Origin of the sequence: Streptomyces sp. NPDC096310 (assembly GCF_044763125.1) — a bacterium.
Taxonomy (GTDB): Bacteria; Actinomycetota; Actinomycetes; order Streptomycetales; family Streptomycetaceae; genus Streptomyces.
This window is the reverse complement of the sequence record NZ_JBIWFO010000031.1, coordinates 1-57671: the sequence shown is the minus strand read 5'-3', so window position 1 is coordinate 57671 and position 57671 is coordinate 1. Positions and strand designations below refer to the sequence as shown.

44 protein-coding genes are annotated in these 57671 nt (G+C 70.1%); 24 read left to right on the top strand and 20 right to left on the bottom strand.

Going from position 1 to position 57671, the window contains the following annotated elements:
• Positions 1 to 22: 22 nt before the first annotated feature.
• From ACIQ7D_RS34115 to narI, 12 genes are all read left to right on the top strand, one after another.
• Positions 23 to 1270, top strand: coding sequence for a CynX/NimT family MFS transporter (locus tag ACIQ7D_RS34115; protein ID WP_403944506.1), 1248 nt, complete (start codon positions 23 to 25; stop codon positions 1268 to 1270).
• Positions 1271 to 1634: 364 nt separating this feature from the next.
• Positions 1635 to 5768 carry an amino acid adenylation domain-containing protein gene (locus tag ACIQ7D_RS34110; protein WP_403944504.1) on the top strand — a complete coding sequence of 1378 codons (4134 nt, stop codon included), beginning with the start codon at positions 1635 to 1637 and terminating at the stop codon, positions 5766 to 5768.
• Positions 5769 to 5802: 34 nt separating this feature from the next.
• Complete coding sequence (locus ACIQ7D_RS34105) at positions 5803 to 6759, top strand: pseudouridine-5'-phosphate glycosidase (protein WP_403944502.1); 957 nt, start codon at positions 5803 to 5805, stop codon at positions 6757 to 6759.
• Positions 6756 to 8687 (top strand): HAD-IA family hydrolase, encoded by a 1932-nt coding sequence (locus ACIQ7D_RS34100; protein ID WP_403944500.1) that lies wholly within the window; start codon positions 6756 to 6758, stop codon positions 8685 to 8687. Before ACIQ7D_RS34105 ends, ACIQ7D_RS34100 begins: the two co-directional genes overlap by 4 nt.
• Positions 8688 to 8731: 44 nt before the next feature.
• On the top strand, positions 8732 to 9448 hold the full coding sequence (upp, locus tag ACIQ7D_RS34095) for a uracil phosphoribosyltransferase (RefSeq protein WP_403944498.1): 717 nt from the start codon (positions 8732 to 8734) through the stop codon (positions 9446 to 9448).
• Positions 9449 to 9685: 237 nt separating this feature from the next.
• Complete coding sequence (locus tag ACIQ7D_RS34090) at positions 9686 to 10645, top strand: glycoside hydrolase family 43 protein (RefSeq protein ID WP_403944529.1); 960 nt, start codon at positions 9686 to 9688, stop codon at positions 10643 to 10645.
• Positions 10642 to 10851 (top strand): twin-arginine translocation signal domain-containing protein, encoded by a 210-nt coding sequence (locus ACIQ7D_RS34085; protein WP_403944496.1) that lies wholly within the window; start codon positions 10642 to 10644, stop codon positions 10849 to 10851. The genes ACIQ7D_RS34090 and ACIQ7D_RS34085 overlap by 4 nt, the downstream gene beginning before the upstream one ends.
• A 503-nt stretch (positions 10852 to 11354) precedes the next feature.
• Entirely contained in the window at positions 11355 to 12407 is a 1053-nt protein-coding gene (locus ACIQ7D_RS34080) for a tellurite resistance/C4-dicarboxylate transporter family protein (protein ID WP_403944494.1), read from the top strand.
• A gap of 360 nt (positions 12408 to 12767) precedes the next feature.
• Positions 12768 to 16553: a nitrate reductase subunit alpha gene (locus ACIQ7D_RS34075; RefSeq protein ID WP_403944526.1), complete on the top strand. Its 3786-nt coding sequence runs from the start codon at positions 12768 to 12770 to the stop codon at positions 16551 to 16553.
• Position 16554: 1 nt separating this feature from the next.
• Positions 16555 to 18243: a nitrate reductase subunit beta gene (narH, locus tag ACIQ7D_RS34070; RefSeq protein ID WP_403944492.1), complete on the top strand. Its 1689-nt coding sequence runs from the start codon at positions 16555 to 16557 to the stop codon at positions 18241 to 18243.
• Entirely contained in the window at positions 18240 to 18890 is a 651-nt protein-coding gene (gene narJ / locus ACIQ7D_RS34065; RefSeq protein ID WP_403944489.1) for a nitrate reductase molybdenum cofactor assembly chaperone, read from the top strand. Before narH ends, narJ begins: the two co-directional genes overlap by 4 nt.
• Entirely contained in the window at positions 18887 to 19645 is a 759-nt protein-coding gene (gene narI, locus ACIQ7D_RS34060; protein ID WP_403944486.1) for a respiratory nitrate reductase subunit gamma, read from the top strand. The genes narJ and narI overlap by 4 nt, the downstream gene beginning before the upstream one ends.
• Before the next feature lie 196 nt (positions 19646 to 19841).
• Here narI and ACIQ7D_RS34055 read toward each other — a convergent pair whose 3' ends face one another.
• Positions 19842 to 21065 carry a right-handed parallel beta-helix repeat-containing protein gene (locus ACIQ7D_RS34055; protein ID WP_403944523.1) on the bottom strand — a complete coding sequence of 408 codons (1224 nt, stop codon included), beginning with the start codon at positions 21063 to 21065 and terminating at the stop codon, positions 19842 to 19844.
• Between the two features lie 536 nt (positions 21066 to 21601).
• Between ACIQ7D_RS34055 and ACIQ7D_RS34050 the strand changes: the two genes are divergently transcribed.
• Both ACIQ7D_RS34050 and ACIQ7D_RS34045 read left to right on the top strand, forming a co-directional pair.
• Positions 21602 to 22270, top strand: a complete 669-nt coding sequence (locus ACIQ7D_RS34050) for an RNA polymerase sigma factor (RefSeq protein WP_403944483.1) — start codon at positions 21602 to 21604, stop codon at positions 22268 to 22270.
• Positions 22267 to 23358 carry a CU044_5270 family protein gene (locus tag ACIQ7D_RS34045; RefSeq protein ID WP_403944481.1) on the top strand — a complete coding sequence of 364 codons (1092 nt, stop codon included), beginning with the start codon at positions 22267 to 22269 and terminating at the stop codon, positions 23356 to 23358. The genes ACIQ7D_RS34050 and ACIQ7D_RS34045 overlap by 4 nt, the downstream gene beginning before the upstream one ends.
• A 126-nt stretch (positions 23359 to 23484) precedes the next feature.
• Here ACIQ7D_RS34045 and ACIQ7D_RS34040 read toward each other — a convergent pair whose 3' ends face one another.
• On the bottom strand, positions 23485 to 24060 hold the full coding sequence (locus tag ACIQ7D_RS34040) for a CGNR zinc finger domain-containing protein (protein WP_403944478.1): 576 nt from the start codon (positions 24058 to 24060) through the stop codon (positions 23485 to 23487).
• A 109-nt stretch (positions 24061 to 24169) separates the two neighbouring features.
• Between ACIQ7D_RS34040 and ACIQ7D_RS34035 the strand changes: the two genes are divergently transcribed.
• Positions 24170 to 25342 (top strand): epoxide hydrolase family protein, encoded by a 1173-nt coding sequence (locus tag ACIQ7D_RS34035; protein WP_403944477.1) that lies wholly within the window; start codon positions 24170 to 24172, stop codon positions 25340 to 25342.
• A gap of 167 nt (positions 25343 to 25509) precedes the next feature.
• On the opposite strand, the gene ACIQ7D_RS34030 is transcribed toward ACIQ7D_RS34035, so the two are convergent.
• The 11 genes from ACIQ7D_RS34030 to ACIQ7D_RS33980 form a co-directional block, all read right to left on the bottom strand.
• Complete coding sequence (locus tag ACIQ7D_RS34030; protein ID WP_403944475.1) at positions 25510 to 26568, bottom strand: VWA domain-containing protein; 1059 nt, start codon at positions 26566 to 26568, stop codon at positions 25510 to 25512.
• A gap of 339 nt (positions 26569 to 26907) precedes the next feature.
• A complete protein-coding gene (locus ACIQ7D_RS34025; RefSeq protein WP_403944472.1) occupies positions 26908 to 28113 on the bottom strand; it encodes a 3-hydroxybenzoate 6-monooxygenase in 1206 nt (401 codons plus the stop codon).
• Between the two features lie 223 nt (positions 28114 to 28336).
• A complete protein-coding gene (locus ACIQ7D_RS34020) occupies positions 28337 to 28669 on the bottom strand; it encodes a hypothetical protein (protein WP_403944471.1) in 333 nt (110 codons plus the stop codon).
• On the bottom strand, positions 28657 to 30582 hold the full coding sequence (locus ACIQ7D_RS34015; RefSeq protein WP_403944469.1) for an anthranilate synthase family protein: 1926 nt from the start codon (positions 30580 to 30582) through the stop codon (positions 28657 to 28659). Before ACIQ7D_RS34015 ends, ACIQ7D_RS34020 begins: the two co-directional genes overlap by 13 nt.
• A complete protein-coding gene (locus ACIQ7D_RS34010) occupies positions 30579 to 31193 on the bottom strand; it encodes an isochorismatase family protein (protein WP_403944521.1) in 615 nt (204 codons plus the stop codon). Before ACIQ7D_RS34010 ends, ACIQ7D_RS34015 begins: the two co-directional genes overlap by 4 nt.
• Before the next feature lie 55 nt (positions 31194 to 31248).
• Positions 31249 to 32022: a 2,3-dihydro-2,3-dihydroxybenzoate dehydrogenase gene (locus tag ACIQ7D_RS34005; RefSeq protein WP_403944467.1), complete on the bottom strand. Its 774-nt coding sequence runs from the start codon at positions 32020 to 32022 to the stop codon at positions 31249 to 31251.
• Between the two features lie 61 nt (positions 32023 to 32083).
• Positions 32084 to 33244 carry a 3-deoxy-7-phosphoheptulonate synthase gene (locus ACIQ7D_RS34000; RefSeq protein ID WP_403944465.1) on the bottom strand — a complete coding sequence of 387 codons (1161 nt, stop codon included), beginning with the start codon at positions 33242 to 33244 and terminating at the stop codon, positions 32084 to 32086.
• 243 nt (positions 33245 to 33487) lie between these two features.
• Complete coding sequence (asnB, locus tag ACIQ7D_RS33995) at positions 33488 to 35338, bottom strand: asparagine synthase (glutamine-hydrolyzing) (protein WP_403944463.1); 1851 nt, start codon at positions 35336 to 35338, stop codon at positions 33488 to 33490.
• A gap of 34 nt (positions 35339 to 35372) precedes the next feature.
• A complete protein-coding gene (locus ACIQ7D_RS33990) occupies positions 35373 to 35627 on the bottom strand; it encodes a response regulator transcription factor (protein ID WP_403944461.1) in 255 nt (84 codons plus the stop codon).
• A gap of 420 nt (positions 35628 to 36047) precedes the next feature.
• A complete protein-coding gene (locus tag ACIQ7D_RS33985; RefSeq protein ID WP_403944459.1) occupies positions 36048 to 36809 on the bottom strand; it encodes an SDR family NAD(P)-dependent oxidoreductase in 762 nt (253 codons plus the stop codon).
• Between the two features lie 68 nt (positions 36810 to 36877).
• Complete coding sequence (locus ACIQ7D_RS33980) at positions 36878 to 38335, bottom strand: MFS transporter (RefSeq protein WP_403944457.1); 1458 nt, start codon at positions 38333 to 38335, stop codon at positions 36878 to 36880.
• Between the two features lie 325 nt (positions 38336 to 38660).
• Here ACIQ7D_RS33980 and ACIQ7D_RS33975 point away from each other — a divergent pair, with 325 nt between their 5' ends.
• The 4 genes from ACIQ7D_RS33975 (at position 38661) to ACIQ7D_RS33960 (ending at position 43360) form a co-directional block, all read left to right on the top strand.
• A complete protein-coding gene (locus tag ACIQ7D_RS33975) occupies positions 38661 to 39119 on the top strand; it encodes an AtaL-like protein (protein WP_403944455.1) in 459 nt (152 codons plus the stop codon).
• Positions 39120 to 39253: 134 nt separating this feature from the next.
• A complete protein-coding gene (locus ACIQ7D_RS33970) occupies positions 39254 to 40897 on the top strand; it encodes an FAD-binding oxidoreductase (protein ID WP_403944453.1) in 1644 nt (547 codons plus the stop codon).
• A 77-nt stretch (positions 40898 to 40974) separates the two neighbouring features.
• Positions 40975 to 42672, top strand: coding sequence for an FAD-binding oxidoreductase (locus ACIQ7D_RS33965; RefSeq protein WP_403944519.1), 1698 nt, complete (start codon positions 40975 to 40977; stop codon positions 42670 to 42672).
• A 106-nt stretch (positions 42673 to 42778) separates the two neighbouring features.
• A complete protein-coding gene (locus ACIQ7D_RS33960) occupies positions 42779 to 43360 on the top strand; it encodes a TetR/AcrR family transcriptional regulator (protein ID WP_403944452.1) in 582 nt (193 codons plus the stop codon).
• A gap of 77 nt (positions 43361 to 43437) precedes the next feature.
• Here the strand turns inward: ACIQ7D_RS33960 and ACIQ7D_RS33955 are convergent, their stop codons facing one another.
• Positions 43438 to 45030 (bottom strand): FAD-dependent monooxygenase, encoded by a 1593-nt coding sequence (locus tag ACIQ7D_RS33955; protein WP_403944449.1) that lies wholly within the window; start codon positions 45028 to 45030, stop codon positions 43438 to 43440.
• Positions 45031 to 45066: 36 nt separating this feature from the next.
• A complete protein-coding gene (locus ACIQ7D_RS33950; RefSeq protein WP_403944447.1) occupies positions 45067 to 46176 on the bottom strand; it encodes an IS701 family transposase in 1110 nt (369 codons plus the stop codon).
• 687 nt (positions 46177 to 46863) lie between these two features.
• Here ACIQ7D_RS33950 and ACIQ7D_RS33945 point away from each other — a divergent pair.
• The gene (locus ACIQ7D_RS33945; RefSeq protein WP_403944445.1) at positions 46864 to 47523 is read left to right on the top strand and encodes a hypothetical protein; all 660 of its coding nucleotides are present in this window, start codon (positions 46864 to 46866) and stop codon (positions 47521 to 47523) included.
• A gap of 40 nt (positions 47524 to 47563) precedes the next feature.
• Here ACIQ7D_RS33945 and ACIQ7D_RS33940 read toward each other — a convergent pair whose 3' ends face one another.
• On the bottom strand, positions 47564 to 48892 hold the full coding sequence (locus tag ACIQ7D_RS33940) for a class I SAM-dependent RNA methyltransferase (RefSeq protein WP_403944443.1): 1329 nt from the start codon (positions 48890 to 48892) through the stop codon (positions 47564 to 47566).
• Between the two features lie 106 nt (positions 48893 to 48998).
• Complete coding sequence (locus ACIQ7D_RS33935) at positions 48999 to 51047, bottom strand: APC family permease (protein WP_403944441.1); 2049 nt, start codon at positions 51045 to 51047, stop codon at positions 48999 to 49001.
• A gap of 395 nt (positions 51048 to 51442) precedes the next feature.
• Here ACIQ7D_RS33935 and ACIQ7D_RS33930 point away from each other — a divergent pair, with 395 nt between their 5' ends.
• The 3 genes from ACIQ7D_RS33930 (at position 51443) to ACIQ7D_RS33920 (ending at position 55991) form a co-directional block, all read left to right on the top strand.
• Positions 51443 to 52111, top strand: a complete 669-nt coding sequence (locus ACIQ7D_RS33930) for a potassium channel family protein (protein WP_403944438.1) — start codon at positions 51443 to 51445, stop codon at positions 52109 to 52111.
• Positions 52111 to 52788 carry a potassium channel family protein gene (locus tag ACIQ7D_RS33925; protein WP_384916897.1) on the top strand — a complete coding sequence of 226 codons (678 nt, stop codon included), beginning with the start codon at positions 52111 to 52113 and terminating at the stop codon, positions 52786 to 52788. The genes ACIQ7D_RS33930 and ACIQ7D_RS33925 overlap by 1 nt, the downstream gene beginning before the upstream one ends.
• Before the next feature lie 161 nt (positions 52789 to 52949).
• A complete protein-coding gene (locus tag ACIQ7D_RS33920) occupies positions 52950 to 55991 on the top strand; it encodes a Tn3 family transposase (protein ID WP_403944436.1) in 3042 nt (1013 codons plus the stop codon).
• 42 nt (positions 55992 to 56033) lie between these two features.
• On the opposite strand, the gene ACIQ7D_RS33915 is transcribed toward ACIQ7D_RS33920, so the two are convergent.
• The 3 genes from ACIQ7D_RS33915 to ACIQ7D_RS33905 are packed head-to-tail and all read right to left on the bottom strand — an operon-like array spanning position 56034 to position 57041.
• A complete protein-coding gene (locus tag ACIQ7D_RS33915; protein ID WP_403944435.1) occupies positions 56034 to 56360 on the bottom strand; it encodes a DUF1048 domain-containing protein in 327 nt (108 codons plus the stop codon).
• Position 56361: 1 nt separating this feature from the next.
• Positions 56362 to 56718, bottom strand: a complete 357-nt coding sequence (locus ACIQ7D_RS33910) for a DUF1048 domain-containing protein (protein WP_403944432.1) — start codon at positions 56716 to 56718, stop codon at positions 56362 to 56364.
• Positions 56715 to 57041: a PadR family transcriptional regulator gene (locus ACIQ7D_RS33905; protein WP_403944430.1), complete on the bottom strand. Its 327-nt coding sequence runs from the start codon at positions 57039 to 57041 to the stop codon at positions 56715 to 56717. The genes ACIQ7D_RS33910 and ACIQ7D_RS33905 overlap by 4 nt, the downstream gene beginning before the upstream one ends.
• A gap of 387 nt (positions 57042 to 57428) precedes the next feature.
• On the opposite strand from ACIQ7D_RS33905, the gene ACIQ7D_RS33900 reads away from it, so the two are divergent.
• The gene (locus ACIQ7D_RS33900) at positions 57429 to 57611 is read left to right on the top strand and encodes a hypothetical protein (protein WP_403944427.1); all 183 of its coding nucleotides are present in this window, start codon (positions 57429 to 57431) and stop codon (positions 57609 to 57611) included.
• Positions 57612 to 57671: the final 60 nt, after the last annotated feature.

The window sequence follows — 57671 nt, the reverse complement described above, 5'->3', positions numbered from 1 at the left end:
GGATGACTCTATGATGGGGTCTATGACAACGGATGAGGTCAACGAGAGCACCCCTCGTTCCACCACGGCCCCGCCCCGCGGCACGCCGCGCGGCGTGCGCCGTCTGGCCGTGGTGGCGCTGGTCCTGGCCGCCCTCAATCTGCGCCCCGGCGTCACCAGCCTCGGCCCCGTCCTGGAGGAGGTAAGGGACAGCCTCGACATGAGCGGGTCGGTGACCGGGCTCGTGACCTCCATCCCCGCGGTGTGTTTCGCGGTGGTCGGCTCGACGGCCCCGCTGCTGGCCCGGCGCTTCGGGGCGAGCGGCGTCATCGCGGTCGCGGGCGCGGTGCTCGCCGCGGGACTGGCGCTGCGTTCGTTCGCCTTCGACCCGGTGCTGTTCGTCGTCCTGACGGCACTGTCGCTGGCCGGGATCGCCGTGGCCAACGTGCTGTTGCCGATGGTCGTCAAACAGCGCTTCCCCGACCGGGTGGGCGCGATGACCGGCCTGTACTCCATGGCGCTGAACGCCGGCGCCTCGTCCGCGGCGGCGCTGACGGTGCCCCTGACGCAGGCGTTCGGCGGCGACTGGCGGTACGGTCTCGCGGCCTGGTCGGTGCTGGCCGCGCTGGCCGTACCCCCCTGGCTGGCCCTGGCGCGCCGCCGGACGAAGCAGCCCGCGGGCCACCTCGGCGGCGCGGTCGGACCGCCGCCCGCCGCGGAGAGCCGGCTCACCCGCGACCCCACGGCCTGGGCGCTCACCGCGTACTTCGGACTCCAGGCGAGTTCCGCCTACATCATCATCGGCTGGCTGCCCCAGATCTACCGGGACGCGGGCCTGTCCGCCGGAACCGCGGGGCTGCTGTTCTCCGTGTCCTCGCTGCTGGGGGTGCCCTTGTCCCTCGCACTGTCGGCGGTGGCCGGCCGGCTGCGCCACCAGAGCGGGATCGCCGCGGCGATCGGCGCGTGCGGCTTCGCCGGGTATGCCGGGCTGTGGTTCGACCCCGCCGTCGCACCCTGGCTCTGGGCGGTCCTGCTGGGCGTCGCCAACTGCTCCTTCCCGCTGGCCCTGACGATGATCGGCATGCGGGGCCGCGACGGCACCACCGTCGCCCGGCTCTCCGGCTTCGTGCAGAGTTTCGGCTACGCCCTGTCCATTCCCGGCCCCCTCGTCGTGGGTGTCCTCTACGACCACGCCGGCGGCTGGCGGCTTCCCCTCGCCTTCGTCCTGGTGCTGACACTGGTCCAGATCGCGGCCGCCGTGCCCGCGGGCCGCGACCGTCAGATCGGCTAGAACGGACCGGCTCGGCAGAAAAACGCTCCACAGAAACGAACCATCTCCCGCATTTCACCTTTCATTTCCCGTGATATCCGTAGGGAAATGACTCGGGGAGATAGCATGCGGTAACGCACGGATCTGGCGCGCATCGGTTCTTCGTGGTATTTTTTGATGAACTGCGCGACGCCCGTTCAGAACTCCCCGGGAATTCCGGTTCGATCCGCAGACGTTCCGCTCGCATTCCGCACAGGTCGCCACCGCACTGGCCGACGAGCAATTCTGAGTACCGCCCCAGGAAAAGAACACAGAGTTCCACACGGCGCCCCGTCCTCACCGTGGACGCCACCCTCCCGAGACGCGGAAAAAGGAAGACTCCCCCATGAGCGTAGAGACCGTCCCCTGCTCTCGTCGTGCCACCCTCGGCCTGCCCGGCCTGTTGCGCGAACAAGCACAGGCCACTCCCGACCGGATCGCCGCCGTCCACGAGCGCCAGAGCCTGACCTTCGCCCAGTTGACGGAGTGCAGCTCCCGTGTGGGGAAGCTGCTTAGACGGGCCGGAGTGGGCCGGGACAGCCGGGTCGGCGTGTTCATGGAGCCGTCGCTCGACCTGCTGAAGGGCGTCTGGGGAATCCTGTGGGCCGGCGGGTGCTACGTACCGCTGTCGCCGGAATACCCGGAGGAGCGGATCGCGTACATGCTGCTCGACGCCGGCGTCGACATCGTCCTCACCCAGGAATTCCTCTCGCCGGCTCTTCGGGAACTGGCTCCGGCCGGAGTCACCGTGCTCACCCTCGACGACATACTGGAATCGTCGGAGAAACACAGCCGCGCGGCCGGCCTGCCGGAGCCGGAGATAAGGCCCGACGATCTCGCCTATGTTATTTACACCTCCGGCAGCACCGGTAAGCCCAAGGGTGTGATGGTCGAGCACCGGAGTATCGTGAGCCAAATGCGATGGCTGCACGACGAGTGCGGTCTCGACGAAAACGAAACGGTGCTGCAGAAAACCCCCATGAGTTTCGATGCCGCGCAGTGGGAATTACTCGCCCTCGCCTGCGGCAGCACCGTGGTGATGGGATCCCCCGGTATCTACCGCGACCCCGAGGCCATCATCGCCACGGTCCAGCGGCACGGCGTGACCATCCTCCAGTGCGTACCCACCCTGCTCCAGGCGCTCCTGGACACCGAGAAGTTCCCCGCCTGCCGGTCCCTGCGCCAGATCTTCAGCGGGGGCGAGGCGCTCTCCCGCAGCCTCGCCGCACAGTGCCTGGACACCATGCCGGACGCCCGTCTGGTCAACCTCTACGGCCCCACCGAGTGCACCATCAACGCCTCGTCCTTCGTGGTGGACCGCGCGGCGCTGGAGGACGGCCCGCTCGTCATGCCGATCGGCACCCCCGTACGCGGCACCTCCCTGCACGTCCTGAAACCGGACGGCGCACCGGTCTCCGCCGGGGAGATCGGCGAACTGTACATCGGCGGGGCGCAGGTGGCCCGCGGCTACCTCGGCCGCCCCGACCTGACCGGCGACCGGTTCCTGGCCGACCCCTTCTCCGACGCGCCCGGCTCCCGCCTCTACCGGACCGGCGACCTCGCCCACGTCAACGCCGACGGCACGGTGCAGTTCGTCGGACGCGCCGACAACCAGGTCAAGCTGCGCGGCTACCGGGTCGAACTGGACGAGATACGCCAGACCGTCGAGACACACGACTGGGTACGCGCCGCCGCCGTCCTGCTCCGCGACGACGCCGCCACGGGCTTCCAGAACCTCGTCGCCTTCGTCGAACTCAACCCCAAGGAAGCCGCCCTGATGGACCAGGGCAACCACGGCTCCCACCACCAGTCCAAGCACAGCCGGCTCCAGGTCAGGGCCCAGCTCGCGCACCCCGGCTGCCGCACCGACGCCGACCTGGCCGGCCGGGCGGCCGTGGACCTGCCCGGCGCCGAGGCCACCCCCGCGCAGCGGGCCCTCGCCTTCTCCCGCAAGACGTACCGCTTCTACGAGGGCGGCGAGGTGACCCGGGACGACCTGCTGCGTCTGCTCGCCCCCCGGACCCGGCCGCGGCCGCCCGCCCGGCGCTCCGAGACCGTGGGCCTCGACGAACTCGGCACGATCCTGCGGAACTTCGGCCGCCACCTCAGCGACCAGCGGCTGCTGCCCAAGTACGCCTACGCCTCCCCCGGCTCCCTGTACGCCACCCAGCTCCACGTCGAGATCGGCGAGGGGCACGACCTCCCCGCGGGCGTGTACTACTACCACCCGCTCCACCACCGGCTGGTGCTCGTCGGCCCCGCCGCCGAGACCGCGACCACCGGAGTACGGGTCCACTTCCTCGGCAAGCACGGCGCCATCGAGCCGGTCTACCGCAACAACGTCCGCGAGGTCCTGGAGATCGAGGCGGGCCACATGGCCGGCCTCTTCGACGAGGTGCTGCCGGCCCACGGTCTGCGGATCGCCGCGGCCGCGTACACCCCCGCCGTCCGGCACCGTCTCGACTGCGCGCCGGACGACCACTACCTGGGCAGCTTCGACCTCCTGCCGCTGGAGCGGGGCGCGTCCGAGGACACCGGCCCCCTCGACCTCTACGTCCAGGCCCACTCCTCCCGGATCGAGGGCCTGGCGCCGGGCCAGTACCGGTACACCGGCACCGGGCTCGTCCGCGTCGGCGACGACGTGATCCTCAAGAAGCACGTCATCGCGATCAACCAGCGGGTCTACGAGCGTTCCGACTTCGGTATCAGCATCGTCGCCACCGGCTCCGCCCCCTGGCGGCACTACCTCGACCTGGGCCGCGGACTCCAGCGCCTCCAGATGAACGACCTGCGCCTGGGCCTCATGTCCTCGGGCTACAGCTCGAAGTCCGGCAACGACCTGCCGTCGGCCAAGCGGCTGGACCGGATCCTCGCCGACGGCGGGCTGCCCGCCGGACCCTCGTACTTCTGCGTCGGCGGGCGGGTCAGCGAGGCGCAGTGGCACGGCGAGGACATGAAGGAGGACGTGGTCCACATGCAGGGGCCCGCCGAGCTGATCAAGGAGGATCTGGCCGCGCTGCTGCCCCGCTACATGCTGCCCAACCGGATCGTCGTCCTGGACCGGCTGCCCCAGACCGCCAACGGCAAGATCGACCTGAAGGCCCTCCAGACCGCCCAGGAGACCGAACTGACCGTCGGCGACCGCGCTTTCGTCGCCCCCCGCACCCCGCTGGAACGGCGGATCCGCGATGTCTGGCAGGCGGTCCTCAAGCGCGACCAGGTCTCCGTCACCGACGACTTCTTCGAGCTGGGCGGCAACTCCCTGCTCGCCGTGGCCCTGGTCAGCCGGCTGAACGCGGACTTCGGCGGCGCGATCCCGCTCCAGATCCTCTTCGAGGCTCCCACCGTGGAACGGCTCGCCATCGCCCTGGAGGCCGCCTCGCCCCGGCCCGCCTCCCGGCTGGTGCCGCTCCAGCCCGAGGGCAGGGGCACCCCGCTGTACTGCTGGCCCGGCCTCGGCGGCTACCCGATGAATCTGCGCCCGCTGGCCGCGGCCCTCGGCACCGAGCGGCCCGTCCACGGGGTCCAGGCCCACGGCATCAACCCCGGCGAGCGCCCGTACGACGATGTCCGCGCCATGGCGTCCGCCGATGTCGCGGCGATCCGGGAGATCCAGCCGAACGGCCCCTATCTGCTGTGCGGTTACTCCTTCGGCGCCCGGGTCGCCTTCGAGGCGGCGCGCCAACTGGAACAGGCGGGCGAGCGGGTGGAGCAGCTGTTCCTCGTGGCTCCCGGCCAGCCGCGGCTGCGCCCCGAGGACGCCGTCGGCGCCACCGGCCGGGCCGACTTCGGGGACCGCGCCTTCCTCGCCCTGCTCTTCTCCGTCTTCGCCGGCACACTCGGCGGCCCGCGGCTGGACGAGTGCCTGCGCACCGTCACCGACGAGGACGGCTTCGTCGCGTTCGTCACCGCGTCCTTCCCCGGCCTCGGCGAGGAGCTGGTACGGGCGGTCACCGGGATCGTACGGCGTACGTACTCCCTCACCTACGACTTCCACGAGCTACGCGGACGCCGTCTCGACGCCCCGGTGACCCTGGTGCGGGCCGACGACGACAACTACTCCTTCATCGAGAACGAGGGCGGGTACTCCGCCCGGCCGCCCGCCGTCCACCAGATGCGGGCAGGCCACTACGAACTGCTGCGCGAGCCGCATGTCGCCCGGCTCGCCGCCGTCCTGAACGACCGGCTGCCCGCCGGTCCCCGCACGTCCCCCCGTCACAGCCAGCCGGCGCAAGCCACGGTCCAGGAGGTCGGAGTGCCCCACATCAACATCAAGCACTTCCCGGTGCCCATCACCGAGGAGAAGGAGCTGGAGCTGGTCGCCGCGGTCACCACGGCCGTGCGCAACGCCTTCGGCTGCACCGAGGAGGTCGTCTCCATCGCCCTGGAGCCCGTCGCCCAGGACGTGTGGAACGAGCGGGTCTACATACCCGAGATCGTCGCCCGGCAGGAGTTGCTGCGCAAGACGCCCAACTACTGACCGCCGCCCGCAGCCGACGACAAGGACCCCTCCCATGACGATCTCCGCCCCCCGGCGCCACCGTCCGGTGCCCCTGGTGTTCACCGACGAGGTGGCCACCGCCCTCGCCGACGGCGACCCCGTGGTCGCCCTCGAATCCAATGTCATCACCCACGGACTCCCCTACCCCGACAACGCCGCCACCGCCCGCAAGGTGGAGGACGCGGTACGGGCCGGCGGCGCGGTGCCCGCCACCATCGGCATCGACGACGGCCGCGTCATGATCGGGATGACCGACGGCGACATCGAGCGCTTCGCCGCCACCCCGGGCATTCCCAAGGTCAGCAGCAGGGACCTGGCGGCCGTCCTCGCCTCGGGCGGCACCGGCGCCACCACGGTCGCCTCGTCGCTGGTCGCCGCCGAACTGGTCGGCATCCCGTTCTTCTCCTCCGCCGGCATCGGCGGTGTCCACCGGGGCGCCGAGACCACCATGGACATCTCCTCCGATCTGATCCAGTTCACCCGCTCCAAGGTGGCGGTGGTCTGCGCCGGCGCGAAGAAGATCCTGGACCTCGGTCTGACGCTGGAGTTCCTGGAGACCCACGGCGTGCCCGTCATCGCCCACGGCTCCGACGACTTCCCCGCCTTCTACTGCCGCTCCAGCGGGCTGCGCGCCCCGCAGCGGCTGGACGACGCGTCCCTGATCGCCCGCGCCGTCGAGACCCACTGGGCGCTGGGCAACCCCGGCGGCGTCCTCGTCACCAGCCCGACCCGGCCGGAGGACGCCATCGACGAACAGGACGTCGAGGCGGCCATCACCGACGCCCTGCGCGGCGCGGCGGCGGACGGGGTCCGGGGCGGCGCCGTCACCAAGTACGTCATGCGCGCGGTGGACCGCGCCACCGAGGGACGCTCCGCTCGGGCCAACACCGCCGTACTCATCCACACCGCGCGGATCGGCGGCCGGCTCGCGGCGGCCCACGCCCTGCTCCGACGAGAGGAAGACCAGTGACCACGACCACGTCCCAGAGCGCCCCGGCCCCCGCGGACACGGCTTGGACGGTCCCGGCCGGTACGGAGACGACCGGGCCGGCCCGTGTCGCGATGTTCGACCTGGACGGAACGCTCGTCGACTCACCGCGGGCGATCGTGGAGGCGTTCGCCGCCGCCTTCGAGGCGATGGGCCTCGCGCCCCGGGACCCGGCGGACGTCCGGGCCACCATCGGCCTGCCCCTGGAGCAGGCGTTCGGGAAACTGCTGGGGGTGCCGCAGGACGATCCCTCGGTCGCCGACGGTGTGGCGCGCTACCAGGAGGCGTTCCGTACCGTCATCCTGCCGCGCGCCCGCTCGCTGGTCTTCCCCGGCGTCCACGAGGGGCTGGCCGAACTGCGCCGGCGGGGGATCGTGGTGACGGTGGCCACCAGCAAGTTCCATGCCAGCGCCGACGCCCTGCTCACCGCGGCGGGCCTGCGCGACCACGTCACCACACTGGTCGGTGCCGACGACGTCACCCACCCGAAACCGCACCCCGAGCCGGGGCTGCTGATCCTCGGACGGCTCGGCGCCCGGCCCGAGCACGCCGTGATGGTGGGCGACACCACACACGACCTGAAGATGGCCGCGGCGGCCGGTCTGGCGTCGGTGGCGGTCACCTACGGGGTGCACGAGCGGGCGGAGCTGGAGGCCGTCTCACCGACTCATGTCGCCGACACGTTCGCCCAGGCCGTGGAGCAGATCCTCACCGTCCTGCCGGCCGAGGGCGACACCCGCACCGTCGAGAGCCTTCTGGACGACAGCACCTACCACATCGAGTTCAACGGCCACCTCACCAACCACATCAAGCACGCCGTCGTCGCCCTCTCCGGACTCGGTGTCGATCCCGGCCGGATCAGGGCCTACCACGACAACTACATCGCCCTCACACCGTACGGCTGCCGCGTGGAGCCCGCCCGGTCCCCCCAGCGGCTGATCGACGACAGCAACTGGCTCGAACTCCTCGGCCGACGCGAGGACTTCGCCGCCTACTGCGCGTTCTTCGACCGGCGCGAACGCGAACTGGGCATGACGGGCCTGCTGCGGAGTTACGTACCGCGGCTGCTCGCGGGCTGGGCCGGCGCGCTCCAGCACGCGACGATCCATCTGGGCTGGGCCCTGGACGCCGGCAACCGCCGGATGGCCATCGAGGGCCTCGCCTACCTGGCCTTCGCGTATGTCGACTGCCACCCCGAGCGCGCCCGGCCCTCCGCCGCGCCCGGCCCCGGCGGGCCCCGGGACTCACTGCTGGGCATCGCCCGCCACTGGGAGGAGAACCGCCCACGGCTCGGTGCGTGGGTCGAGGACCTGGTCGGCGGTACGAGCGACGGCATCCACCCCGAACTGCTGCGGTCCGGGCTCCAGTACCGGATCGCCCGGATGCTCGGTGAGGGCCACCCGCAGATGTACGAGACCCCCTCCTGGATCGACGCGCAGGACCCCGACGCCAGTTGGGACCAGCTCGCCCATCTCGTCACCGTGCTGTACCTGACCGAACCGGGCGACTTCCTCCTGCTGCACCTGGTCACCGCGCTCCACGCGATGCGGCAGATCGCGGACGTCCTGCCCGCCGAGCAGCAGCGCCGCGCGGTCGCCTGCTACTGGACCGGCATCCTGGGAGTGCTCTTCTCCCGGGGCCACTTCGTCGCCCCGTCGAAGCTGACGGCGATCGACGGCCTCTTCGACATGGCCATGGACGACCCGGACGACCCGCGCTGGGCCCGGGAGTGGGACTGGCACATCGCACGGGCCGTCGAGGAGGAAGAGGAGCACAACGCCAAACTCGTCTACGTGATGCGCGAGTTGTGGCGCCGCTCGGGCGGCCGGTCCGTGTACCGCGTCGCCGCCGGACAGTTCACCACCACCCCGGAACTCCCCCACACCTTCGAGCAGCCCCCGGTCGACTGACCGCCTCCTCCCTCCCTCCCTTCTTCCCTCTTTGAGGAGCCCCGATGACCACCGTCACGCAGCCGGCGACCGTCACACAGCCGACCACCGCCACGACCACGTCGTACCACCACCTCCTCGGCACCAGCGTTCATCTGCTGCCGCAGACCGACCAGTTGCGCGCCCTGCACACCGTCATCCGTGACCGCGACGCCCGCCGCGAGGACTTCGTCTTCTACGCCGGCCGGATCATCCGCCTGCTCACCGAGGCGGCCCTGAACCTTCTGCCCTTCGAGCCCCGCGACGTCACGACCCCCGTCGGCCGGACCTACCGTGGACTGCGCTTCGCGGAGAACCTGGTGGGGGTGCCGATCGTACGCGCCGGGGAGAGCATGGAGGCCGAGCTGCGCGCCGTCGTCCCCGGCATCGGAATCGGCAAGATCCTCATCCAGCGCGACCGGACGACCAAGCAGCCGCGCCTGTACTACACGGCGTTCCCCCAGGACATCGCCACCCGCCAGGTCCTCCTTCTCGACCCGATGCTGGCCACCGGCGGCACCGCCCTCGCGGCCATCGAGGTCCTGCGCGACCTCGGCGTCCCGGAGGAGCACATCGTCTTCGTCAACTTCATCACCTGCCCCGAGGGCATCGCCGCGGTCTGCGACCGCTACCCCGGGGTGCGGATCGTGACCTCCGCCATCGAGGAGGGACTCAACGAGAACGCCTACATGATGCCGGGCATAGGCGACTTCGGAGACCGCTACTTCGGAACGGAGCGCTGACCTCACGCCCGACCTCTTGACGGCCGCTCGTCTCAGGGTGTTGAGATGAAAGCACCACCATCTGTCGTGGACATGATCGAGGGGAACCTGATGCGCCCCACCCGTTGGTTCGCCGGCCTCGTTCCCCTCGGACTCGTCGCCACACTCGTCCTCGGGCACGCCGCGACCACCGCCGAACCCGCCGAGGCCGTCGTCAGGGGGACGGCTGATCAGCCGTCCACGCTCGGCCGCCCCCTCGTGGGCGGCGCCGACCCGAGCGTCATCAAGGTCGGCGACCTCTATGTCTCCGCCAAGTCCGTGGACGGCGGCATCGCGGTGCGGTCGGCGTCCACCCTGGAGGGCGTCGCCACCGCCCCCAAGCACCAGGTGTGGCGGGACACCGGCGACCTCGGCGAGGTCTGGGCCCCGGAGATCGTGCATCACGACGGCCGCTACCGCATCTACTTCGGCGCCGGCAGGGGTGCGGCGCACCGGATGTACCACATCAGCTCGGCCGACCCGGACACCGGTTACTCCGCCGCGGCCAAGGTCGCCCTGCCCGCCGACAAGTGGGCCATCGACGGGGTGCCCCTCACCTTCGGCGGCCGGCGCTGGTTCGTGTGGTCCGGCTGGTCCGGTGACACCAACGTCGAGCAGAACCTGTACATCGCCCGGATGAGCGGCCCCACCACGACCACGGGCGGCCGTTACGTCATATCGCAGCCGCGCGAGCCATGGGAACGGGTCGTGGGCGACCCGTACATCAACGAGGCACCCCAGCCGATCGTCGACCCCAACGGGCAGTTGCACATCACGTACTCCGCGAACGGCAGTTGGAGCAGCCAGTACTGCATCGCCGACCTGCGGCTGCGGGCCGGCGGCGATCCGACGTACGTCTGGGACTGGTACAAGAGCAACGGCTGCCTGTTCGGCTCGCACGCCCCGACCATGATGCCGGGCTGGGACCCCACACTGAACGTCGACGGCCCCGGCCACCACACCTTCGTCCTGCCCCGCGGCGACGCCGCCGCCGGGCCGCCGTCCGGCAACCGGTTCCCGACGATGTTCCACGCGGTCGCCAAGGGCACACCGTATTCGTGGTCCAACCGCTACTGGTACACCGGCACGGCCGTCTGGTGGAGCAACACCACCTATCGCCGGGCCAACGTCCCCGGTGCCCCCACCGACACCGGGTACAGCCTCAAGTTCTTCGAATGAGAAGCGTCAGAAGGCCTTCCATGTTCGACCCGCCGGCACTCTCCCGGCGTCACTTCCTCGGAGCGGCCGGCGCGATCGGACTCACCGGTGTGTTCGGGGCGGGACGACGGGCACCGCCCTGGCGGCGGACGGCGACAGCGTCGTCCCGGTCAACTGGCCGAAGCTGGGCTCCTACTCAGGGGCGGACGCCGCCGGAACCCGGGTGAGCGCCATCCTCGCCGGGAGCGCCCGTTATCTGATCGGCCCCTGGTACGCCGCCACCTACCACCTACTACGGGCGGGAGCACCGCATCGGCGCCATGGCGGGGCAGACGTATCTCACGCTGTTCCTGGCCCGCAATTCAACGGGCAACCGGCTGCGCTGGACGTGACACCGAGCGGGCGCGCCGCCGCCGAAAGGCGCGGACCGCCCCAGGCCTGAGCGAGGGAGGATACGGCCCCCGCCGCCGACCGGACACACCGCGGGGCCGCTTCCCGGCCCCACGGTGTGGCGAGATTTCGCTTCCTCGTCCACGCTCTCCTGTTCGAGTCGCACCGGCAGGTATGCCGCCGCCCCGCCTTGCCCCAAAGAAGCGCCAAGGAGATCCAAGAAAGCGTCAAGCGGTCGACCGTCCCCGACCAGGCGGTGGTGGCCGAAACACCGCTGCCGCCGGCGCCTCAGCGGTACCGGCAGATGGCTTTCGGCTGGGGGCGGGGACACCCTGCTGCGGTGACATGGTCAGCGATAGTGCGTGAAGCCCTGGCGCGGGCGGGGCGGAGAGCGGATCAGGCGGCCCAGGGGCTGCTGCCCGCGAGCTTCGCCCCCGTGATGGCCGGTGGAATCGTCTCGCGGGCCGCCGCGTCCCTGGAACTGCGGCGGCTGTCGGACGCGTTGCTCGGGATGGCGGTGGTGGCGTACGCCGTGCTGGTGGTGGCATCGGTGTGGCGGCTGAGCCGCCACCGCCACCGCGTCGTACGGGACGCGGCCGATCCGGCGAAGGTGTTCGGGTTCTTCACCTTCGTCGCGGCCTCGGGCGTCCTCGCCACACGGCTGGCGGGCGGCCGGTGGGCGGCGGTGTCGGTGCTGCTGCTGGCATCGGCCGTACCGGTGTGGCTGCTGCTGACCCGCCGGGCGGCGCTCACACTGCGCCGGGTGGGAGCGGCCGGCACGGTACGCGCGGCGGAGGGGAGCTGGTTTCTGTGCGTGGTGGGACTGCAGTCACTGGTACTGGCGGCGTCGGCGCAGAATGACCAAGGCGCCTGGCGGGCCGCCGAGTTGGCCGGTTGGTCGACGGGCGTGCTGTTGTACGGGGTGACCACAGGGGTGGTGGCCGCGCGGCTGTTGCGCTTCGGGATCAGCCCGCGCGAGCTGTCGCCGCCCTACTGGGTGGCGATGGGCGCCGGAGCCATCTCCGTACTCGCCGGGGCGCGATTCATCTCGTACGAGCCGGGTGCCGCCGCCGGGTGGCCGACGGCGGCCGGTGCGGTGGCGGGGGTGGTGACGGTGGTGTGGACCTGGGCCGTGGGGCTGGTGCCGGTGCTGGTGGCGGCCGGGGTCTGGCGGCACGGCGTGCGTCATGTGCCGCTCGTGTCCGAACCCGCCTGGTGGACCATCGTCTTCCCGCTGGGAATGTTCGCGGTGGCGACGGAGACGTTCGGGACGGCGGAGCGGGCGGACGGACTCGTGGCTGTGGGACGGGCGCTGGCCTGGGTCGCCCTGGCCGCCTGGACGCTGGTGGGCGCCGCCGCCCTCGTACGGAGGTCGGGGCGTGTGCGGCGGTGACGGCGGGCCATGCCCCACGTGCCCGTTCAGGCGACCGGTGATCCGGCCATACCTACGGGTCAAGGGAGGAGAAAGTCAACTCCGAACCGGCCCCGCACTCCATATTCGCCCCTTTTGTACGCATGCATCACGGCTGATTCCACTGCCATCCGGCGCCACTGGAACACACATCCGAGAAGGGGTACATGCGTACTGCATATATCGCAAAGCGCAAAGAAAATTGGTGCCAGGAGATACCAAACGACTGAATTTCACCGTGCGAGGGGCTGCTGATTCCCGTGATGCTGAGGCTTCTTGAGCGAAAGTCGGCCATGCCCCGCTGACCACGGGCGCGGCCTCACCGGGAGGAGCCCGACCGTGATGCGTCGTCAGGCGAAAAAGGAGGCGGAACGCGCCGCGGCAGCGGTGACCGAACGCCTGTTACGTGCGGGGGCATCACTGCGGCGGACCGCGACGACCCCGGATCTGCGAGCCGTCTTCGAAATCGACAAGCCCGTCAAGGACGCGCCGTACCGGGAGCGCTGGGCGCACGACAAGGTGGTGCGCTCGACCCACGGCGTCAACTGCACCGGCTCCTGCTCCTGGAAGGTCTATGTCAAGGACGGTCTGATCACCTGGGAGACACAGGAGACCGACTATCCCTCGGTCGGTCCCGACCGGCCCGAGTACGAGCCGCGCGGCTGCCCGCGCGGCGCCTCCTTCTCCTGGTACACGTACTCGCCCACCCGGGTGCGCTACCCGCACGCCCGCGGAGTGCTGGTGGAGCTGTACCGCGAGGCGAGGCAGCGGCTCGGGGACCCGGTCGCGGCCTGGGCGGAGCTGACCGGCGATCCGGAGAAGCGGCGGCGCTACCAGGCGGCCCGGGGCAAGGGCGGCCTGGTGCGGATCGGCTGGGAGGAGGCCCTGGAGATCGCGGCCGCCGCCCATGTGCACACACTGCGCACACACGGCCCCGACCGGATCGCGGGGTTCTCGCCGATCCCCGCGATGTCCATGGCCTCGCATGCGGCCGGCGCGCGCTTCATGGCTCTGATCGGCGCGCCGATGCTGTCGTTCTACGACTGGTACGCGGATCTGCCGATCGCCTCACCGCAGGTGTTCGGCGACCAGACCGACGTGCCCGAGTCGGGCGACTGGTGGGACGCCGCCTATCTGATGCTGTGGGGCTCGAACGTACCGGTGACCCGGACCCCCGACGCGCACTGGATGGCGGAGGCCCGTTACCGGGGCCAGAAGGTCGTCGTGGTCTCGCCCGACTACTCCGACGCGACGAAGTTCGCCGACGAGTGGCTGCATCCGCACCCGGGCACCGACGGGGCCGTGGCCATGGCAATGGGGCATGTGATCCTCAAGGAGTTCTTCGCCGAACGGCAGGTGCCGTACTTCACCGACTACGTGAAGCGGTTCACCGACCTGCCCTTCCTGATCGAGGTGCGCGAGCGGGAGGCGGCGGGGCGGTGTGTGCCGGGGAAGTTCCTCACCGCCGCCGATCTGAGCCCGGCCCATGACCTGGGCGCGCACGTGGACGAGGAGTCGCGGCGCTGGATGCCCGTGCTGATCGACGCGGCGACCGGCGAGCCGGTGGTGCCGAACGGCACCCTGGGGGACCGCTGGAGCAAGGGTGGTGAGGGCCGCTGGAACCTGGACCTCGCCGGTATCGACCCGCTGCTCACTCTGTACTCCCCGGACACACCGCACACCACGGACACCCGGCAGGCTCCGGAGCGCAGGACCGTCGAGGTCGAACTGCCCCGCTTCGAGGAGCCGGGCGCCACCGTACGGCGCGAGGTGCCCGTACGGCAGATCGGCGGCCGGCTGGTCACCACGGTCTTCGACCTGATGATGGCCCAGTACGGAGTGGGCCGGGACGGACTGGGCGGCCAGTGGCCGAAGGGGTACGACGACGCCTCCTCACCCGGCACGCCCGCCTGGCAGGAGGCGATCACCTCGGTGCCCGCCGGGGCCGTGGTGCGTGCGGCACGGGAGTTCGGGGGTACGGCGGAGAAGACCCGGGGCCGCTGCATGATCGTGATGGGGGCGGGCACCAACCACTGGTTCCACTCCGACACCATCTACCGGTCGTTCCTCTCGTTGCTGCTGCTCACCGGCTGTCAGGGCGTCAACGGCGGCGGCTGGGCACACTACGTCGGACAGGAGAAGGTCCGGCCGTACGCCGGCTGGCAGCAGCTGGCCACGGCCGCCGACTGGGCACGCCCGTCACGGCAGATGGCCGGCACACCGTACTGGTATCTGCACACCGACCAGTGGCGGTACGAGAGTTACGGTGCCGAGGAGCTGGCCTCCCCGACCGGCCAGGGCCTCTTCGCGGGCCGCCACACCGCCGACCTGGTGACCCAGTCGATGCGGCTGGGCTGGATGCCGTCCTCCCCCACCTTCCGCGCCAACCCCCTCGACCTGGGGCAGCGGGTACGCGAGAGCGGACAGGACCCCGGGGAGTGGGTGGTGGACCAACTCAACTCCACCGAGCTGGAGTTCGCCTGCGAGGATCCCGACGCGCCGGAGAACTGGCCCCGGGTGCTCACCGTGTGGCGGGCCAATCTGATCGGCTCCTCCGCCAAGGGCAACGAGTACTTCCTGCGCCATCTGCTCGGCGCACGCGACAACGCCACCGCGGAGGAAGCGCCCGAGGACAGCAGGCCCGCCGATGTGACCTGGCGGGACGAGGCGCCGCGCGGGAAGCTCGACCTGCTGATGGCTCTGGACTTCCGGATGACATCCACCACGCTCTTCGCCGATCTCGTGCTGCCCGCCGCCACCTGGTACGAGAAGCACGACCTGTCCAGCACCGACATGCATCCCTACGTACACGCCTTCACTCCGGCGATCAACCCGCCCTGGCAGGCCCGGACCGACTTCGACATCTTCCAGGGGCTCGCCAGGAAACTGAGCGAACTCGCCGAGGGCCGCCTCGATGTACGGCACGATCTGGTGGCCGCCCCTCTCCAGCACGACACCCCGGGTGAGACCGCCCAGCCCGGCGGGGTCGTACCGGACTGGCGCGACAGCACGACATCCGCCGTACCGGGCCGCAATCTCCCGCGCTTCACCGTGGTCGAACGGGACTACACCGCCGTCGCCGACCGGCTCGCCACCCTGGGGCCCCTCGCGGAGCAGGACGGTATGCAGGTCAAGGGCGTACAGGTGAACCCGGCGCCGGAGTCGGCCTGGCTGGCCGCTCGCTGCGGTGTGGCCCAGGAAGGAGCGGCGAAGGGCCGGCCACTGCTGGACACCGACGTGAAGTTCTGCGAGGCGGTCCTCGCCCTGTCGGGCACGACCAACGGGCGTATCGCGGCCGAGGGCTTCGACCGGCTCGCGGAACGGGTCGGCGCCGCCTCCGGACTCACCGAACTGGGCGCCTCGGTGAAGGAACGGCGCGTGGTGTTCACCGACACCCAGGCCCGGCCGGTGCAGGTCGGTGCCAGCTTCGAGTGGTCGGGCAAGGAGGCCCCCGACCGGCGGTACGCGCCCTTCACCATCAACACCGAGCACCGCAAGCCCTGGCACACCCTCACCGGCCGTCAGCACTTCTATCTGGACCATGACTGGATGGCGGAACTGGGTGAACAACTCCCCGTCTACCGGCCGCCGTTGGACATGGCGGTGCTGGGTGAGGCCGCGTCGGCCCCAGCTGGCACGCCGGCTGCTCCGGCCGGCTCGGGGGAGAACCGTACCGTCACCGTCCGCTACCTCACTCCGCACTCCAAGTGGTCCATCCACTCGGAGTACCAGGAGAACCTGATCATGCAGACCCTGGCCCGGGGCGGCCCGGTGATCTGGCTGAGCGTGCCGGACGCCGAGTCCATCGGCGTCGCGGACAACGACTGGATCGAGGCGGTCAACGCCAACGGTGTCGTCGTCGCCAGGGCCGTGGTCTCGCACCGCATGCCGACCGGCACGGTGTTCATGTACCACGTGCAGGAGCGACTGGTGAACGTACCCAAGTCCGAGGCCACCGGTGGCCGCGGCGGGGTGCACAACGCCCTGACCAAGCTCCTCATCAAGCCCACCCACCTCATCGGCGGCTACGCCCAACTGTCCTTCGCCCCCAACTACTTCGGTCCCACCGGCAACCAGCGTGACTCGGTCACCGTCATCCGCCGCCGCTCCCAGAATGTGGAGTACTGACATGTCCCCTCTCTTCGGCAGGACCCGTAGCGAGACCGCCGGCCGGGGCCGCCGGGTGATGGCACAGGTCGCCATGGTCATGAATCTCGACAAGTGCATCGGATGCCATACCTGTTCGGTCACCTGCAAACAGACCTGGACCAACCGGCAGGGCACCGAGTACGTGTGGTTCAACAACGTCGAGACCAGGCCCGGCCAGGGCTACCCCCGGGGCTACGAGGACCAGGACAAGTGGCAGGGCGGCTGGGAGCTCAAGCACGGCAAGCTCACTCCGCGCACCGGCGGCCGGGCCCGCCGGCTCGCCCGCCTCTTCGCCAACCCCGAACTCCCCACGCTCGACGACTACTACCAGCCCTGGACGTACGACTACGAGAACCTCACCAGCGCGCCGCTCGGCGACGATGTGCCCACCGCCGAGCCGCTGTCCCTCATCGACGGCCGGCCGACCGCGGTGACCTGGGGCCCCAACTGGGACGACGACCTGGGCGGCGGCCCGGAACAGCTCGCGGCCGACCCGATCCTGCGGAAGATGACCGAGAAGGTCCGCCTGGAGTACGAGCAGGCGTTCATGTTCTACCTCCCGCGTATCTGCGAGCACTGCCTCAACCCCTCCTGTGTCGCCGTCTGTCCGTCCGGCGCCATGTACAAGCGGGTCGAGGACGGCATCGTGCTCGTCGACCAGGACCGCTGCCGCGGCTGGCGGATGTGCGTCAGCGGATGCCCGTACAAGAAGGTCTACTTCAACCACCGCAGCGGCAAGGCCGAGAAGTGCACCTTCTGTTACCCGCGCATCGAGGCCGGCGAGCCCACCGTCTGCTCCGAGACCTGCGTGGGACGGCTGCGCTACCTCGGAGTGATGCTCTACGACCCGGACAAGGTCGGCGAGGCCGCGTCCGTCACCGAGGACAAGGACCTGTACGACGCGCAGCTCGGCTGCTTCCTCGACCCGAACGATCCGGAAGTCGCCCGCGACGCCGCCGAGTCCGGCATTCCGCACGACTGGCTGGAGGCCGCCCGCCGCTCCCCCGTCCACGCGCTGATCACGAAGTACAAGGTCGCGCTGCCGCTGCATCCCGAGTACCGCACCATGCCGATGGTCTGGTACATCCCGCCGCTCTCCCCGGTGGTGGACGCGCTCACCGCCACCGGGCACGACGGCGAGGACCCCGTCAACCTCTTCGGCGCGATCGACTCGCTGCGCATCCCGGTGTCGTACCTCGCCGAGCTGTTCACCGCGGGCGACCCGGACCCGGTCGAGGCCGCGCTGTGCCGGCTGGCCGCCATGCGCAGCCATATGCGGCGGGTCAACCTCGGCGAGGAGCAGGACGACGGGATCGCCCGCGCCGTGGGTATGGACCGGGTATCCATCGAGGCCATGTACCGGCTCCTGGCGCTGGCCAAGTACGACGAGCGCTATGTCATCCCCACCAGCTACACCACCCGGCCCGGCGACACCGGATCGATGGACGGGTGCAGCCTGGAGGGGGACGACCTGCCCGGCATGATGCCGGAGTCCTTCCCCTCGGGCGCGGACGCCTTTCACGCGTCTCCCGTGCCCGAACCCGCGGGGGCCGCATCGGCCCTGGCAGGCCGCGTCAATCTGCTGAACTGGAACGGCCGGGGGCGCCCCGACGGCCTCTTCCCCCGGTCGGACGATGCCGCCCCGCGGCAGGGAGAGGACCCGCGGTGACCCTCCCCGCCGTACATCAGTCGGCCGGTCTGCTGCTCGGCTACCCCGACGCCGAGTGGCCCGCGCGCCTCGCCCTCGTCAGTGACTGCCTCGCCCAGTTCTCCGGACCGGGCACCCGGCCGCTGCTGCGCTTCTGCGCGGCGGTGCGGGACACCTCCGTACTCGAACTGGCCGAGCGGTACGTCCTCACCTTCGACCGCAGCCGCCGGCGCACCCTGCATCTGACCTACTACACCGACGGCGACACCCGGCGCCGCGGCGCCTCGCTGGCTGACTGGAAGGCCGGGTACCGCGCGCGCGGCTGGGAACCGCCCGAGGACGAGCTGCCGGACTACCTGCCGCTGGCGCTGGAGTTCGCCGCCCGCTGTCCCGAACCCGGAACCGGACTGCTCCAGGAACACCGCGCGGGGCTCGAACTGCTCCGTATGGCGCTGGCCGACTTCGGCAGCCCGTACGCCGACGTACTGCTCGCGGTCTGCGAGACGCTGCCGGGCCCCTCGCCCGCCGACCGCGCCGCCGCGCTGAGGCTCGCCCGCAGCGGGCCGCCCGTCGAACTGGTCGGTCTGGCTCCCTTCTCCCTGTCGTCCTCCGCACTTCCGGCCACCTCCGCGCCGGGCGATCAACAGCCGGGAGGATTCGGCCGATGAACCATCTCCACACCGCGCTGTGGGGTGTCCTGCCCTATCTCAGCGTCATGCTCCTCGTCACGGGTACCGCCTGGCGCTACCGCTACGACCGCTTCGGCTTCACCACACGGTCCAGCCAGCTCCACGAGAACCGCCTGCTGCGCGTCGGCGGCCCGCTCTTCCACTACGGGCTCTTCTTCGTCATCGCCGGACATGTCGTGGGTCTGGTCATCCCCGAATCCCTGACCGAACGGCTGCACATCACCGAAACCCTCTACCACGCCAACGCCCTGCTGGTCGGCGGCGCGGCGGGCATCGCCACCGTGGCCGGACTGGGGATCCTGCTGTACCGGCGGATGCGGGTCCCGGCCGTACGCGCGGCGACCAGCCGCAGCGACCGGGCCGTCTACCCACTGCTCGCGCTCACCCTGCTCGCGGGGCTCACAGCGACAGCCTCGGGGGTGCGCCCGGGCGGATACAACTACCGCGAAGGGGTCTCCCTCTGGTTCCGCAGTCTGTTCACGCTCGACCCCGATGTGAACGCGATGGCCCACGCGCCGATCCTCTACCAGTCGCACGCCCTGCTGGCCATGGCCCTCTTCGCGCTCTGGCCCTTCAGCCGGCTGGTGCACGCCTTCACCGCACCCGTGATGTACCTGGCCAGGCCCTATGTCGTGTACCGGTCCCGGACACCTGCCACTGCGTACCGTCACCCGGCCGCTGTTCCGACACCTCCCCCCACCCCGAAGGCGGCCCGGCCACGGCCACGGCGCTGATCGCCCCATGACGACGGTGTGCTCACCCGGCGAGCGCCGGATGAGCACACCGGGCGGTGACGACCGAGAAGAGCGGGCCCGTCCCGGTCATCGCGAGCGCCCGTGGTCGTGCCGTACGTCCTTCGGTGCCCACGCCCGAGGTGCCCAGGGAGCGGCCCACCGCCGGAGCGGCGGGATCCGCCCTGCGGAGGACCGGTTACGGCGTGACCCGGTTTCCGCCGAAGGTCACCACGAGACGGCCATCCGTGGCGAAGGACCAGTCCAGGGCGCCGGCGTACGCGGAACACCGCGATCCGTTCGAGCCGGTCCAGAACTGGTTCGATCCGTCGGCGTCACCCACGGTCTTGTCGTTGGACCCGTCGTCGCTGCGGCACGAGACGTTGCCGCGGAACACCGATGTACCGGCGTCGAACGAGAAGTTGCGCTCGGCGTTGCCGATGCTGACGTTGTCCGAGACCGTCATCCTGCCCGGGTTCCGGTTGTAGGTGAACCCGTGCTTGCCGTTGCCGTAGGCGATGCTGCGGCGAACGACGTGGTCGACCTTGATGTCCTCGCCGCCGAGTTTGTAGCCGTTGCGGTCTCCGCTGGAGTTCTGGGTGCCGTCGGAGAGGGTGCCGTTCTCGTAGGCGAGGGAGTCCTCGATGGTCACCGCGCCGGTCGCGCCCGTCTCCGACTTGGTGTAGAGGTCCCAGCCGTCGTCGATGTTGTTGTGGGACACGGCATAACGGAAGACGTTGCCGGGGCCGGAGGTGAGCTTGGCGGCGAAGCCGTCGGCGTCCTCACCGTCGGAGTCGGCGTTGTCGTGTGACTCCGCGCCCAGGATGAGGTTGTTGGACGGCCACTGGTCGCGGGGGGTGTCGGAGGCCATCCGCGACAGCTGCAGCCCGGTGTCGCGGTTGAAGCGCGTCACCGTGCGCTCGAACACGTTGTCGCTGCCGCCGACGAAGATCCCGTTGTCCCCGGCGTGCTCGACGACGATTCCCCTGACGTGCCAGTACGACCCGTTGACCGCGAGCCCGCGGTTCGACGAACTTTCCGACTGGGCCGAGAAGTTCAGCACCGGTGTCTCGCCCGGATAGGCGGTCAGTTCGGTGCGGTCGCCCGAGGTGCCGTCGGCACCCTGCGGGATGGTGACCGTCTGCGAGTAGCGGTACGTGCCGCCCCGCAGGTAGATCGTCCCGCCGGGAGCGATCCGGTCGATCGCCGAGGTGAGGGTCGTCGGGTCGGACTCGGTGCCGGACGCGCCGTCACCGCCGCTCGGCGACACGTACAGCGCGGCGACGGACGGCGCGTCGTGACGTACGGACGTGGCCTGAGCCGAGGTGCCGGAGAAAGTGAAGAGCGCGCCGGCCAGCAGGCCGGCGCACGCGATGTGGGGTTTCACTTGCATCGTGTCTCCCAGTGGGGTGGGTCCGGTCAGGACGTGCTGAGACGTACGGGAGAAAGCGCTTGCGCGAAGAAACGTTAAGGACCCGCCGCGGACACGTCAATGACCCCGTATCTGATCCTTGTTCATCAACATGAACAGCCCCAGGGGCTTGCCCGCTTGAGCCCCCGGCGCCCTTTGAAGCGGTGCATGCTGCCGATACGCACGGCGTCCAGGTCCGCGCGGACTCCCCCACGGCCCAGCTGGACCACCGGGATCCCGAACGGCTCCCAGGCCGGCACCGGTGTGCCGGTCGGGGGCACGCAAGAACTGCGGGGCGGGTGTGCCACAGGTTCATGGCAGACCCGAGCGGGAGTGGCCCGGCGAAAGCTGGTCGACCAGGTGACGCACCCGATGGAGGGACCTCGATCGCGCCCGACACCTGGTGGATCTCGACGGCGAGCCGGGCGAGTTCGGCATCGGCGCAGGGGCCGGTTGGCCCCGCCTTGTGGCGCGGGTCACGGGAACTCCTCGGCCCGCCCGGAGAGGTAGGTGGTGTGAGATGTGATGAACAGGGAGATCGGGAGCGCATGCGCGCACGGATCAGGGCGGGCGACCACGAGGCGTTCGCGGCGCTCTACGAGGAGTACGCGCGGGAGGTCTACAACCACGCCTACCGGCTGTCGGGTGACTGGTCGACGGCCGAGGAGGTGTTGTCCGAGACCTTCCTGGCGGCCTGGCGTACCCGTCACGCCGTCGAGCCGGAGGGCGACTCGCTGCGGCCGTGGCTGCTCGGGATCGCCACCAACAAGGCACGCAACGCCAATCGCGGTATCGGGCGGCGCCTGGCCTTTCTGGCCCGCCGCCCCGCCCCGGAACCGGTGGCGGACATCGCGGATGCCACGGCCGGACGCGTCGACGACACACGGCGGCTCGCCGCGGTCCGGCAGGCGCTGGGCGGACTCCGCCGCCAGGAACGCGAGGTGCTGGCCCTCTGCGTCTGGTCCGGGCTGGACTACGCCGAGGCCGCCGAGGCCCTGGGCATCCCGGTGGGCACCGTACGGTCGCGGCTGTCCCGTGCCCGTAACCGGCTGCGCCGGCTCACCGACGTGGAACTCGGCCGGACGCCGGACGGGCCCGCGCGGGAAGCACGCACCCGAAAAGTGGTCCGGCCCGGAAGGGAACCCCGACCCGGCCGCGGAGAGGTAGAGAGCGGGGCCGCGTTCGTGGCCCTGCCCATCCAGGAGGAAGCCCGATGAACGACCGTACCTCCGGCCCCGAGCGGGCCGAACGCGAGGAACTGGCCCGGCTGCTGCCGGCCCCGGCCGAACGGGATCTGCCCCCTGGCCGTCATCTCCACCACAAGGACACCCTGATGCGTCTGATCGACCAGGACGGCGACCGCGCCACCGCACGCCCCCGCCCCCGCCTTCTGCGCCCCGCCGTTCTGCTGCCCGCCGCCGGACTGGCTTTGGGCGCGGTGCTGCTGACCACGCTCGCCGCCACCGGCCAGGACAGCGCTCCGGCACCGTCCGTCGCGGGCCAGGACTCCCGGTCCACGGCCCCGCGTCGCGCGGCCGTGCTGCTCGACCGGATCGCCTCCGCGGCCGCGAAGAAGGGCGAAGAGAAGGTCGCCGACGACCAGTTCGTGTACGTCAAGACACTGCAAACCGGGAATGAGGGCGAGTTCGGCGGCCCGGTGAAAATGACCGCGGCCCGCGAGCGTGAGGTCTGGATGTCACAGAAGACGGGGCCGGTGATCGATATGGGCCTGATCCACCAGGACGGTTCGTACTACCCGATCGAGGTCGGCGTCCCGGACGGCGAGCCCGCCGTGGGCTACCCGGCAGGCCTCAACCGACCGACGTACCAGTGGCTGGCCTCGCTGCCCACCGACCCCGACGCCCTGCTCCGGCGGCTCACCACCGAGATCACCCGGGACCAGGACGCGCGCGACACCCCGGCCGAGGACCGGGACCGGGCCCAGGACACTTTCGACGCCATCGGTGGACTGCTGGGGGAAACAGTGATGCCGCCGAGGACCGCGGCCGCCCTCTACAAGGCCGCGGCGAAGATCCCCGGCGTGACGGTGGACTCCGACGCGGTGGACGCGGCCGGCCGGCACGGGATCGGCGTGGCCCGCGACGACACCCGGGACGGTGACCGCACCACCTGGATCTTCAACTCGACCACCCTGCAGTACCTGGGCGAACGGACCTACCTCATCAGGGACACCTCCCTGGGCAAGAAGGGAACCCAGCTCAGCAAGTCGGCGGTCCTGGAGCGCGCGATCGTCAACGCCCTCCGCGAGAAGCCGTCGACCGAGAAGCCGTCGACGACGACCTGATCCCGACAGGGAGCTGCCGGGGCGTGACTGCGCGCCCCGGCACCGGTCCCTCTCTCCCCCGCCCGGAACCCCGGGCCGCCGCCACGTCCCAGCCGGCCGATGGGCCACCTTGGCCAGCCGCCGCGTTCACTCCGCCGATCTGGGGTTTTTGCGCTGGTTGGCATGGAAGCGCGCCTTCTTCTGACGATTCCCGCACGTGTTCATGTCACACCATTTGCGGGTGCGGCTTTGGCTGGTGTCGAAGAAGGCGGCCTGGCAGGTCGGTGATGCGCACAAGGCCAGTTTTCCGTCTCGTTCGCCCGCGATGACGCTGACCGCGTCGGCGGCGATCACGCTGAGGGCATCTTCCACGCAGGAAGCCGAGCCGAGCCGCCATCGCCGCTCCCCCTCGGGCGTCAGGACAGCCGCGGCCCGACCTTGAACGCTGCGGTCATTGATGACGTGGACAGCGGATGCGGGGAGAGCGTCCTGGATCGCGGCCGCTGTCGCGGCGGCGTGAATCGACTCCCTCAGTTCCCGAGCGAGATCGAGCTGGGCAGTGGTGCAGGAGTCCACGGCGAGGCCGCTCACCGCCAGCCAGTCGACAAGCCGACGCGGCGTGGGAATGCGCTCCACGGAGTCGCCACGACGCTCCGTCAGTGTCGCCGTGAAGCTGGTCGCCAGCACCTTACCGAGGCGAAAGTCAGGGAACACGGCAGGCATGGAACCACCTTAGCAGGTTGCGCTCAGGCGCAGGGGGCTGCTAGAACCGTCTAAGCCGGTTCGCGACAGATTTAGCCGGTTCCCCCGCGATCAGGAGGTGCAAAATCTCATGCCCCGCCCAACCAGCGACGTACGAGCATGTGAAGCCCACGCAACTGACGCCGACCTCGAAGATCTGCGCGCACGACTGGCCGCGGCGCGACTACCGGAGACCGAGACGGTCTATCGCGCCGCGCCCGATCCTCGCCGATGGGAACAGGGCGTTCCTCTCGCCGACCTCGTCGATGTCGTGAACTACTGGCGCACCGGGTACAACTGGCGATCGTTCGAAGAGCGCCTTGACCGTATCGGCCAGTTCCGCACGACCATTGACGATCTGGGAATCCACTTCCTGCACCGCCGATCCGCGAGCGCGGACGCCACCCCTCTGATCTTGACGCACGGTTGGCCAGGCAGCATTGCCGAGTTCATCGATGTAGTGGACGAACTGGCAGATCCGAAAAATCCAGACGCGCCGGCGTTCCACGTAGTGGTCCCCTCGCTGCCAGGCTTTGGTTACAGCGACAAGCCGACCACCACCGGGTGGGGAACCGAAAAGATCGCGGCCGCATGGGTGGAACTGATGGGAAGGCTCGGCTACAGCAAGTTCGCAGCCCACGGCGGCGACTGGGGAGGCAATATCACCACGGTTCTCGGCGGCAGGTTCCCGGCACACGTCCTCGGCATCCACACCACGTTCGCGGAGGGACCGCCCGGGCTGCCAACGGACGGGCTGACGGCGGCCGAGCTCAAATGGACCGAGGAAACCCGCGATTTCTGGCACCACCGCGCGGCGTACGCGAAGCAGCAGGCGACCCGACCACAGACCATCGGCTACTCGCTCGTCGACTCCCCGGTCGGGCTTCTCGCCTGGATCCTCGACAAGTTCGCCGAGTGGTCGGACACCGAAGACAGCCCGTTCGAGACGATTTCCAGGGACCGCGTTCTTGACGACGTCACCCTGTACTGGCTGACGCGGACCGGCGCATCGTCGGCCCGCATCTACTACGAAAGCCACAACTCGCTCGATCCCGAACTCCGGGTCGACGTCCCGTCAGCAATCACCATGTACCCCCGCGACGTCGAGAAGTGCCCTCGCACCTGGGCACAGGAGCGGTACCGGCAGATCGTCCGATGGAGGTCGCCCGAAACCGGGGGACATTTCCCGTCGCTGGAGGTCCCCGAGTATTTCGTCAAAGACCTGCAAGAAGGCCTCGCGGCAGTGCTGGCCGCCCATCGGTGAAAGCGGCTGGGTGCCGGCACTCGATCACCGCCTGATAGCGTCCGTAACGCCCACCCCCACGCCCTCCGGGGGTATTCGCCCCGGCCGGCCTCTGCTCCCGAGCCACCGGGGCGGCCCGGTCAGCAAGTCGTCGCAGGAGTGCCCGCTCCTCACTCTTTTCTTGGATTTCAGAGCATGATGAGCAGACGCGTCTTCGGCTTGAGCTTCCTGTTCACCGAACGACTCTGCACGTACACCTCCAACTCGGGATTGTTCCCCGCCTTCACGGAGACGGTCCCTTGGATTCCCGTACCGAACAGGAGACTGCGTGCCGCGTCACCCGTGTAGGCGCGATCGGTGTCTTTCTCGACCACGATGACTTCCTTGTTGGGCTGAACCTGAGCCCGGGTTCCCAGCTGGTAGTAGCACGAACCGCGTTCGTACGTCACGCCCGGATGCGAATCGACGAAGGGGCGAATCTCGATCTCCTTGTCGACCTTCAGCAGCCGATACTTGTCGGCCGGAATCGGTTCGAGATTCGCCCGCACCTCGTCGACCGATATGTCCTGGCCGACGGCGAACAGGTTCTTCGTGCCGCGCACGCCCTGCTCGCGGCCCCGGAGGAAGCTGGTGGCAGCAGCACGCACGGTGCCGATCGCCTCTTCGACACCCTCCTGGGAATCCGCATCCCAGATGGCGATGTTTCCGGCCGGGAAACCGTAATTCTGGGCGGTGCGCTTCGCCAGGGAGTTCGGGACGAGGATCGCGGACGTCCAGTGGACCGGAAGTCCACCCATCTTCGCCGCGATCCTGTCGAGCCAGGGGCCGAGAACGGCCATGTCGCCGTCGTGCCGCCTGTCGCCACCGGAGGCGTTCTCCTCGCCGTCCGTCACCACGATCTGGAGAAAGCTGTGCTCGCCGTATTCCTCCCAGATGTGCCCCAGGTCGTCCAGGGACTTCAGAGAAGCCTCGATAAGGGCCGTAGCGCCATTGTTGACCTTGTACAGCCCCCGCATGGACGGCAGATGCTTCACGTCCATGTCCCAGACCAGGTTCTCCACCCTGTGGTCGAAGGAGTAGAGGCTGATCCGGGTCTCATGGCCGAGGCTGTCCGACTCGGCCTTCAGGCCCGCGACGAACTCGTCCACGACGCGGATGAGCTGACTCTGGTGCGGGCGCATGGAACCCGAACAGTCCACTACCAGCGCGACGTGATTCACCTTGTGCTGGATCTTGTTTGCGGACATGTTTCTGCTCCTTCTCCGAGGCTCCCCGAGCAATGCTTGAACTCTACGGACAGGCACTGACAACGGCGTTCGACGCCCGATCACCTCCCCGTGCCCGGGGACGTGTTCGGCATCCGGGAGGCGCCTGTCGGGGGGACCAGGTTGGAGCGGCCCGTAGACACCTACGGCCCGAGGCGGAGCGTGGCAGCACAAGCGGGTGCCGCAGGGGTCGAGGGCACCGCCTGGGTCCGTCTCATCCGCGTCCGGACAGCGCACCGGATTCGCGTCCCGGCTCTCCACATCCGCGGGGGTCGGGGGAACACGCCGTGGGACTCCCCCGCGATCAGCCGGCGCACCCGCTCAACGGACCGCTCCGCCGGTGAAGCCGCCCGAAGGCGAGAAACCGTGCAGCCACTCGACCTTGTCATGCAGGTCTGTCTCGGAGAAGGCGGACAGCATGGCGTTGCGCGCTGTCGCCTCGTCATCGGCGGGATGGTAGAGCTGGGTGCCCATCTCGCGGGCGACAAGCTGCGCCTTGGCCGTGCGGTCGTGGCGCTCGGCGGCGTACTTCTCCAGTCGTGGGACGAGGGCGTCGAGGCCGGCGTCGCGGTCGAGGAGTTCTCCGAGGACGACGGCGTCCTCAAGGGCCATACAGGCGCCCTGGGCAGCGTACTGGAGCATGGGATGGGCGGCATCTCCGAGGAGCGCCACCCGGCCGTCGGTCCAGTCGTCGACGGCGTCGCGGTCGCACAGGACCCACGTCCTCCAGTCCTCGCCGAGTTCCAGCAGGCGGCGGGTGGTGTCGCCCAGGCCGGGGAACTCCGTCAGCACGTGGGCCCGTTCGACAGGCTCCCCCGCGACGGCGACGGTCGCTCCGTCGTCGCGGGTGGCGGCGAGGTTCAGGTACTTGCCGCCGCCGATGGGGTAGTGGACGAAGTGCCATGCGGGTCCGGCCCACAGGGTGACGGCGTTCCAGCGCAGGTCCTCGGGGACCTTCTCCATCGGGATCACGGAACGGTAGATGGTGTGGCCGGAGACCCGCGGTTCGCCGTCGCCGACGAGTTGGGCACGGACCACCGAGCGGATGCCGTCCGCGCCGATCAGCGCGTCACCGGTGACCGAGGTGCCGTCCGCCAGAGCGGCCGTGACCCCGGCGGCGTCCTGCGCGTAGCCGGTCACCGAGGCGCCCGCGACCAGTTCGACGCGGGAGGCGGCGCGGCAGGCCCGCAGGAGCGGTTCGTACAGGTCGCCGCGGTGCACGACGGCGTACGGGTTGCGGAACCGCGCGCGGTAGTGCTCGGTGAGCGGCATGCGGGCCACACACCCGCCCGACGTGCCGTCCATGAAGCGCAGTTCGTCGATGAAGACGGCGTTGTCGCGGACGTCCGCGCCCACGCCGAGGCGGTCCAGGGCCCAGAAGGCGTTGGGGCCGAGCTGGATGCCGGCGCCGAGCTCCTCGAAGGCCCGCCGGCGTTCCAGCACGACGACGTCGTGTCCCTGCCGTTCGATGCTCAGCGCGGCGGCCAGTCCGCCGATGCCGCCTCCGGCGACAATGATCCTCGCCATGATGGGTCAGCAGTCCCTTCCATGTCGTACGGACGGATGACGGCCCCGCTCGGTGCGGACGCGTCCCCCCGGGGTAGTTGTCACGCGCCGGGGCGCCCGTAGTCCGCTGGTGCCATCGGTGCGTGCGGCCGGCAGCGGTGCCCGGTCGATGATGCTCTTGGAGCCCGGGAGGTGCGCGGTCAGGGCCTTCGCGCGGGAGGTGGTGCGGGCGGTCATCGTCGCTTCACCCTTCCAGCGCGAGTCCGTGGCCGCCGAGGGCCGCCGTGGTGAACAGTCCCTCGACGGTGGCCTCGACGTCGAAGGCGGACACGGACGTCGGGGGGTACCCGATGAGTTCAGCGGCCCGCGGGGCCGGCGGCACCGCGGCGGCCTCGGCGGACTCCCACAGGAGCACCGCCCCCCAGCGCTGCCGCGCCGCGTCCGAGATCCAGAACTTCAGCCGCAGGCCGGGCACCTGAGCGAAGCGGTCCACGGCCTCGTCCCGCAGGAACGAGCGCAGCGACCGTACCGTCTGCGCCGAGTCGGCCAGGTCCCACCACACGATCACCGCGTGCACGAGCGCAGCACCTCCGTCATCAGGGACGCGGTGATGGCCACGCCGTGCTGGGAGAGCACCGACTCGGCGTGGAACTGTACGGAGGCGAACCCGTTGCCGCGCATCACGTGGACCTCGCCGTTCTCGGGGTCGCGGCAGATCTCCACGACGCCGCGGACGGGGTGCTCGGTCTTGTCGGAGTCGGAGCGCGCGGCGAAGGTGTTGTAGAAGCCGACGCGCTCCCGCTGCCCGAAGAGGTCGATCTCGCGCTGCACGCCCTGGTTGGGCACGTCCCGCCGGACCAGCGGCAGGCCGAGGAGCGTGGCGAGCACCTGGTGGCTCAGGCAGACCGCCATGAACGGCCGCCGGCTTTCCAGCAGCCGGCTGATGGTGGCGCGCAGATGCGCGGTCTTCGGGTCGTCCGTGACGCGGGGGTCCCCCGGGCCGGGTCCCATCACGACCATGTCGTAGGCGTCGGTGTCGTACGGCTCGTCGAACCGCCGCACCGTCACCGTGAGGCCGAGCGAGGTGAGCTGGTGCCCGATCATGGAGGTGAAGGTGTCCTCCGCGTCCACCACCAGCACGCTGCGGCCGGCCAGTTCGGCGGCGCCCGGGGCGGCGTCCTCGGCCGTCCCGGTCAGCCAGAAGTCCGCGATGGTCTCGTTGCGCCGGGCCAGCGCGCTGAGGACCTGCGGCTCGGTGGCGAGGCGGGTGGAGCCGGCCCCGTCCAGCGCCGCGAGCAGCCCGGCCGCCTTCACCCGGGTCTCGGCGACCTCGGACGCCGGGTCGGAGTGGCGCACGAGCGTCGCTCCGACACCGATCCGAAGCCGGCCGGCGCGGTCGATGTCGGCGGTGCGGATGAGGATGGCGGAGTCCATGACGGGCGTGCCGGAGGCGTCCCGGCCGATGAGAGCGGCGACGCCGCTGTAGTAGCCGCGGCCGGCGGGCTCGTATGTGCTGATGACCTTGGCGGCACTTTCCAGCGGGGAGCCGGTGACGGTCGGGGCGAAGAGTGTCTCGCGCAGGACGTCGCGCACGTCGCGGGTGGTGCGGCCCTCGATGAAGTACTCGGTGTGCGCCAGCCGCGTCATCTCCTTGAGATGGGGGCCGGTCACCCGGCCGCCGGTCTCGCAGATCCGGGCCATCATCTTCAGTTCCTCGTCGACGACCATGTACAGCTCGTCGGTCTCCTTGGGGTCGCCGAGGAAGTCGAGTACCCCGCTGAGAGCGGGGCCGCCGACCGGGTAGCGGTAGGTGCCGCTGATGGGGTTCATCACGGCGGTGCCGTCGCGCAGGCTGATGTGCCGCTCGGGTGTCGCGCCGACGAACGTGCGCTCGCCGCTGTGGATCAGGAACGTCCAGTAGGTGCCGGTCTCGCGCTCCAGCAAGCGCCGGAAGAACGACAGGGCGGCCGCCGGGGTGTATCCGGTGATGTCCGCGGTGAACGAGCGCTTGATGACGAAGTTGGCGCCCTCGCCGGTGCCGATCTCGTCGGCGATCACCTGGCGCACCACCGAGGCGTAGGTGGCGTCGTCCGTGTCGAAGCGGCCGTCCGTCAGCTCCACCGGCAGGTCGGGCAGTCGGCGCAGGGTCTCACCGAGCGGTAGCGCGACCTGCTCGTCCACCTTCAGGACGAGCAGGGGTTCGCCGTCGTCCACTGCGGCGAACCCGCGTTCGGCGAGCTGCCGGTAGGGCACCAGGACAAGCACCTCGTGCCCGTCGTCCGTGCCGCCGGCTCTGTCCCCGGCCGGACTGTCCGCCAGTGGTACGTCCGCCAGCGAGGCGCACTCGGTGATGTCGCCGAGCACGAGATCGACGACGCCGGGGCCGGTGGTGTGCGGCCGGTGCAGGAGGGCGAAGGCGGGCGGGTGGTCATCGAGGATCCGCCCCAGCGGGTCGGCGTGGTGGGGGGCGGCGTGGTGTGAGCCGGTCACCGGGCGTCCTCCAACTCGGTCAGCAGTTGCTCGGTGGTGGCCACGCGGGCGCAGCGCTCCGCCGCGTACGTCAGGGCCAGCCGGTGGTAGGCGGCGGAGAAGTCGGCCACCGCGTCCGCGGCCAGGAACGGCTGGATGTCGTGGGTGAAGGCGTCCACCGCGCTCATCAGCACACCGACATGGGCGTAGACGCCGCAGGTGATGAGCTGGTCGCGGCCCGCGGCACGCATCCGCTCCAGCAGGTCGGTGCGCACGAAGGCGCTGTAGCGCCATTTGGTGAGCAGCCAGTTCTCATGTGTGGGGGCCAGCTCGTCGATCACCTGGCGGTCCTCGGGGGACGTGCGCATGCCCGGCCCCCAGAAGTCACGCAGCAGACCGCGCTGTTCGGCGCTCATGTCGCCGGGCTGCGCGGTGTACGCCACCGGGATGCCGGCGGCGGCGCACCACTCGCGCAGCAGGGCCGCGTTGTGCACCAGCGGGCCGCCGGGGGTGTCGCCGCCCGCGAACGGCCGCAGGAAGTAGCGCTGCATGTCGTGAACCAGCAGGACGGCCCGGCGCGGATCGGGGGCCCAGGAGACCGTGCCGGGCGGCAGGTCGCTCCCGGTGGGCATCGGGTAGGACTCGATGGGGGGAATGCCCGAGGTGGGCGTGGTCACCGTACTCTCCTCACTGGACACCGAGAGTCGCCCCGCCGTCCACGGTCAGGCTGTGCAGAGTGATGTGGCCGGCGTCGTCCGACAGCAGGAAGGCGACCGCTTCGGCGACGTCCTCGGGCCGGGCGACCTTGCCGAGGGGGATGCCGGCCTTGAAGGCCGAAGGTGTTCCGGTCACCGAGGAGCGGACGGCGGTGTCACCCTCGTGCATGCCCCGCAGCATCGGCGTGTCCGTGGAGCCGGGGGCCACCACGTTGCACCGGATGCCGTACGAGGCCACCTCCAGCCCCAGGCACTTGGTGAACGCGATCGCCGCGGCCTTGGAGGCGGCGTACGCCGCCATCTCGGTTCGGGCTGTGCCGGCCGCGTTGGAGGCGATCGTGACGACGGCGCCGCCGCTGCGGGCCACCATGCGGTCCACCACCGCGCGGGAGACGTGGAAGACGCCGGTGGCATTGACGGCGAAGGTCTCGGCCCAGTCCCGGTCGGTGAACTTGCGGGCCTCGCCCAGCCGCAGCACGCCGGCCGCGTTGACCAGGTAGTCCACCGGCCCCACGGTGTCCTCGACGGCGCCGACGGCCCGGTCGACGTCCGTGCTCGACGTGACGTCGGCGGGGACAGCGGTGACCCGCAGCCCCCGGGCGGTCAGCCGGTCCACGGACTCCGCCAGCCGGGAGGGGTCCCGGTCCACGGCTGCGACCCGGGCGCCGCGCTCCGCGAGGGTACGCGCGACGGCTGCGCCGATACCCCCGGCCGCCCCGGTGACCAGGGCGATCCTGTCTTCCATGCTTTCCTCCGTATGGTGCGCGTGGCGGCCCTTCCGGTACCGGCAGGGACGTTGGTCCTGGTCAGCCGCGCCAGGCCGAGACCACCTCGACGGCCTGTGCGGGGCTGAGCCTGGGATCGCAGAAGCTCAGGTACTTCTCGCCGACGTGGTCGAGGTACGAGGCGTTGCGCACGCACTCGGTGACCGTCTCCGGCGTCGTCTCCAGGTGGAGGCCGCCGGCCGTGCCACCGTTCTCGCGTACCGCCTGTTGGAAGTTGTCGATCTCCCGCACGATGGTTTCCAGGAACCGGGTCTTCAGCCCGTTCGGGCCGCTGACCGTGTTGCCGTGCATGGGGTCGCTGAGCCAGATGACGGGGTGCCCCGCCGAGGCGACGGCCATGACCAGTTCAGGCAGCCGCTCCGGCGCGGCCGCCGCGCCCATCCGGGCGATCAGTGTGAGCCGGCCGGGACGCCGCTCGGGGTCCAGCTTCCCGCACAGGGCGAGCAGTTCGTCCACCGAGATACCGGGGCCGACCTTGCAGGCGACCGGGTTGCTGACGGCGGCGAGCAGCGCGACATGGGCGCCGTCGATCTGCCGGGTACGCTCGCCGACCCACGGCCAGTGCGTGGAGGCCAGCAGCAGGGAACCGTCCGGCTCGCGGCGCAGCAGGGGAAGCTCGTAGTCCAGCAGCAGTGCCTCATGGCTGGTCCACACGGGCAGTTCGAGGCGGTGGCGCCGGGGCGTGCGCCAGCCGAGGTGGTGCATCGCGTCGCCGGCGGCTCGGTAACCGGACAGCAGGTGCTCGGGGTTGGGGCGGCGGCCCTCCGGGTCCGGCTCGGGGCGGTTGACCATGTGGCCCCGGTAGACGGGCAGTTCCATGTCGCCGGCGGTCTCGGTGGGCCGGGAGCGCGGCTTGCCGAACTGGCCGGCCAGACGGCCCACCCGTAGCACCGGCTTCAGCGATGCCAGCTTCATGGTGCCACCCAGCACGTCCAGCAGCGCGGCCTTGCGGGCGATGTCGGACGGGTTGCACTCGGCCGGATCCTCGGCGCAGTCGCCCGCCTGCACGATCTGGATGTGCCCGGCGGCCGCCTCCATCAGGAGTTCGCTCAGCCGGTGGACCGCCTCGGCGTCGACCAACGGCGGCATGTGCGCCAGCTCGTCACGGACCTGGGCCACACGTCGTTCGTCTGCCCAGTCGGGCTGTTGGAGGGCGGGCACGGTACGCAGATGCGATGTCATGTCGGTCACGGGAACCCCACGGGTGGTAGGCCGGTACACCGGCACGGGACGGCATCAGGGAAGCGGGTGCGAGCACGGCGCCGGCCGCTGGCAGGCGGGCGGCCGGCCCCGGTGGCGGCGCCGCCCCGGCGCGGGCGCCGTGCGGGTTCGGGTGCGGGCGCCGCCCCGGCGCGGTTGCGGGCGCCGTGCGGGTTCGGGCGCGGGCGCCGCGCGGGTTCGGGTGCGGGCGCGGTGCCGGCGCGGTCAGACCTCGACGCGGACGTCGTACTCGGAAACCCAGGTGTTGAACTCGACCAGGCGCTCAAGGACGGCTCGGGCGCTCCAGGGGCCGCCGACTCCGAAGGAGCCCATGGGCCGGTCGAGCAGTCGGCGCACGTCCTCCTCGGAGACGATGCGCAGTACCGGAGCGCCGTCGGTGAGGATCTCCTCGACCTTCCGCCGCAGGGCGAGTTCATACCTGGCGTCCTGGGTGGACGGGTACGGGTTCTTCTTCCGGTCCAGGACCGAGTCGGGGAGTACGCCACGCATCGCCGCGCGCAGCAGACTCTTCTCCCGGCCGTCGAAGTTCTTCATCGCCCAGGGGGTGTTGTAGACGTACTCGACCAGCCGGTGGTCGGTGAACGGCACCCGGACCTCCAGACTGACCGCCATGCTGACGCGGTCCTTGCGGTCCAGCAGGAAGTTCTCCCACCGGGTGATGTTGAGGTAGGTCAGCTCGCGCATCCGGGCCTCATGGCCGCTCTCGCCGGGCAGACGCGGAACCTCCTCCAGTGCCTCCGAGTAGCGCTGCTTGACGTAGTTGGTGAGGTCCAGGCGGTCCCACAACCCGATCTCGCGCAGCGCGCCGATGCCGCCGGCCTTCTCGAAGGGGTGGTGCCAGGGGAAGCTGTCGAGCGCTACGGCCTCCTTGTCGTGGAACCAGGTGTAGCCGCCGAACAGTTCGTCGGCCGCCTCGCCGGAAAGCGCCACCGTCATGCGCTCCTTGAGCGCCCGGCACAGCAGGAACAGGGAGTACTCCATGTCACCGGTGGACACCGGCAGGTCCTGTGCCCGCAGGACCGCGCCGCGGACCTCGGGATCGAGGATGTCGTCGTTGTCCAACTCGACGATGATGTGCTCGGCGCCGACCAGCTCGGCCACCTCCACGGCGAACGGGGTGTCCGGGTCCTCCCACTGAACGTTGGACTCAAAGCGCTGCTCGTGTCCCACGAAGTCCACGGAGAAGGCGCGGATCGGCTCGGTGATGCCGCGCCGGGCGCGGGCGGCCGCGGCGAGCGCGGTGACGGCGCTGGAGTCCAGTCCGCCGGAGAGCAGGGTGCCGACGGTGACGTCCGCGACGAGCTGCCGGTCGACGATGTCCTCCAGCAGGGACCGCACACGGGTCACCGTGGTCTCCAGGTCGTCGGTGTGCTCGCGGGCTTCCAGCTTCCAGTACGTGAGGGTGTCGGCGCCGCTGCGCGAGAACCGTGCAACGGTGGCCGGAAGCACCTCGCGCAAGCCCTTGAACACCGCGTGGCCCGGCGTCTTGACGATGCTGAAGATCTCCCGCAGGCCCTCCGCGTCGACGACCGCCTCGACCTCGTCGTGGGCGAGGATGGCCTTGGGCTCGGAACCGAAGATCACGCCGTCCTCGGTCGTGCGGTAGTAGAGGGGTTTGACGCCCATCCGGTCACGGACGAGGAGAAGTTCCTCGGTGCGCGGGTCCCAGATGGCGAATGCGTAGATGCCATTGAGGTGCTCGGCGAACGAGGCTCCCCACTCCAGGTAGGCCCGCAGCACCACCTCGGTGTCGCTGGACGTGCGGAACTCGTGTCCCAGCGCGGCCAGTTCGTCGCGCAGCTCCCGGAAGTTGTACACCTCTCCCGTGTACGTGATGACGGGGAGGCTGCCGTCGTCCGCGGCGGCCATCGGCTGCCGGCCGCCCTCCAGGTCGATGACCGCGAGCCGACGGTGGCCGAGGATCGCGTGCTTCGACGTCCACAGACCGCCCGCGTCGGGACCCCGGCAGACCATGGTCTCGGTCATCGCCGAGGCGACCTCGACCGCCCCGCTCAGATCACGTCCGTAGCTCACCCATCCGGCCAGTCCGCACATGAGAATTCAGGTCCTTTCGTTGAACATGGGGCGGTCAGAAAGCTTCTGCCTCGTGAAGCAGAACGTGCCGCGTCAACTGGACCCGACTGGATACATCGAGTTTCAGGAACGCGTTTCTCACATGCGTATTGACCGTATGGGGAGACACCACCAGTTCCTCAGCCACGGCACGGTTGCTCAGCCCTTTCGCCACCAGGCGAGCCACCTGCAATTCGGTCGGTGTCAGCGAATTCCAGCCCGCCCGGGATCTGCTCGGACGTGCCCTCCTCGTCGTCTTGAGCGTCTGCATCGACTCGCTTTCCGTGCCACTGCGTTACCAAGTCGGCGTAATTCAACACGCCCTGCGGGCACTTAAGTCCTCGCGTTTTCCTGGCGGTTACAGGAACAACAATGCCCTGCCCTCCGACCCGACGGCAAAGCGGAATGCACGACATCATCAGACGCGTCGGAGAATGTCAGGCACCGGGCACATGGTCAGGTGCGGGGAATTTCGTCACCGCCGGAGAATTCCATCAGCTCCGCCGCACAGCGTCAGGTCCGCCGCACAGCGTCAGGTCCGCCGCATCCCGTCAGGTCCGGGCGGCTGCGTCAGAATCGGGAGACTTTGTCAGGTCCGGCGGTCGGGGCAGGGGCGGACAGGAGGAAGGGGGCCGCGGCTTCCGCGACCCCCTCCTCGCGGCGCGTCACCGCGCCGTACGCCTTCTTCCGGTCAGGCGGTGGCGCCGCCGTCGATCACATGGTCGTGCCCGACGACGTAGCTGGACTCGTCCGACGCCAGCCACAGGACGGCGTTGGCAATCTCCTGCGGGTCGGCGACCCGGCCCAGCGGTACGGTCGGAGCCAGGCGGGCGTCACGCTGCTCGCGGGTCTCGCCCGGGAGATAGGACATCGGGGTGTCGATCGGTCCGGGGCTGATGGAGTTGATGCGCACGCCCTGCTCGATGTATTCGAGCGCGGCGGTACGGGTCAGGAAGCTGACGCCGGCCTTGGAGGTCGAGTAGGCACTCATGCCGGCCAGGCGCCAGTGGGCGCCCAGGTTGGAGGCCGTGTTGACGATGACGCCGCCTCCGTTCGCCGCCATGTGTGCGGTCTGGTGCTTCAGGGCGAGGAAGACTCCCGTGAGGTTGACGGCGAGCACCTTGTTCCACACGTCCTCGTCGTGCTCGCCGACCGGCGTGCCGCCGTCGAGGATGCCCGCGTTGTTGAAGGCGATGTGCAGACCTCCGTGCCGGGAGACCGCGGTGTCCACCATCGCCTTGACGCTCTCGGAGCTGGTGACGTCGACGACGACGCCGGAAGCCTTGCCTCCCTCGCTCTCGATCAGCTTGACCGTCTCGTCGACGCCACTCTCGTTGAGGCCGGCCACGACAACGGTCGCACCCTCGTTCGCGAAGGAAAGAGCCGCGGTCCGGCCCAGCACGCCCCCGGCGCCGGTGACGAGAACGACCTTGTCGGTAAAGCGTGTACTCATGACGAACTCCTTGTTTTCTCAGGGAAGGTGCGTTGCGCGTTGTGCGTTGCGCGTTGTGCGTTGGCTTGTCAGTCGCGGTCCGCGGCACCTGCCGCACCCGCCGTCGACTCCTCCTCCGTCGCGCGCGGCGAGGCCTTGGCAGACCTCGCCGCGCCCTGGAGCAGTACGAGCCCGGCAGCGACGGCCAGCGAGACGGCCGCCACGCCGAAGGCGAAGCCGTATCCGCTCGCGTCCGCCGCGGCCTCGCCGCCGCCATGGCCGGCGGCGTGCGAGACGGCGAGCGGTACGAGGACGGCGAGGCCGACCGGAGGCCCCACCTCCATGGCCGTGTTCACGACCCCTCCCACCAGACCGGCCTCCTCGGGCGCGGTGCGCTCCACCGCCCACACGGTCGCCCCGGAGAAGGTGAAGCCGGCGCCGACCGGGAAGAGCGTGATCCCGACCACCAGCAGCCCCCAGTACGAGGAGTCCGCGTCGAGCGTGGTCAGCAGGCCCATTCCGGCGGCCCCCAGGGCCAGCCCGGCGGCTGTCAGGACACCGGCCCCGAACCGGCGCGCGGCCCTGCCGCCGGCCGACGCGGTGAACAACACCGCGAAGACGGGCGGGAGGAAGGCCGCCGAGGTGCGCAGCGGTGAATAGTCAAGCGTCTTCTGGAAGTAGAGCGCCAGGATGAAGAAGTACGACGCCATCGCGGCGGCTGTCAGGCCGATGGCGAACAGCGCGGCCAGCCTGCGGGCCGACGCCAGCAGCGCCGGCGGCACCAGCGGCCGGGACGACCGGGCCTGGGTCAGCGCGAACAGGGCCATGCCCAGGGCGCCGATGCCGATCCACGTCCAGTCCGACTCTCCCAGACCGAAGATGAACGCGGTCAGCCCCGCTGTGATGAGCAGGGCGCCCGGCACGTCGAGCCGTTCGGGCCGACGCGCGGGGCCCGGGGGCAGCAGCGGCGTACACAGGACGATCACCGCGGAGACGACGGCCGGCGCGACGAACACCCAGCGCCACTGGCCCCAGGACAGGATCACTCCGGACAGGATGTTGCCGGAGCTGGCGCCGATGCTGGCCAGCACCCCCCAGACCGCCATCGCCCTGGTGCGCCGCGCCGCGTCCGGGAAGACCGAGCTGAGCAGCGCCATCGCGGCGGGGGCCGCGAGCGCCGCGCCCACGCCCTGCGCGAACCGGGCGGCCACCAGGACCCACAGCGTGGAGGCGGCCGCGGCGGCGAGCGAGGCGGCACCGAAGGCGGCCACCCCTGTGACGAACACCGCCCGGTGACCGAGGAGGTCGGCGAGACGGCCGCCCAGGACCAGGAGCCCGCCGAACGACAGGCTGTAGGCGGAGGTGGCGAAGACGAGGTCTGTGTCGGTCAGCCGTAAGTCCCGCTGGATCACCGGCAGAGCCACGGTGATGACGGTGATCGTGGCGATCAGGGTGATCTGGACGGCGCCCAGAAGCACGAAGGGCAGCCCTGGCCTCAGCGGGAGCGGGGCCGTACCGGGTGAGATATCCCCAGAGACGGTACCCATAAATGAATGCTCATTCCATTATAGGGGCGAATAGCTGCGTGAACTCCCGCCATTGCGGTGATCGAAAGCTAGCACGCCCTTGAACGCTCGGTCCAGTACTTGTCCGCTACTCGCGTCCGCTACTTGTCCGCTGCTTGTCCGCGCGGCATGGCCGGATCGCGACGCCCGGTCGCTTCCCGGGCAGACGAGCGAGCGGCCGGGGGACACAGGAGGCGCCCGTGCCGCACCGTCGCGAAGCACCGGATATCGCACGTTCATGCGATGTCCCGACGTGGCGAGCCGACCAGACTGCGGACCAGCCCACGGATCAGGAAGGCAACGCCCTATGGACACATACAGCTGGACGCTCCCCGTCGCAGGCGCGGGAGAGAGCCCGGTCAGGCCGGACGCCGACCACGTCTGGGAAGGACTGGTCCACAAAGCGGAGAACCCCAGCCCGTACGTACCCGCGGTGACGGCCTGCCGTGTCCTGGAACGCTACGACGACGGGTTCCTCCGCGAGATCACCGTGCGCGACACCGAACGGGTCCAGGAACGCGTGACCTTCGAAGACCGCGAGCGCGTGGTCTTCCGTCCGGTCGACGACCCCTGCATCGAGCAGATCGTCAACGAAATCGGCAAGGACGAATCGGGCCGGCCCACGCTGACCCTGCGCGTCACCCTCAGCCGGGCCGGGGTCGAGAAGGCCGATCAGACCCGCTACTTCCTGCACGAGACCAAGCGCTACTTCTCGGACGCGCTGCGGTTCATCGTCGACGGCCTCGTCCAGCGCCACGCGCGCTGACCACCGCGCCGGCCGATTCCCCCATCCCCTCCCCCCACAGGGCACCGGAGCATGCGACCCCCACACCCCTTACCTGCGTGTACCGCACGCCCTCCACCCGATCTGCCAGGAACCTGAAAGAGGAGCACGTCACCATGCAAGGCCACTCCCGTCGCGCGTTCGTCAGAGATGTCGTGCTGGCAGGTGGCGCGACGGCCGTCCTGCCCGCCGTAGCCGCCGCACCGGCGGCGGCCGCCGCTGAGCCGTCGAAGGCCACCGCCGCGGTCGCGGCCGACGAGGCCGGATCCACCGTCGTCACGGTCAGGCCCGGAGACCGCCGCTACCCCGACCTGACCTGGGGCAGCAACCAGCGCTGGGTGGGCACCCCCGACAACGTACAGATGGTGAGCACACCGGCCCAGGTCCTCACCGCCGTCCAGCAGGTCGTCAGCGGCGGCAAGGGCTTCGCGGTACGCAGCGGCGGCCACTGCTACGAGGACTTCGTCACCAACGACCGCGTCCGCACGGTCATCGACCTGTCCGGCCTGAACGCGATCGGGTACGACGAGACCCGCAGGGCGTTCTCCGTCGAGCCCGGCGCCCGCCTCGGCGATGTGTACCGCACCCTCCACCACCGGTGGGGCGTCACCCTGCCCGGCGGCAGTTGCCCGACCGTGGGGATCGGCGGCCACGTGGCCGGCGGCGGGTACGGCCCGCTCTCCCGGCGGCACGGCCTCATCGTCGACCACCTGTGGGGCGTGGAGCTGGTCGTCGTCGACTCCGCCGGCAAGGCGTCGAAAGTGGTCGCCACCCGGGAGGCCGACGACCCCAACCGCGGCCTGTGGTGGGCGCACACCGGTGGCGGCGGCGGCAACTTCGGCGTGGTCACCCGCTACCTGTTCCGCTCGCCCGACGCCACCGGCACCGCCCCCGCCGACCAGTTGCCCAAGCCGCCGTCCGAGGTCATCGTCTCGAACGTCACCTGGTCGTGGAGCGATATGACCGAGGCCGCGTTCACCCGCCTGCTGCGCAACTTCGGCAAGTGGTACGAGGCCAACAGCTCGCCCGACTCGCCGTACGCCACGCTCTTCAGCCAGCTCAAGCCGCAGCACAGGTCGGCCGGTTCGTTCTCCATGACGACACAGATCGACGCTTCGGTGCCGAACGCCGCCGCACTGCTCGACTCCTACTTGGCCGCCGTCAACGAGGGAACCGGCGTCGAATTCCGCGTGGACGACCGCCGCACGATCTCCTGGCTGCACACGGTCACCCAGTGGCCCGGCTTCACCGGGACCGACACCACCACGCGTTTCAAGGGCAAGTCGGCTTACATGCGGCGGGGGTTCACCGACGCCAACCTCAAGGCGTTCTGGAAGCACATGACACGCGCCGACTACACCCACCCCGCCTCGCTCGTCATGATCACGGCGTACGGCGGCAGGACCAACACCGTTCCGGCGGCGGACACGGCGGTTCCGCAGCGCGACTCGATCCTCAAGCTCCACTACGTGAGCTTCTGGACCGACCCCGCCCAGGACGCCACCCACCTGAACTGGGTCCGCTCCCTCTACCAGGACGTGTACGCGGCCTCCGGCGGCGTGCCCGCCTCCAACGCCGACACCGACGGCTGCTTCATCAACTACGCCGACGCGGACCTCGCGGACGCGCGGTACAACGCCTCCGGCACCCCGTGGCACGAGCTGTACTTCAAGTCCGGCTACCGGCAGCTACGGACGGTCAAGGCCCAGTGGGACCCGAAGAACCTCTTCACCCACTCGCTGTCGATCAAGGCGGTGTGACGGTGGCATCCAGCACTCCTTCCCCCGACGACCGCGCCGGGGCCTCCTCGGCCGCCGGCTGGTCGCGCCGACGCCTGATGACGGGCGCGGCCGTCCTGGCGGGCGCCGCGGTACCGGCCGCGTCCGCCGCCGTCGCCGCCGTGGCGCCCGCCACCGCGCCGCCGACGAGGGGCGCGGCCGGGACGACAGGGGCGGCGGACGCGGCCGGGACGACGGGGGCGGCGCCGTTCCCCGCCACCTCCGTGCGCCCCGGCGACGCCCGCTATCCCGACCTGACGCGGGGCATGAACCAGCGCTGGACGGCCCGGCCGGAGAGCGTGCGGCTGGTCGCCTCCACCGAGCGGGTGCGCGACGCGGTCCAGCAGGCGGTCGACGCGGGCAGGCGGCTCACCGTGCGCGGCGGCGGCCACTGCTACGAGGACTTCGTCTTCAACGACGCCGTCGAGACGGTCATCGACCTCTCCGAGATGACCGCGGTGCGCTACGACGAGCGGCGCGGCGCCTTCGAGGTCGAGGCCGGCGCCACGCTCACCGACGTCTACGAGCGCCTCTACAAGGCGTACGGAGTCGTTGTCCCGGGCGGCGTATGCTATTCGGTCGGCGTGGGCGGGCACGTCAGCGGCGGCGGCTGGGGCATGCTCTGCCGCCGGGACGGCCTGATAGTGGACCACCTGTACGCCGTCGAGGTGGTCGTCGTGGATGCCCGGCGCCGGGCTCGCGTGGTGGTCGCCACGCGCGAACCGGACGATCCCCACCGCGAGCTGTGGTGGGCTCATACCGGCGGCGGCGGGGGCAACTTCGGTGTGGTGACGCGGTACTGGTTCCGCTCACCGGGCACGACGGGCACCGCGCCCGGCTCGTTGCTGCCCAGGCCGCCGGCCGAGGTACTGCTCAGCGCGGTCTCCTGGCCCTGGGAGGAGATGACACAGCAGGCCGTCACCCGCCTGGTGCGCAACTACGGTGCCTGGCACGAGGCGCACGCCGCGGCCGGTGGCCCGTACGACGGGCTGGTCGCCAACCTGAGCCTGAACCACCGGTCCAACGGCCAGATCGGCCTGCTGACCCAGCTGGACGCGACGCTCCCGGACGCGGGCGGACTGCTGGACGCCTTCCTGCGGGCCGTCTCCGACGGCGTGGGTGTGCCCCACGGCGCGCTGACCAACGCGATGGGCGAGCACGGGCCGATGCCGGAGTTCGCCACCCCGCGGCGGCTGCCCTGGCTCCAGGCCACGCGCTATCTGGGGGTCACCAACTCGGTCCTGGTCGACCCCACGCTGCGCGGCGACCACAAGTCGGCCTACCTGCGCCGCAACCTGCCTGAGCGGCAGATCGCCACGATGTACCGGCACCTGACCCGGACCGATTTCGCCAACCCGAACGCCATGGTGCTGCTCAGCTCCTACGGGGCGGCCGTGAACTCCGTGTCACGGACCGCCACCGCCTCCGTCCACCGTGACTCGGCGTACAAGCTGCTGTACCAGACGTACTGGCACTCGGCCGACGAGGACGCCGCCAACATCGCCTGGCTGCGCGACATCTACGAGGAGGTGTACGCCCGGACCGGCGGCGTACCGGTGTCCGACGACACCACCGACGGCTGCTACGTCAACTACCCGGACATCGACCTGAACGACCCGCGCCGCAACCGGTCGGGTGTGCCGTGGACCGCGCTCTACTACGGCGAGAACTATCCCCGTCTGCAGCGTGTGAAGGCCACCTGGGACCCCACCGACTTCTTTCGGCACGGGCAGTCCGTCCAGCTCCCGGGACTCTGAGCCCCGCCCTCCCGCTCCAGAACTCGGATGCGCCCGTAAGTCCGCTCTCAGCACACGTGGGGAGCAATTCTGGATTGGTCGGTCTGTTTGTTGCTAGCCTCCAGGTATGGCCAGAACCAAGGAATTCGATCCCGACGTGGTGCTGCAGCGCGCGATGGACCTGTTCTGGGAGCGGGGCTACGAGGCGACCTCGATGGCCGACCTCGTCGAGCACCTCGGCATCGGCCGGGCCAGTATGTACGGCACCTTCGGCAGCAAGCACGACCTGTACCTGGCCGCCATGCGGCGGTATCTGCGGGGCAGCGAGGCGGGCTTCGTCACGGCGCTCGCCCAGCCGGGACCCGCTCTGCCGGCCGTACGCGCCTTCGTGCAGAGCTGGGTCACCGAGGCCCTGACCGACCCGAACCGCCGGGGCTGTCTGGTGGTGAACGCGGCCGTGGAGCTGTCCCCGCGCGATCCCGAGGTCGCCCGCCAGGTGGAGGTGAGCTGGAGCGTCGTGCAGACAGCTCTGGTCTCCTCCCTGCTGCGTGCCCAGGCCCAGGGCGAGCTGGCCGCCGACAAGGACCCGCACGAGATCGCCCACTTCCTGCTCGTGGTGATGCAGGGCGTACGGGTGATCGCGCGGGCCTCGCCGGAGGCCGAGCGGCTGCGGGCCGCCGCCCGCCTCGCGCTGGCCGCGCTGGACTGACCGCTCGCCGCGGGGCCCCCTGCGATCCTCACGGACAGCAGTCGTCGGGGGGCGGCTCGCGCCGCCGGTGCGGCCCGTCAGCCGGGCGGCCCTTCACCGCCTCGGGGGCCCGCCGCTTCCGTCCCTTCGGCCGGTTCACCGAACCAGAGCCGCAGCGCCGCGTGCAGTCCGTCGACACCGGACCCACCGACCGGCGCGCTCCAGGCCGCGTAGCCGTCGGGGCGCAACAGGATCGCGTCCGCGGGCAGTTCCTCTTCCGCGCGGGCCGTCACGAGGTCCACCCGCCCGGCCCAGCCCGCGGCGGCCCGCCGTACATCGGCGCGGTCCGCCAGGTCGAGCAGCACCGGTCGCCCAGGGTGCAGCAGCACCGCGAGGCTGGTCGTGCCGCCGGCTGTCTTCAGCCGGGTCTCCGGGATGAAGCGTCCCGCCAGCGCGTCCGCGGGGCGCCCGACGTCATGGACGATGTCCGAGCCGCTGACCATGCCTGCCAGGTACGCGTTGACCTCGTCCACGCTCATGAGATCGGCGACCAGCCGACGCAGGGCGTCGGTGGACGGGCCGGGGTGCATCAGCGCCACCTGGGCACGGACGTTCTCCAGCACCCGTGCGGCGACGGGATGCCGTTCCGTGTGGTACGTGTCGAGCAGTCCGGTCGGCGCGTGCCCCCGTACGCAGGCGGCCAGTTTCCATCCCAGGTTGACGGCGTCCTGGAGGCCGGTGTTGAGCCCCTGGCCGCCTGCGGGGAAGTGCACATGCGCGCTGTCCCCGGCCAGCAGGACGCGTCCGGCTCGGTAGCGCTCCGCTTGCAACGCGGCGTCGCTGAACCGGGAGAGGTGACGTGGCGCGTCCATCTCGACGGGTCGGCCGGTGATCCGCTCGACCTCCGACCTGAACTCCTCGAAGGTGACCGGGGACTTCCGGTCCGGGTGCGGGCCGCGGAAGTCGTACGTGCCGACGCGGCTGTGACCCGCGGGGTTGACCCAGAAGATGGTCCAACCGCGCGGGGTGCGGTGCCAGCCGCTCGGCACGTCGTGGGGATCGGCCAGCCGCACGTTCCCCATCAGGCAGGAGATCGTCGGCAGCGTGCCGGTGAACGCGATGCCGGCCTTCTGCCGCACCACGCTGCGGGCCCCGTCGCACCCCACGACCCAGCTCGCCCGTAAGGAACGCTCGCCGCCCACCGCTTGACGGTACGTCACCTCCACCTGCCGGCCGCTCTCCCGCACGTCGGTCACCTCGGCGCCCCGCACCACCCGCCCGCCCAGCCGGACGGCGCGCCGGGCGAAGACCGCTTCCGCGTAGCTCTGCGGACTGCCGACCATCGCGGGGAACTCCTCGACCACCGGGGCCAGGTCGAGGTGCGGCAGGCCGCCGAAGTGGAACGGCACGTGCCGCTGCGGGGCCCGTCCGGCCACGTACCGGCCCGGCTGCACGGCCTCCAGCAACCCGCGCCGGTGCAGTGTCTGCGCGGTTCTGGCGTGCAGGGTCCCCGCCTTCGACTCGCCCGAGGGCTCCGGCTCCTTCTCCACCACGGTCGTACGGACTCCGTGCAGAGTCAGTTCGCCGGCCAGCAGCATGCCGACCGGACCGCCCCCCACGATCACCACGTCCGCGTCCACGGCGCCGGCCGTACCTTCCACCCCGTCCACGACGGCTGGGCTCCTCTCCATGTCACACCTGGCCCCGGCGGGGCTGTGTCGGTTCCGTCAGGCGAACTGCAAGTGGTCGCCGCTCGGCAGCTCGACCGCCTGGTCGCGTACTGCGGACAGGGACACGATGGCGTGCGCCACAGCGCTGAGGGTGGTGTGCCGGTGCCAGCCCCCGAAGGTCCGGCCCTCGAAGTCCATCGCGCCGACCTTGGTGCCGATCTCGGCGAAGTCCTGGTCGACACGTTCGCTGAGGCGGCCCAGGCGCACGACGAGCGCGGACGGCACCTCGGTCATGTTCGACAACCACAGTTCCCGCGCCCTGCGCTCCCCGGCGCGCTGTGCGCCGACCAGCCTCAGCATCGGGGTGCCCGAGCCGGGCGACAGCACGACGGCGGTGCTGGTGACCAGGGCTGACCGGTCCGGACTGGTGCGGCCCATCCATTGGACCGGACGTCCGCCGAGGTCCGCCCCCTCGGCGAGGTGCTGTGCCGTCATCAACCTGATCGCCCGGCCCTCCCGCACCGCGCTCCACGGGATCAGCCGCGTGGCACCACCGATCCGCAGTACGAAGGGGACCTTCGCCGCCGACAGATGCCGCACCAGCGCCCCCGCGTCCTCCTCTCGGGCCTCCACGACCACCGGTCGGGATCTCAGCCCCCATCCCCGTGTCAGTTCGAGCACGGCAGCCGCCGCGGACGGGACGCCGTCGTCGTCGGCGCCGACCCGCTCCGGGATCTCTCCGCGCCGCCTGCGCTCGCCATGGGCGAGCCACTTCCCGGACAGCCTCAGCCGCGAGTTGACCGGTGCGCTGTGCTGGTCGTTGGCCATCCAGACGCCGTACGAGCGCTGACTGTTGACGATGCGCCCGAGTTGTGGAACGAACGATTCGGTCACTCCGACGGTGTGTTCGCCCGCCTTGAGGACCACCACCGGCTTCACCACCCACACCAGCGGGTCGAGTGTCCGGTCGAGGTCCGCGGCCAGCGCCCTGCGCACCGGGACCCAGTCCCACGGCGACTTGCTGATGAAGTGGTGCAGCCGCTGCTCGGCGGCGCCACCTCCGGCCATCGACGCAATCGAGCGCATCGACTTGCGGCTGGTGAGCGACAGCAGCCCGGAGATGTACAGTTCGCCGTTCTCCCGCTGGTCGCGGCGCGGCAGCGACATCAGCATCCTTCGGCTGTACTCGGTGACGAAGTCGTCAGCGACCCCGCTCCAGACGATCTCGTGCGTTCGATGAGAACGGTGTAAATCCACGACGAATATCCCCTCCGCCGGACACCGGATCCAGTTGCGCCAGCGCGCTGGATCAGGAGTCCCCCCGTTGTCCTTTGGCGGCATCTATTTGAACATACGTTTTAGATTTTGACCATGCTTGTCCATTTCGCGTGACCTCTTCAAAACGGTCTCGGACCCTGATCGACTACGGACCGCTCCACCATCCGATCGGTATACCCGCAGATCAGAGCGGTCTTTCCAGCCGCTTCCACGTTGTCATCCCCCACGGCTCCCACAGTGGCGGGAGCACGTGAGGTCGCCTACACCGAAAGAGAACGAACGCCTCCAATACCAAACCGACCGTTCAACTCACAATGGATTTTTTCCTGCCGGCCAACTTCGTGTCGGAGACGGGGGCCGCCACGGCACCGGCGCTCTTGTTGCACAGCCGGGCCTACCGTGTCCTCACCTCATCAGCGACTTGGAAGGTGCGTATGAGCTCGGAGAACACGATCGCAGTCGACTCACCCTCGTCGACGAGGGCGGCCGCCAGATCGACACCGCCCCGGACGGCGTCCGGATCGGGGCGGTGTCCCTCCGGATGTGGCAGAGGACGCCATCAGTACCCCGGCGGACATGTACGAAGACTGGGACACCTATCTGATCAGGATCAACTACGAGCTGGCGCTGAAGCCGGGGCTTCCCCCGCTGACCTGGTTCGAGGTCGGGGTGGACTTCGCTTCCGACACGGCTGGTTCGGCCTCTGTCGTCGACGCGCTGCCTCGTACCGCGTCGTCGCCACGGGTAGCGACGTCGTACGTGCTCAATCACTACTTGGCATGGGTCCCCACGGACTTCGCGTCCTCGGCCGTCGCCCATCTTCCCGATACCACGGACGTCATCAACGTCTTCGGTATCGGTCACAGCGCGATCCGGTGGCAGCACAGTTCCCCTTCGGGCGGAGTCACCCAGGGCGCGCGCTCCGCCCGGGCCGTACTGGCGGTGCCGAAGGGCCGTGTGAAGCAGCGGGTCAAGTTCCCGGCGCGCTATGCCGTCCCTTCGGCCAGGGCGTTGGACTACCGGCCGACCCAGCAGCCGGTCTCTTTCACCTTGGCTCTCTCCGCACCCAGGCAGAGCCGCGCCGCAGCGGAACCACCGACTTCGGCCGGCCCCGCCGAGAGGCCCTGGGGCAGTCCCCCGTACGTGTTTCATCTCCTACGCGCACGACGACGCCACGCGCAAGGCGAACGGTCTGCCTCGGAGAGCGTCATTTCAGCGTCAGGATATCGCCCGTAACACCCACACCGCACATAATGCGCACGCACAAAACCGCAGGTCAGGAACCCTTTCCGACCGGCTCAAGGATCGCGACGCACTCCACATGATGCGTCATCGGAAACAGGTCGAACGCCCGCAGCGTCCGCGGCCTGTAGCCGCCCTCCCGGAAGTACGCCAGGTCCCGCGCGAGCGCCGCCGGGTCGCAGGCGACGTATGCGATGCGGCGCGCGCCCAGGGTGGTGAGGTGTGTGACCGTCTGCTTGCCGGCGCCCGCGCGGGGCGGGTCCAGCACGATCAGGTCCGTTTCCGTGATGCGGGTGCGCGGGAGGACCTGGTCGACCTTGCCCTGTTCGACGCGGACCCTCGGGAGGTCCTTCAGGTTGTGGCGGGCGTCCTCGACCGCGCGTTTGCCGGACTCGATGCCGAGGACCGCGCCGCTCTCGCCGACGCGTTCCGCGATCGCCCCGGCGAAGAGGCCGACCCCGCAGTACAGGTCGAGCGCGGTCTCGCCCTTCCTTGGCATCAGGCCCTGCATCACGGCCTCCACCAGCAGCTGCGGCGCCTGGGGGTGGACCTGCCAGAAGCCGCCCATGCCGACGCGGTACGTACGCCCGTCGGCGCGCTCGCGGACAAAGGCGCGGCCGTGGACGCGGTGCACCCCGCCGTCGTGTTCCTCGACCCGCAGGACGGAGACGGGTTTGTCCAGTTCGACCAGCGGGAGCCGGCCGCCCTCGCGCGGGGTGAGGACGACCTGGCGGTCGCCGGAGCCCGAGGCGGCGATGGCCTCGACCGTGGCGATCTGCGGCCATTCCCGGCGTTCGATGCCCAGTTCGCTGACACCCTCCGTGGCGATCAGGCAGTGGTCGACCGGTTCCACGTCGTGCGAGCGGTGCTTGCGCAGCCCCGCGCGGCCCTTCTCGTCGACCGCGTACTGCACGCGCGAGCGCCACGCCGGCACCTCGCCCGCCGGGAGCTTGTCGCCGGGCGCGGGCATGACCGTGCCGTCCCAGCCCGCCTCCTCCGGGGTGAGTCCGGCGAGCCGCTGAAGCTGCTCCGCGATGACCTCGCCCTTGAAGCGGCGCTGCGCGCCGGGCTTGGCGTGCTGCCAGTCGCAGCCGCCGCACCGGCCGGGGCCCGCGAAACGGCAGGGGGCCTCGACCCGGTCCTTGGAGGCGTCGAGGATCTCCACGGCGTCGGCGCGCAGGTAGCGCGAGTCCGCCTCGCCCTCCGTCACCCGGGCGCGGATCCGCTCGCCGGGCAGCGCGTGCCGTACGAAGAGCACCCGGCCCTCGTCGGTACGGGCGATGCAGTGGCCGCCATGGGCGACGGGGCCCACCTCGACCTCGTACTCCTCCCCGATCAGCGAAGCCTGCGGTTCTGTGCTCATGACGGGGTGGCTCCAAAAGATCAAGGGGTACGGGCCGGCCGACCGGACGACAGCCCACCAGTCTACGTGCCGGGCCCGGCCCCCGTGTCCGTCCGGCGCCGACCCGTCACTCCCCCGTACCGTGGTCCTTCGGCCGCGCGTCGACCGGACCGCGGCGGACCGCGCCCGGCGCGTTGTACACCCCGCGCCGCTTGGCCCGCTGCTTCGCCAGCTCCGAGGATTCGAGTTGGTACGGCACCGAGGTGACCATCACGCCCGGTGTGAAGAGCAGCCGTCCCTTGAGCCGCAGGGCGCTCTGGTTGTGCAGCAGGTGCTCGTACCAGCGCCCGACGACGTACTCCGGGATGTAGATGCTGATCGCGTCGCGCGGGTTCTCGCCGCGCAGTCCGCGTACGTACTCGATGACCGGCCGGGTGATCTCCCGGTACGGGGAGTCGAGGATCTTCAGCGGTACGTTGATGCCGCGCCGCTCCCACTCGTCCTTGAGCGCCTTCGTCTCCGCCGCGTCGACGTTGATCGACAGCGCCTCCAGGGTGTCCGAGCGCATCAGCTTGGCGTAGCCGAGGGCGCGCAGTGTCGGCTTGTGAAGCTTGGAGACGAGCACGATGGAGTGGACGCGCGAGGGCCGTACCGTGTCGGCGGCCGAGTCCTCGGAGGCGGCGATCTCCGCGGCCACCCGGTCGTAGTGCCGGCGGATCGCGGTCATCGTGCCGTAGAAGATCACCATCCCGAGCAGGGCGACCCAGGCGCCGTGGGTGAACTTGGTGGCGAGGACGACGATCAGCACCAGTCCGGTGAAGAAGGCGCCGAAGGTGTTGATCGCCCGGGAGCGCACCATGTGGCGGCGCTTGGCGGTGTTCCGCTCGGTGCGCAGATGGCGGTTCCAGTGCCGGACCATGCCGGTCTGGCTGAGCGTGAAGGAGACGAACACCCCGACGATGTAGAGCTGGATCAGCCGGGTCGAGTCGGCCCCGTACACCCCGACGAGGAGTGCGGCGGCCCCGGCCAGCAGCACGATGCCGTTGGAGAAGGCGAGCCGGTCGCCCCGGGTGTGGAGCTGGCGCGGCAGGTAGCGGTCCTGGGCGAGGATCGAGCCGAGCAGCGGGAAGCCGTTGTACGCGGTGTTCGCGGCCAGGAAGAGGACGAGCGCGGTGGCGGCGGCGAGGAGGACGAAGAAGAACGTCCCGCTGCCGAAGACGGCGGCGGCGACCTGGGAGATCACCGGGTTCTGTACGTAGCCGGAGCCGACCGGGACTCCGCCGCGGATCAGGTCGGTGGCCGGGTTCTCCGCCATCTTCACGTCGGTGGCCATGGCCAGCCCGATGATGCCGCAGAACATGGTGACGGCGAGGCCGCCCATCAGGGCGAGCGTGGTCGCCGCGTTCCTGCTCTTGGGCTTGCGGAAGGCGGGGACGCCGTTGCTGATGGCCTCGACGCCGGTCAGCGCGGCGCAGCCGGAGGAGAAGGCCCGCAGCAGCAGGAAGACGAGCGCGAACCCGGCGAGCCCCTGGTGCTCGGGCTTGATCTGGTAGTCGGCGGTGGGGGCCCGCATGGACTCGCCGAGGACGAGCCCGCGGAAGGCGCCCCAGGCGATCATGATGAAGACGCCGCCGACGAAGACGTAGGTGGGGATCGCGAAGAGCTTGCCCGACTCGCGTACGCCGCGCAGGTTCATCAGGGTGAGCAGCACGATGACCGCGATGGCGCACAGGACCTTGTGCTCGACGACGAACGGGATCGCGGAGCCGAGGTTCTCGATGCCGGAGGAGATCGACACGGCGACGGTCAGCACGTAGTCGACGAGCAGGGCGCTCGCGACGGTGAGGCCGGCTTTGGGGCCGAGGTTGGTGGTGGCGACCTCGTAGTCGCCGCCACCGCTCGGGTACGCGTGCACGTTCTGCCGGTACGAGGCCACGACCGTGAACATCAGGACGACGACGGCCAGGGCGATCCACGGGCTGAAGTGGTACGCCGACACCCCCGCGATGGAGAGGACCAGGAGCACTTCTCCGGGCGCGTACGCCACCGAGGACAGCGGGTCGGAGGCGAAGACGGGCAGGGCGATGCGCTTGGGGAGAAGGGTCTCCCCCAGCCTGTCGCTGCGCAGCGCCCGCCCGATGAGGATGCGTTTGGGCACGTCGGTCAGTTTGGACACGAAGGGATCGTATGCGTTCGAACAGTGACGTGTGCGGGCACCACCCCCATCCGTCGCGCGGCGCTCCGGGTGGCGCACCGGCCGCTCCCGGGCGGCCGGGCCGTACGGCGTCCCGCGACCGCCGGGCGCCGTACGGTGGCCCCCACCCGCACGGCTCCGCCGCCCGCGCCGAGCACCGGCCCGGCGTCGGCCTGTCGGTCCTTACCGATACGTTGGACCCGGGCAACGACGGGCGCCGCCGCGATCCCCGGGAGGGGAGCGTGCCGGGGACCACCGGCATGATGGTGCCCGGCGGACCGTGAACCGGCCCCCGTGTAGCCCGGCGAGCCGAAAGAGAGACATGAGCAGGACATTTACGCAGGTCAGATGGCCTGCGGGGAGTGTGGTGTAACGCCGTGCATATCGTCATCATGGGCTGCGGCCGGGTGGGCGCCGCACTGGCGCAGACCCTGGAGCAGCAAGGGCACACGGTCGCCGTCGTCGACCAGGACCCCACGGCGTTCCGCCGGCTCGGCTCCGGCTTCGGCGGCCGCCGCGTCAGCGGTGTCGGCTTCGACCAGGACACCCTGCGCGAGGCGGGCATCGAGGAGGCCGGCGCGTTCGCCGCGGTGAGCAGCGGTGACAACTCCAACATCATCGCCGCCCGGGTGGCGCGCGAGATGTTCGGCATCGAGAACGTCGCGGCCCGTATCTACGACCCGCGCCGCGCCGAGGTCTACCAGCGGCTCGGGATCCCCACCGTGGCCACGGTCCGCTGGACCGCCGACCAGATGATGCGCCGTCTGCTGCCGTCCGGCGCGGAGCCGTTGTGGCGTGACCCGAGCGGTGGGGTGCAGCTCGCCGAGGTCCATACGTCGGAGAGCTGGATCGGCCACAAGATCAGCACGCTCCAGGAGGAGACGGGCGTCCGCGTGGCGTTCCTCACCCGGTTGGGCGAAGCGATGCTGCCGACGTCGCAGACGGTGCTCCAGGAGGGCGATCTCGTCCACGTGATGATGCGTACGGACGACATAGGGAAGGTCGAGGCGGCATTCGCCGAGGGCCCGGACGGAGGCGGGAACTGATGCGCGTCGCGATTGCCGGGGCAGGCGCGGTGGGCCGTTCCATCGCGGCGGAGCTGCTGGAGAACGGGCACGAGGTGCTGCTGATCGACAAGGCGCCCACCGCCATCTCGGTGGAGCGGGTGCCGCTCGCCGAGTGGCTGCTGGCGGACGCCTGCGAGATCACCTCGCTGGACGAGGCGGCGCTCCAGCGCTGCAACGTGGTGATCGCCGCGACCGGTGACGACAAGGTCAATCTGGTCGTGTCGCTGCTCGCCAAGACGGAGTACGGGGTGCCGCGGGTGGTCGCCCGGGTCAACAACCCCAAGAACGAGTGGCTGTTCAACGAGGCGTGGGGCGTGGACGTCGCGGTCTCGACGCCGCGGCTGATGTCGGCGCTGGTGGAGGAGGCGGTGAGCGTCGGCGATCTCGTACGGCTGCTGCGTTTCAGCCATGGCGACGCCAACCTGGTCGAGCTGACCCTGCCGCCGGAGTCCGCGGTGACCGGGACCCAGGTCGGTTCGGTGAGCTGGCCGGAGGACACCTCGCTGGTGACGATCATCCGGGGGACGCGGGTGCTGACGCCCCATCCGGAGGAGACGCTGGAGGCCGGCGACGAGCTGCTGTTCGTGGCGGCGCAGGCGCGCGAGGAGCAGTTGGAGGATCTGCTGTCGGTACGCCGCGAGGACACCGCGGACTGACGGACCCTCTCGTACACGCGGATCCTCCGTACACGGGGTGCCGGTAAGAACGCTGTCACCAGCCGCAAACGGCGGTGATCTTGCGCGGGTGTCACCCGTGTGGGTGAGTCCGGGGTCGTACAGCTGCGCGGGGTGAGGCCCCGAGAGGACGATCGACGACCGTGGCCCGTACCTCTTTGGACCTGGACGACCTGGTCGAGCACTGGACACTGCTGAAGGACGAGCAGGGGCTCGTGTCCGGCAAGCGCGGTGCAACGCGACTGGGCTTCGCCGTGCTGCTGAAGTTCTATACGCAGTACGGCCGGTTTCCCCGAGGCCGGTTCGAATTGCCGGGCGAGGCGGTCGAGTTCGTCGCCCGGCAGGTACAGGTGCCCACCGCCGAGCTGGACGCGTACGAGTGGAGCGGCCGGACGGTCGAGTACCACGGCGCGCAGATCCGCGGCCACCTGGGGTTTCGCGAGTGCAGTGTCGCGGACGCGGACAAGCTGGCCGGCTGGCTCGCCGAGCACGTCGCGTGCAAGGAGCGGCGGCCGGAGCAGGTACGGGTGGAGCTGCTGGCCCGCTGCCGCACGGAGAGCATCGAGCCGCCGGCTCCGGGGCGATGCGACCGGATCGTGGGCGCCGCGCTGCGGGTGGCCGAGGAGACGCTGACGGCGAGGATCTCGGCCCGGATCACGGTGGAGAGCACGGAGCGGCTCGTCGCCCTGGTCGCCGGCGCCGACCAGGAGGACGACGCCGTACCCGGTGAAGCCGGGGCCGGTGAGGGCGAGGACGGTCCGCCGGTCCTGGGAAAGATCAAGGAGGCTCCGGGCAATGTGAGCCTGGAAACGATGCTCACCGAGATCGACAAACTGCTCGCGGTGAGGGCGATCGGCCTGCCGGCGGACCTGTTCGCCGACATCGCGCCGAAGGTGGTGGCCGGGTGGCGGGCACGGGCCGCGGTGGAATCCCCCTCCCATCTGCGCACGCATCCGCTGCCGCTGCGGGTGACGCTGCTGGCCGCGCTGCTGCACGAGCGGGAACGGGAGATCACGGACACGCTGGTGGAGCTGCTGATCTCCACGGTGCACCGGATCGGGGCGCGGGCGGAGAAGAAGGTCACCGAGCAGCTGGTCAACGCGTTCAAGAAGGTGTCGGGCAAGGAGAACATCCTCTTCAAGCTCGCCGAGGCGTCGATCGGCGAGCCGGAGGGCACGGTCCGCGAGGTCGTCTACCCGGCGGTCTCCGGGGGCGAGCAGACGCTGCGGGAGCTGGTGCACGAGTTCAAGACTCGCGGTCCGGTCTACCGGCGCACGGTGCAGACCACGTTGAAGGCGTCGTACACCAACCACTACCGGCGCGGGCTGATCAGGCTGCTGGACGTGCTGGAGTTCCGTTCGTCCAACCACACCCACCGGCCGGTGATCGAGGCGTTGGCGCTGGTGGCCCGGTACGCGGCGGCGGGCAACACCACGTACTACCCGCTGGGCGAGACCGTGCCCGTGCACAAGGCGATGGGCGGGGACTGGGCGGAAGTCGTGCACCGCACCGACAAGCGCGGCCGACGCCGGGTGGTGCGCATGGTCTACGAGGTCGTCGCCTTCCAGGCCCTGCGCGACCAGCTCAAGTGCAAAGAGATCTGGGTGGTCGACGCCGACAAGTGGCGCAACCCCGATGAGGACCTGCCCCAGGACTTCGCCGAGCGGCGCGAGGAGAACTACCGCGAGCTGCGCAAACCGCTGGACGCGGCCGACTTCGTCGACGAGCTGCGCGACCAGATGACCACCGAGCTGACGCTGCTGAACGATGGGATGCCGCGCTTGAGCTGGCTGGACATCGCCGAGCGGAAGTCCGGGGCGATCCGGCTGACCCCGGCTGAGGCCCAGCCCGAGCCGCGCAACCTGCGCAGGATCAAGGGCGAGGTACAGCGCCGGTGGGGCATCGTGCCGCTCATCGACATGCTCAAAGAGGCCGTCCTGCGCACCGGCTGCCTGGACGCGGTCACCTCCGTCTCCGGCGGCGGCTCCCTCTCGGCGGAGGTCCTGGCCGAGCGCCTGCTCCTGGTCATCTACGCCTACGGCACGAACACGGGGATCAAAGCGGTCGCTTCCGGCGGCCACGGCCACACCGAGGACGAGCTGCGCTACGTCCGCCGCCGCTACCTGTCGGCGGAGGCCGCCCGCGCCATCGCCATCCAGATAGCGAACGCCACCTTCGCCGCCCGCAGCACCGAGTTGTGGGGCCAGGGCTCGACCGCGGTCGCCTCGGACTCCACCCACGTGCGCGCCTACGACCAGAACCTGTTCACCGAGTGGCACTCGCGCTACGGCGGCCGCGGGGTGCTCATCTACTGGCACGTGGAGAAGAAGTCGCTGGCCATCCACTCCCAGCTGATCAACTGCACCGCCTCCGAGGTCGCCGCGATGGTCGAGGGCGCGATGCGGCACGGCACCACCATGGACGTCGAGGCCAACTACACGGATTCGCATGGCCAGTCGGAGATCGGGTTCGGCATCACGAGGCTGCTGAACTTCGACCTCCTGCCGCGTATCAAGCGGATCAACAAGGTGAAGCTATACCGGCCGACGGCCGGCGACCCGGACGCCTACCCGCAGCTCACCCCGGCGATGACTCGCCCGATCCGCTGGGAACTCATCACTCAGCAGTACGACCAGATGATCAAGTACGCGACCGCCATCCGTACGCGGACCGCGTCCACGGAGGCGATCCTGCACCGCTTCACCCGCAATGCCTCCCACCCTACCTACGCGGCCATGCTGGAGGTCGGCCGCGCCCAGAAGACCATCTTCGTGGCCCGCTACCTGCGGCTTCGTGACCTTCAGCGGGAGATCGAGGAGGGCCTGAACGTCATGGAGTCCTCCAACGGCGCCAACAGCGTGATCGCCTACGGCAAGGGCGGAGAGATCGCCTCGAACCGGCGCGACGAACAGGAGATGTTCGTCCTGTGCCTGCGCATCCTTCAGTCCGCCCTGGTCTACGTGAACACCCTGATGCTCCAGGACATCCTCGGCGAACCGGAGTGGGCGGACCTCCTCACCCCCGCCGACCGGCGCGGCCTGACCCCGCTGTTCTGGTCCCACGTCCGGCCCTACGGTGACGTGAACCTCGACATGGGCACCCGCCTCAACCTCACCGCGGCAACCGTTCCGCGGCCCCGCGCCGCGGACAGCGAGCCTGCCCGATCCGCCGTGGAGAACGCATGAACCTGCTCCGCTACAGGCCTGGGGCCGGTGGGGCGGCGGGCGTCACTTCTCGTCCGAGCCGGGTTCCGCGCTGATGGATGCCTGGTAGACATCCGCGTAGGTAGGGGAGTCCTTGACCAGGTCGTCGCAGAACGCGGCGACGTCGGTGCCGATGAGTTCCAGGACGCCCTTGCCTGCGGCGACGCCCTCCTCGAAGAAGTCGACGATCCCGGGGAGCAGGGGCCCGTCGGACAGGCTGATCGGTCCGACCTTGAACAGGTACCTCTGCATCTCCTTGTAGACGATCTGGTAGTCCGGCGGGAGAGCCTTGACCCGAGCCACGTGCGCCCGCCACTGTTTCTTGCCCTCGATGATGTCTTGGACGCTCACGTCAGCCTCCCAGCCGGCTCAATTTCCTTGCGACGTTCCTGTTCAACTGCTCGCGCCACCGGTCGCGGTAGGTTCGAGCCCCTGTTCCACCGGCAAGCGCGGTGCAGAAGCCTTGGATGTCCTCGCCGAGCACCTCGTGGACGCTCTGCCCGTCCGCCGCTGCTCCTTCGAGCAGCCCCAGAGCGGCGTCGAGGATCGGCATCAGGTTGCGGCCGGTGAAGTCCCCGTAGGGGAAGAGGTGGGCGATGATCTGTCCCCACGCCGCCCGGTAATCGTCTGGCAGGGCCTCGGCCCGAGCTTCGAACGCCTTCCATTCCCTGGTGAGATCGCTGCCTGTGACCTTCTCCCAGAAGTTCATCTCCCGCCCTCCTTGAGTCTGTCGATGCGTGATGAGAGGTACTGCCATTTCGCCCAGAACTTCGCGAGTTCCCCGCGTCCGGCGTCGTTGAGCGCGTAGAACTTGCGCGGCGGACCGACCCCGGATGGTCGTTTCGTCACCTGGACGAGCCCGTTCCTCTCCAGCCGCAGCAAGATGGTGTACACCGTCCCCTCGATGACGTCGGCGAAGCCGAGCTCGTTCAGCTGGCGGGTGATGGCGTACCCGTAGGTTTCCTCGCTGCCGATGATTTCGAGCACGCACCCTTCGAGCGTGCCCTTCAACATCTCCGTCAGGTCGTCCATCGCCGGTGCTCCTCAGCCCTGTCGGTACTGCGTGATACCGAGTACCACTATACGGTACCACCGAATAGTGGAGGGCGGCAGTATCTCCGGTAGGCGTAAACCCGGGGCCGTCGGCGAGGACCAGGGCCCCACGGCGGCGGCCACTCATCGGCCCGGCTCCGCAGTCAGTGGGGGCTCACGCCCCGATCCTCGATCTCCCCATGCTGCTTGCTGGCCAGCTTGCGGCTGTCGGCAAACGATCGAATGACGACTGGCGCAGCGGGCGTCCAATGAACCCGGATATTCCGGGGCCTCCGAGCGACTCGGATCCGATGGGATCCGATGGAGGCTGACGACAGGGTTTGATGACACCCGAGGTCCGATGCGCCGACAGAAGCGAGGAAGAGCGTGGCCAATCTGGTCTACAAGCGGGTGTCGACCGACCAGCAGTCGACCGACCGCCAGAACCTCGTCCTGGACGAGGCCGGCATCGAGGACCCGATCGCCTTCGAGGAGGACTCCGGCACCTCCAGCCGCCTCCACTCGCTCCAGCGCCCTAAGAAGTCATCTCATTTGGTGAGTCTGCGGTAGCAGATGAGGGTGCAGGCGATGCTGGTGAAGGCCAGAAAGTGGTCGGCCTTGCGTTCGTAG

Excerpts from the sequence above, each read along its gene's own strand:
- ACIQ7D_RS34105 (WP_403944502.1), top strand. The coding sequence starts at position 5,803 with ATGACGATCTCCGCCCCCCGGCGCCACCGTCCGGTGCCCCTGGTGTTC.
- ACIQ7D_RS34010 (WP_403944521.1), bottom strand. The coding sequence starts at position 31,193 with ATGCCCACCGGGAGCGACCTGCCGCCCGGCACGGTCTCCTGGGCCCCC.
- ACIQ7D_RS34045 (WP_403944481.1), top strand. The coding sequence starts at position 22,267 with ATGAACGACCGTACCTCCGGCCCCGAGCGGGCCGAACGCGAGGAACTG.
- narI (WP_403944486.1), top strand. The coding sequence starts at position 18,887 with ATGAACCATCTCCACACCGCGCTGTGGGGTGTCCTGCCCTATCTCAGC.
- ACIQ7D_RS34050 (WP_403944483.1), top strand. The coding sequence starts at position 21,602 with ATGCGCGCACGGATCAGGGCGGGCGACCACGAGGCGTTCGCGGCGCTC.
- ACIQ7D_RS33975 (WP_403944455.1), top strand. The coding sequence starts at position 38,661 with ATGGACACATACAGCTGGACGCTCCCCGTCGCAGGCGCGGGAGAGAGC.
- ACIQ7D_RS33960 (WP_403944452.1), top strand. The coding sequence starts at position 42,779 with ATGGCCAGAACCAAGGAATTCGATCCCGACGTGGTGCTGCAGCGCGCG.
- ACIQ7D_RS34000 (WP_403944465.1), bottom strand. The coding sequence starts at position 33,244 with ATGACATCGCATCTGCGTACCGTGCCCGCCCTCCAACAGCCCGACTGG.
- ACIQ7D_RS33980 (WP_403944457.1), bottom strand. The coding sequence starts at position 38,335 with ATGGGTACCGTCTCTGGGGATATCTCACCCGGTACGGCCCCGCTCCCG.
- ACIQ7D_RS34115 (WP_403944506.1), top strand. The coding sequence starts at position 23 with ATGACAACGGATGAGGTCAACGAGAGCACCCCTCGTTCCACCACGGCC.
- ACIQ7D_RS33965 (WP_403944519.1), top strand. The coding sequence starts at position 40,975 with ATGACGGGCGCGGCCGTCCTGGCGGGCGCCGCGGTACCGGCCGCGTCC.
- ACIQ7D_RS34040 (WP_403944478.1), bottom strand. The coding sequence starts at position 24,060 with ATGCCTGCCGTGTTCCCTGACTTTCGCCTCGGTAAGGTGCTGGCGACC.
- ACIQ7D_RS33925 (WP_384916897.1), top strand. The coding sequence starts at position 52,111 with ATGCGCGTCGCGATTGCCGGGGCAGGCGCGGTGGGCCGTTCCATCGCG.
- ACIQ7D_RS33945 (WP_403944445.1), top strand. The coding sequence starts at position 46,864 with ATGTACGAAGACTGGGACACCTATCTGATCAGGATCAACTACGAGCTG.
- ACIQ7D_RS33970 (WP_403944453.1), top strand. The coding sequence starts at position 39,254 with ATGCAAGGCCACTCCCGTCGCGCGTTCGTCAGAGATGTCGTGCTGGCA.
- ACIQ7D_RS33985 (WP_403944459.1), bottom strand. The coding sequence starts at position 36,809 with ATGAGTACACGCTTTACCGACAAGGTCGTTCTCGTCACCGGCGCCGGG.
- ACIQ7D_RS33910 (WP_403944432.1), bottom strand. The coding sequence starts at position 56,718 with ATGAACTTCTGGGAGAAGGTCACAGGCAGCGATCTCACCAGGGAATGG.
- asnB (WP_403944463.1), bottom strand. The coding sequence starts at position 35,338 with ATGTGCGGACTGGCCGGATGGGTGAGCTACGGACGTGATCTGAGCGGG.
- ACIQ7D_RS34025 (WP_403944472.1), bottom strand. The coding sequence starts at position 28,113 with ATGGCGAGGATCATTGTCGCCGGAGGCGGCATCGGCGGACTGGCCGCC.
- upp (WP_403944498.1), top strand. The coding sequence starts at position 8,732 with ATGACCACCGTCACGCAGCCGGCGACCGTCACACAGCCGACCACCGCC.
- ACIQ7D_RS34005 (WP_403944467.1), bottom strand. The coding sequence starts at position 32,022 with ATGGAAGACAGGATCGCCCTGGTCACCGGGGCGGCCGGGGGTATCGGC.
- ACIQ7D_RS34030 (WP_403944475.1), bottom strand. The coding sequence starts at position 26,568 with ATGTCCGCAAACAAGATCCAGCACAAGGTGAATCACGTCGCGCTGGTA.
- ACIQ7D_RS33905 (WP_403944430.1), bottom strand. The coding sequence starts at position 57,041 with ATGGACGACCTGACGGAGATGTTGAAGGGCACGCTCGAAGGGTGCGTG.
- ACIQ7D_RS33940 (WP_403944443.1), bottom strand. The coding sequence starts at position 48,892 with ATGAGCACAGAACCGCAGGCTTCGCTGATCGGGGAGGAGTACGAGGTC.
- ACIQ7D_RS34075 (WP_403944526.1), top strand. The coding sequence starts at position 12,768 with ATGCGTCGTCAGGCGAAAAAGGAGGCGGAACGCGCCGCGGCAGCGGTG.
- ACIQ7D_RS34110 (WP_403944504.1), top strand. The coding sequence starts at position 1,635 with ATGAGCGTAGAGACCGTCCCCTGCTCTCGTCGTGCCACCCTCGGCCTG.
- ACIQ7D_RS34035 (WP_403944477.1), top strand. The coding sequence starts at position 24,170 with ATGCCCCGCCCAACCAGCGACGTACGAGCATGTGAAGCCCACGCAACT.
- ACIQ7D_RS33950 (WP_403944447.1), bottom strand. The coding sequence starts at position 46,176 with ATGTCGCTGCCGCGCCGCGACCAGCGGGAGAACGGCGAACTGTACATC.
- ACIQ7D_RS33990 (WP_403944461.1), bottom strand. The coding sequence starts at position 35,627 with ATGCAGACGCTCAAGACGACGAGGAGGGCACGTCCGAGCAGATCCCGG.
- ACIQ7D_RS33955 (WP_403944449.1), bottom strand. The coding sequence starts at position 45,030 with ATGGAGAGGAGCCCAGCCGTCGTGGACGGGGTGGAAGGTACGGCCGGC.
- ACIQ7D_RS34085 (WP_403944496.1), top strand. The coding sequence starts at position 10,642 with ATGAGAAGCGTCAGAAGGCCTTCCATGTTCGACCCGCCGGCACTCTCC.
- narH (WP_403944492.1), top strand. The coding sequence starts at position 16,555 with ATGTCCCCTCTCTTCGGCAGGACCCGTAGCGAGACCGCCGGCCGGGGC.